The 57,671-nt window shown below is 64.9% G+C and carries 46 protein-coding genes, 1 tRNA gene and 1 riboswitch (1 of these 48 running past the window's edge); of the genes, 18 read left to right on the top strand and 29 right to left on the bottom strand.

The features are described from left to right. From B2Z70_RS04050 to B2Z70_RS04015, 8 genes are all read right to left on the bottom strand, one after another. Positions 1 to 998 carry the 5' portion of a sodium:solute symporter family protein gene (locus tag B2Z70_RS04050; protein WP_009802740.1) on the bottom strand. The gene continues 943 nt to the left of window position 1, outside the view, so only the first 998 of its 1,941 coding nucleotides appear in the window; it begins with the start codon at positions 996 to 998; the stop codon falls past the left edge of the window. A gap of 11 nt (positions 999 to 1,009) precedes the next feature. Further along, positions 1,010 to 1,336 carry a DUF4212 domain-containing protein gene (locus B2Z70_RS04045; RefSeq protein ID WP_009802739.1) on the bottom strand — a complete coding sequence of 109 codons (327 nt, stop codon included), beginning with the start codon at positions 1,334 to 1,336 and terminating at the stop codon, positions 1,010 to 1,012. Between the two features lie 204 nt (positions 1,337 to 1,540). Further along, on the bottom strand, positions 1,541 to 2,308 hold the full coding sequence (locus B2Z70_RS04040; RefSeq protein WP_292981294.1) for an ABC transporter ATP-binding protein: 768 nt from the start codon (positions 2,306 to 2,308) through the stop codon (positions 1,541 to 1,543). After that, a complete protein-coding gene (locus tag B2Z70_RS04035) occupies positions 2,305 to 3,294 on the bottom strand; it encodes a FecCD family ABC transporter permease (RefSeq protein WP_292981292.1) in 990 nt (329 codons plus the stop codon). The genes B2Z70_RS04040 and B2Z70_RS04035 overlap by 4 nt, the downstream gene beginning before the upstream one ends. Then, entirely contained in the window at positions 3,291 to 4,139 is an 849-nt protein-coding gene (locus B2Z70_RS04030; RefSeq protein WP_292981289.1) for an ABC transporter substrate-binding protein, read from the bottom strand. Before B2Z70_RS04030 ends, B2Z70_RS04035 begins: the two co-directional genes overlap by 4 nt. Continuing rightward, positions 4,139 to 6,091 carry a TonB-dependent receptor domain-containing protein gene (locus B2Z70_RS04025; RefSeq protein WP_292981286.1) on the bottom strand — a complete coding sequence of 651 codons (1,953 nt, stop codon included), beginning with the start codon at positions 6,089 to 6,091 and terminating at the stop codon, positions 4,139 to 4,141. Before B2Z70_RS04025 ends, B2Z70_RS04030 begins: the two co-directional genes overlap by 1 nt. A gap of 152 nt (positions 6,092 to 6,243) precedes the next feature. Then, a riboswitch (cobalamin riboswitch) is annotated at positions 6,244 to 6,444 on the bottom strand. A 32-nt stretch (positions 6,445 to 6,476) separates the two neighbouring features. Then, the gene (locus B2Z70_RS04020) at positions 6,477 to 6,797 is read right to left on the bottom strand and encodes a 2Fe-2S iron-sulfur cluster-binding protein (RefSeq protein WP_292981283.1); all 321 of its coding nucleotides are present in this window, start codon (positions 6,795 to 6,797) and stop codon (positions 6,477 to 6,479) included. A gap of 57 nt (positions 6,798 to 6,854) precedes the next feature. After that, positions 6,855 to 8,072 (bottom strand): NAD(P)/FAD-dependent oxidoreductase, encoded by a 1,218-nt coding sequence (locus B2Z70_RS04015; RefSeq protein ID WP_292981280.1) that lies wholly within the window; start codon positions 8,070 to 8,072, stop codon positions 6,855 to 6,857. Positions 8,073 to 8,210: 138 nt separating this feature from the next. Between B2Z70_RS04015 and tsaE the strand changes: the two genes are divergently transcribed. The 6 genes from tsaE (at position 8,211) to trxA (ending at position 17,605) form a co-directional block, all read left to right on the top strand. Next, the gene (gene tsaE / locus B2Z70_RS04010; protein WP_009802732.1) at positions 8,211 to 8,672 is read left to right on the top strand and encodes a tRNA (adenosine(37)-N6)-threonylcarbamoyltransferase complex ATPase subunit type 1 TsaE; all 462 of its coding nucleotides are present in this window, start codon (positions 8,211 to 8,213) and stop codon (positions 8,670 to 8,672) included. Next, positions 8,653 to 9,753, top strand: a complete 1,101-nt coding sequence (locus B2Z70_RS04005) for an aminoglycoside phosphotransferase family protein (protein ID WP_292981275.1) — start codon at positions 8,653 to 8,655, stop codon at positions 9,751 to 9,753. Before tsaE ends, B2Z70_RS04005 begins: the two co-directional genes overlap by 20 nt. Positions 9,754 to 9,755: 2 nt before the next feature. Continuing rightward, on the top strand, positions 9,756 to 10,478 hold the full coding sequence (locus B2Z70_RS04000) for a nucleotidyltransferase family protein (protein ID WP_292981272.1): 723 nt from the start codon (positions 9,756 to 9,758) through the stop codon (positions 10,476 to 10,478). Further along, positions 10,475 to 13,528: a double-strand break repair protein AddB gene (gene addB / locus B2Z70_RS03995; protein ID WP_292981270.1), complete on the top strand. Its 3,054-nt coding sequence runs from the start codon at positions 10,475 to 10,477 to the stop codon at positions 13,526 to 13,528. Before B2Z70_RS04000 ends, addB begins: the two co-directional genes overlap by 4 nt. After that, positions 13,525 to 17,184: a UvrD-helicase domain-containing protein gene (locus B2Z70_RS03990; RefSeq protein WP_292981267.1), complete on the top strand. Its 3,660-nt coding sequence runs from the start codon at positions 13,525 to 13,527 to the stop codon at positions 17,182 to 17,184. The genes addB and B2Z70_RS03990 overlap by 4 nt, the downstream gene beginning before the upstream one ends. A 100-nt stretch (positions 17,185 to 17,284) precedes the next feature. Continuing rightward, positions 17,285 to 17,605, top strand: a complete 321-nt coding sequence (gene trxA, locus B2Z70_RS03985; protein ID WP_009802727.1) for a thioredoxin TrxA — start codon at positions 17,285 to 17,287, stop codon at positions 17,603 to 17,605. Positions 17,606 to 17,681: 76 nt separating this feature from the next. Here trxA and pyrF read toward each other — a convergent pair whose 3' ends face one another. The 3 genes from pyrF to B2Z70_RS03970 form a co-directional block, all read right to left on the bottom strand. Beyond that, positions 17,682 to 18,368 (bottom strand): orotidine-5'-phosphate decarboxylase, encoded by a 687-nt coding sequence (gene pyrF, locus B2Z70_RS03980; protein ID WP_292981263.1) that lies wholly within the window; start codon positions 18,366 to 18,368, stop codon positions 17,682 to 17,684. A gap of 63 nt (positions 18,369 to 18,431) precedes the next feature. Further along, the gene (locus tag B2Z70_RS03975) at positions 18,432 to 19,265 is read right to left on the bottom strand and encodes an SDR family NAD(P)-dependent oxidoreductase (protein ID WP_009802725.1); all 834 of its coding nucleotides are present in this window, start codon (positions 19,263 to 19,265) and stop codon (positions 18,432 to 18,434) included. Positions 19,266 to 19,359: 94 nt separating this feature from the next. Next, entirely contained in the window at positions 19,360 to 20,757 is a 1,398-nt protein-coding gene (locus tag B2Z70_RS03970) for an alpha/beta hydrolase family protein (protein WP_292981257.1), read from the bottom strand. Positions 20,758 to 20,829: 72 nt separating this feature from the next. On the opposite strand from B2Z70_RS03970, the gene B2Z70_RS03965 reads away from it, so the two are divergent. Together B2Z70_RS03965 and B2Z70_RS03960 are read left to right on the top strand one after the other, a co-directional pair. After that, positions 20,830 to 21,114: an autorepressor SdpR family transcription factor gene (locus B2Z70_RS03965; RefSeq protein ID WP_009802723.1), complete on the top strand. Its 285-nt coding sequence runs from the start codon at positions 20,830 to 20,832 to the stop codon at positions 21,112 to 21,114. After that, positions 21,111 to 21,797 (top strand): SdpI family protein, encoded by a 687-nt coding sequence (locus B2Z70_RS03960; RefSeq protein WP_292981253.1) that lies wholly within the window; start codon positions 21,111 to 21,113, stop codon positions 21,795 to 21,797. Before B2Z70_RS03965 ends, B2Z70_RS03960 begins: the two co-directional genes overlap by 4 nt. Here the strand turns inward: B2Z70_RS03960 and B2Z70_RS03955 are convergent. Then, positions 21,776 to 22,312, bottom strand: coding sequence for a GAF domain-containing protein (locus tag B2Z70_RS03955; protein ID WP_009802721.1), 537 nt, complete (start codon positions 22,310 to 22,312; stop codon positions 21,776 to 21,778). The genes B2Z70_RS03960 and B2Z70_RS03955 overlap by 22 nt on opposite strands. A gap of 132 nt (positions 22,313 to 22,444) precedes the next feature. Here B2Z70_RS03955 and B2Z70_RS03950 point away from each other — a divergent pair, with 132 nt between their 5' ends. After that, positions 22,445 to 23,671: an argininosuccinate synthase gene (locus B2Z70_RS03950; RefSeq protein ID WP_040613557.1), complete on the top strand. Its 1,227-nt coding sequence runs from the start codon at positions 22,445 to 22,447 to the stop codon at positions 23,669 to 23,671. Positions 23,672 to 23,774: 103 nt separating this feature from the next. On the opposite strand, the gene B2Z70_RS03945 is transcribed toward B2Z70_RS03950, so the two are convergent. The 5 genes from B2Z70_RS03945 to B2Z70_RS03925 all read right to left on the bottom strand — a co-directional run bounded on the left by B2Z70_RS03945 (position 23,775) and on the right by B2Z70_RS03925 (position 30,751). After that, complete coding sequence (locus B2Z70_RS03945; RefSeq protein ID WP_009802719.1) at positions 23,775 to 24,947, bottom strand: DUF418 domain-containing protein; 1,173 nt, start codon at positions 24,945 to 24,947, stop codon at positions 23,775 to 23,777. 229 nt (positions 24,948 to 25,176) lie between these two features. Next, positions 25,177 to 26,310, bottom strand: a complete 1,134-nt coding sequence (locus tag B2Z70_RS03940; RefSeq protein ID WP_009802718.1) for a hypothetical protein — start codon at positions 26,308 to 26,310, stop codon at positions 25,177 to 25,179. 101 nt (positions 26,311 to 26,411) lie between these two features. Next, positions 26,412 to 28,880, bottom strand: a complete 2,469-nt coding sequence (locus tag B2Z70_RS03935; RefSeq protein WP_009802717.1) for an FtsK/SpoIIIE family DNA translocase — start codon at positions 28,878 to 28,880, stop codon at positions 26,412 to 26,414. Between the two features lie 63 nt (positions 28,881 to 28,943). Next, on the bottom strand, positions 28,944 to 30,233 hold the full coding sequence (locus B2Z70_RS03930) for an NHL repeat-containing protein (protein WP_292981241.1): 1,290 nt from the start codon (positions 30,231 to 30,233) through the stop codon (positions 28,944 to 28,946). Between the two features lie 80 nt (positions 30,234 to 30,313). Next, positions 30,314 to 30,751: an acyl-CoA thioesterase gene (locus B2Z70_RS03925; RefSeq protein ID WP_009802715.1), complete on the bottom strand. Its 438-nt coding sequence runs from the start codon at positions 30,749 to 30,751 to the stop codon at positions 30,314 to 30,316. 125 nt (positions 30,752 to 30,876) lie between these two features. On the opposite strand from B2Z70_RS03925, the gene B2Z70_RS03920 reads away from it, so the two are divergent. Then, positions 30,877 to 31,596, top strand: coding sequence for a TerC family protein (locus tag B2Z70_RS03920; protein ID WP_292981238.1), 720 nt, complete (start codon positions 30,877 to 30,879; stop codon positions 31,594 to 31,596). Positions 31,597 to 31,634: 38 nt separating this feature from the next. Continuing rightward, positions 31,635 to 32,327, top strand: coding sequence for an endonuclease III (gene nth / locus B2Z70_RS03915; protein ID WP_009802712.1), 693 nt, complete (start codon positions 31,635 to 31,637; stop codon positions 32,325 to 32,327). Positions 32,328 to 32,486: 159 nt separating this feature from the next. Here nth and B2Z70_RS03910 read toward each other — a convergent pair whose 3' ends face one another. The 3 genes from B2Z70_RS03910 to B2Z70_RS03900 all read right to left on the bottom strand — a co-directional run bounded on the left by B2Z70_RS03910 (position 32,487) and on the right by B2Z70_RS03900 (position 36,316). After that, entirely contained in the window at positions 32,487 to 34,397 is a 1,911-nt protein-coding gene (locus B2Z70_RS03910) for an N-acyl-D-amino-acid deacylase family protein (protein WP_292981233.1), read from the bottom strand. A gap of 16 nt (positions 34,398 to 34,413) precedes the next feature. After that, positions 34,414 to 35,334 carry an alpha/beta fold hydrolase gene (locus B2Z70_RS03905; RefSeq protein ID WP_292981230.1) on the bottom strand — a complete coding sequence of 307 codons (921 nt, stop codon included), beginning with the start codon at positions 35,332 to 35,334 and terminating at the stop codon, positions 34,414 to 34,416. Between the two features lie 139 nt (positions 35,335 to 35,473). Further along, a complete protein-coding gene (locus tag B2Z70_RS03900) occupies positions 35,474 to 36,316 on the bottom strand; it encodes a hypothetical protein (protein WP_292981227.1) in 843 nt (280 codons plus the stop codon). Positions 36,317 to 36,385: 69 nt separating this feature from the next. Here B2Z70_RS03900 and B2Z70_RS03895 point away from each other — a divergent pair, with 69 nt between their 5' ends. Continuing rightward, the gene (locus tag B2Z70_RS03895; protein ID WP_292981224.1) at positions 36,386 to 37,060 is read left to right on the top strand and encodes a Fe2+-dependent dioxygenase; all 675 of its coding nucleotides are present in this window, start codon (positions 36,386 to 36,388) and stop codon (positions 37,058 to 37,060) included. On the opposite strand, the gene B2Z70_RS03890 is transcribed toward B2Z70_RS03895, so the two are convergent. Beyond that, entirely contained in the window at positions 37,061 to 38,725 is a 1,665-nt protein-coding gene (locus tag B2Z70_RS03890) for an aminotransferase class V-fold PLP-dependent enzyme (RefSeq protein WP_292981221.1), read from the bottom strand. It abuts the gene before it with no gap. A 110-nt stretch (positions 38,726 to 38,835) separates the two neighbouring features. Between B2Z70_RS03890 and B2Z70_RS03885 the strand changes: the two genes are divergently transcribed. Beyond that, positions 38,836 to 39,294 (top strand): Lrp/AsnC family transcriptional regulator, encoded by a 459-nt coding sequence (locus tag B2Z70_RS03885; protein WP_009802706.1) that lies wholly within the window; start codon positions 38,836 to 38,838, stop codon positions 39,292 to 39,294. A gap of 67 nt (positions 39,295 to 39,361) precedes the next feature. Here the strand turns inward: B2Z70_RS03885 and B2Z70_RS03880 are convergent, their stop codons facing one another. From B2Z70_RS03880 to B2Z70_RS03870, 3 genes are all read right to left on the bottom strand, one after another. Beyond that, on the bottom strand, positions 39,362 to 46,462 hold the full coding sequence (locus B2Z70_RS03880; protein ID WP_292981217.1) for a DUF7933 domain-containing protein: 7,101 nt from the start codon (positions 46,460 to 46,462) through the stop codon (positions 39,362 to 39,364). A 243-nt stretch (positions 46,463 to 46,705) separates the two neighbouring features. Next, a complete protein-coding gene (locus B2Z70_RS03875) occupies positions 46,706 to 47,005 on the bottom strand; it encodes a hypothetical protein (RefSeq protein WP_292981214.1) in 300 nt (99 codons plus the stop codon). Positions 47,006 to 47,066: 61 nt separating this feature from the next. Further along, positions 47,067 to 48,029 (bottom strand): ABC transporter ATP-binding protein, encoded by a 963-nt coding sequence (locus B2Z70_RS03870; RefSeq protein ID WP_292981211.1) that lies wholly within the window; start codon positions 48,027 to 48,029, stop codon positions 47,067 to 47,069. A gap of 175 nt (positions 48,030 to 48,204) precedes the next feature. Here B2Z70_RS03870 and B2Z70_RS03865 point away from each other — a divergent pair, with 175 nt between their 5' ends. The 3 genes from B2Z70_RS03865 (at position 48,205) to polA (ending at position 52,883) form a co-directional block, all read left to right on the top strand. After that, complete coding sequence (locus B2Z70_RS03865) at positions 48,205 to 48,405, top strand: zinc-finger domain-containing protein (protein WP_009802701.1); 201 nt, start codon at positions 48,205 to 48,207, stop codon at positions 48,403 to 48,405. Between the two features lie 97 nt (positions 48,406 to 48,502). After that, complete coding sequence (locus tag B2Z70_RS03860) at positions 48,503 to 50,029, top strand: SLC13 family permease (protein ID WP_292981206.1); 1,527 nt, start codon at positions 48,503 to 48,505, stop codon at positions 50,027 to 50,029. 79 nt (positions 50,030 to 50,108) lie between these two features. Further along, entirely contained in the window at positions 50,109 to 52,883 is a 2,775-nt protein-coding gene (gene polA, locus B2Z70_RS03855) for a DNA polymerase I (RefSeq protein ID WP_292981203.1), read from the top strand. Position 52,884: 1 nt separating this feature from the next. On the opposite strand, the gene map is transcribed toward polA, so the two are convergent. The 4 genes from map to B2Z70_RS03835 all read right to left on the bottom strand — a co-directional run bounded on the left by map (position 52,885) and on the right by B2Z70_RS03835 (position 55,425). Next, entirely contained in the window at positions 52,885 to 53,655 is a 771-nt protein-coding gene (gene map, locus B2Z70_RS03850) for a type I methionyl aminopeptidase (protein ID WP_009802698.1), read from the bottom strand. Between the two features lies 1 nt (position 53,656). After that, positions 53,657 to 53,863 (bottom strand): ParD-like family protein, encoded by a 207-nt coding sequence (locus B2Z70_RS03845; RefSeq protein ID WP_009802697.1) that lies wholly within the window; start codon positions 53,861 to 53,863, stop codon positions 53,657 to 53,659. A 70-nt stretch (positions 53,864 to 53,933) separates the two neighbouring features. Continuing rightward, positions 53,934 to 54,677 (bottom strand): 2OG-Fe(II) oxygenase, encoded by a 744-nt coding sequence (locus B2Z70_RS03840; RefSeq protein ID WP_292981197.1) that lies wholly within the window; start codon positions 54,675 to 54,677, stop codon positions 53,934 to 53,936. A gap of 79 nt (positions 54,678 to 54,756) precedes the next feature. After that, entirely contained in the window at positions 54,757 to 55,425 is a 669-nt protein-coding gene (locus B2Z70_RS03835) for an HAD-IB family phosphatase (RefSeq protein ID WP_292981194.1), read from the bottom strand. Positions 55,426 to 55,559: 134 nt separating this feature from the next. Here B2Z70_RS03835 and B2Z70_RS03830 point away from each other — a divergent pair, with 134 nt between their 5' ends. After that, positions 55,560 to 56,672: a THUMP domain-containing class I SAM-dependent RNA methyltransferase gene (locus tag B2Z70_RS03830; protein ID WP_292981191.1), complete on the top strand. Its 1,113-nt coding sequence runs from the start codon at positions 55,560 to 55,562 to the stop codon at positions 56,670 to 56,672. Between the two features lie 2 nt (positions 56,673 to 56,674). Here the strand turns inward: B2Z70_RS03830 and B2Z70_RS03825 are convergent, their stop codons facing one another. Then, a complete protein-coding gene (locus tag B2Z70_RS03825; protein ID WP_009802693.1) occupies positions 56,675 to 57,097 on the bottom strand; it encodes a response regulator in 423 nt (140 codons plus the stop codon). A 197-nt stretch (positions 57,098 to 57,294) separates the two neighbouring features. On the opposite strand from B2Z70_RS03825, the gene B2Z70_RS03820 reads away from it, so the two are divergent. Further along, positions 57,295 to 57,371: transfer RNA gene (locus B2Z70_RS03820), tRNA-Arg, on the top strand. The last annotated feature ends 300 nt before the right edge of the window (positions 57,372 to 57,671 follow it).

Below are 57,671 nucleotides of genomic sequence, written 5' to 3'. Positions count from 1 at the left end.
GCCCGGGCGTCGCCGCGCGCCACTTCCTCGGAATACACGCTCTCATTGACCGTCTCGATGAAGTTCGAACGGGCGAAAACCGCAACCGCCGGAGCCGTGGTGTAGAGCAAGGCGATGAACACCAGCGCCCAACCGGCGGATTTGCGGGCGTCGGACGCCTTGGGCACGGTGAAGAAGCGGATGATCACGTGCGGCAGGCCTGCCGTGCCGACCATCAGCGCCACCGTGATGGCGAAGACGTCGATCATCGATTTCTGTCCGTCCAGATAGGACGCGAAGCCGAGCTCGGACAAGGTCCGGTCGAGATCAACCAGCAAGGGCGTGCCGTCGGCGGTGTTGCCGATGAAGCCCAGCTGGGGCAGCGGCGTGCCGGTGATCGACAGGCTCAGGAAGATCGCCGGGACCGTATAGGCGAAGATCAGCACGCAATACTGCGCCACCTGGGTGTAGGTGATGCCCTTCATCCCGCCGAGCACGGCGTAGAACAGCACGATGATCGCCCCGATGATCACCCCGATGGTGATATCCACGCCCAGGAAGTTGGAGAAGGCGATGCCCACCCCGCGCATCTGGCCGGCGATATAGGTGAAGGAGATGAAGAGCGCGCAGATCACCGCCACGATGCGGGCGGCCTGGCTGTAATACCGGTCGCCGACAAAGTCGGGCACGGTGAACTTGCCGAACTTCCGAAGATAGGGCGCCAAGAGGAGCGCGAGCAGCACATAACCGCCGGTCCACCCCATGAGATAGACCGAGCCGTCATAGCCCGAGAACGCCACAATGCCCGCCATGGACAGGAAGGAGGCGGCGCTCATCCAGTCTGCGGCGGTGGCCATGCCGTTGAAGACCGGGTGCACATCGTGCCCGGCCACGTAGAAATCATCGGTGGATGCAGCGCGAGCCCAGACGGCGATGCCGATATAGAGCCCGAAAGTGCCGATGACGAAAAAGGCCGTCCAGAACAGGGTCGACGGCAGACCCAATACGGTCGCTTCCATGATCCCCTCCCCTATCCTTCGTCATCATCGACGTCGAACTTCTGCTCGATGCGGTGCATCATCGCGGAATAGACGAAGATCAGGATGACAAAGACGTAGATCGCGCCCTGTTGCGCGAACCAGAACCCCAGCGGCGCGCCGCCGATGGAGAAGTTGTCCAGAACGTCGCGGAACAGGATTCCGAAGCCGTAGGACACGATGAACCAGATCGCGAGCAGAACCCCCATGAGGTTCAGGTTCGCGCGCCAGTATTTCTTGAACTTGGACTCGGAAATCATGTGATCACCGGGCGGCCCTTTCGGCGGCTCGCCTCCGGTGGGATGGTCTGTCTCAGCCATCGTGCTCCTCCCTTTTCATCGGGGTTTTCCCCGTATGACCAAGAAGGTGTCAGGCCTCACGCAGAGCGGGCAGCCCGACATTGGTCGAAGCCTGTCTTGCGGCGCCCTCGCACCCCAGAGCGCTGCTCAGGACAGTTTCCACAATCACATCAGCGAGATGCCATCTCGGCCAGACCTGTGCCTGCCGCGCAGCACGCCCGGAGCTCACAGGAGGGCGAGACCGCCATCCCTGGCGGGTTTTACCCCGAAAACCTCCGCCAGGACTCTCTCGGTCAGGGCGGTTTCCGGGGCAGCAAATGCATGCAGACGCCCCTGGTGAAGCACCGCGATCCGATCGGCGTGACGGCGCGCCAGGTTCAGGTCATGCAGGGCGCAGATCACGCTGCCCCCCTTGTCCGCCTGGGACCGAAGCACCTTCATGGCTTCAAGCTGATGACGCGGATCGAGCGCGGCAATGGGTTCATCGGCAAACAGGACCGGGGCCCTCGACGCCAGCAGGCGCGCCAGATGAAGGCGCGCCTGTTCGCCCCCCGACAGCTCATGGATCAGGCGGTGCTTCAGGGACAGGGCGCCGGCTTGCTCGAGCGCCGAATCCACCATCTCCCGGTCCGCCGCCGCAAGGCGGTCATACGCGGCTCCTCCCCACGCATAGCGTCCCAGAGCCGCCAGATCCCCACCTGTAATCGACCAGGCGACGGCCCGGTCCTGAGGCAGATAGGCCATCTGGCGCGCGCGTTCCCGGGCCGAAAGGCGGGTTACGGGCGCGCCGTCCAGCATCACCGCTCCGGTCTCGCACTCCACGAGCCCCAGCATCGCCTTGATGAGCGTGGACTTGCCAGCTCCGTTCGGCCCCACAAGAGCGACCAGTTCGCCAGCCTGCACGTCCATTGAAATGCCAGAGAGGATCTCGCGCGCGCCGCGCAGCACCCCAAGCCTGTCGACAATCAGGCGCATGCGGCTGGTCTGCATCATCGGCCCATCCCCCGTGTCCGCGCCGCAATCAGAATGAAGATCGGCGCGCCAATCATCGACACCATCACGCCCAGGCGTAATTCCTGGTCCAGCGGCGCCAGCCGCAGCACCAGATCCGCCAGAGCGATGAGGCCGCCGCCCAGAAGCGCGCTCGGCCAGATCAGGTCCGTCGGGTCATGCCGGACAAAGGGGCGCACCAGATGCGGCGCCACAATGCCCACAAACCCGATCACGCCGGAAATCGCGACGGCGCCGCCGGTCAGGAGCGCCGCCGCGCCGATCACGCCCGCACGGGTGCGACCCAGATGAACGCCCAGCGTCTGCGCGGTCTCTTCGCCCAGAGCCAGCGCCCGCAGTCCCGGAGCCGTCAGGGCCGCCAAACCGACGCCGACAATCCAGAAGGGCGCCACAAACATCAGATCATCCAGCGAGCGATTGGTGACCGAGCCCAGCATCCAGGTGACCATGTCGGACAGGGCGAACCGATTGGGCGCCAGATTCATCGCCAGAGCGCCCAGCGCCCCGGCGAAGCTCGACAGGCCCACGCCCACCAGGATCAGCTGAACCGCGCTGATCCGCGCAGCGGCCAGAACGCTCAGCACGAGCGTCGCGGCCAGCGCCCCTGCGACCGCCAGCACTGGCACGGTGAAGGCGCCCAGAAGACCCAAACCGAAATAGAGCGCGATGATCGCCCCCAGAGAGGCCGAAGCCGACACGCCCAGCACGCCGGGTTCAGCCAGCGGATTGCGCAACAGACCCTGCATCAGCGCGCCCGACGCGCCGAGCGCAGCCCCCACGCCGACCGCCGCCAGGGCGCGTGGCAAGCGGATCTCCCACACGATGATGTGCGCAGTCGCATCACCGCCGCCCAGCAAAGCCGCAACGGCATGGGGCAGCGCCAGGTCAGAACTCCCCAGCAAGGCGGAAAGGATCAGGACGAGTCCGACCCCTGCGCCCAGGATCAGGTTGATCATCACCCGGCTCATGGCATGGCTCCATCCACGCTGTGAAAAAGCGCATTCGCCGCCTCACGGGCGCGCAGGGCCTCGTCAGCGATGAACCAGGCGCCGCATGACAGCGCGGCGGCGTCGAGATAGATCACCGGCGTCGTTTCCATCATCCGTCGAAACACGCTGTGCCGGCTGGCCGACCAGCTGTCGATGGGCGCGGTCTCGCCGTCAAAGAAGGCGGCGAGGATGATATCGGGCTGCTGGGCGTGCAGCTGTTCGAGCGGCAGGCTCACCCATCCGCTCTTGCCTTGCTGAGCCATGATATTGTCAAAGCCCGCCGCGGCCATGAAGGCGTCCATCAGGGTTCCAGCCCCCGTCGTCAGCCCCGATGGCGTCATGTAGAGCGCTGTCAGACGCGGCCCGTCCGCCGCCCGCGCCAGCTGGGTGCGCATGCGTGAAATGCGCACTTCGCCGGTTTCAGGTCGCCCCAGCGCGGCCGCCGTGCGGCGGATCATGGCTTCCACATCGTCAAAGTCGGACGCAAAGCCCAGCTCGAAGGTCTCAAGGCCCAGCCGGTCGAAATAGGCGCCGGCCCTACCGCCCGCATCATAGCCGCGCACAATGAGATCCGGACTGAGCGCCAGAACATCCTCGGCGTCATCGCGAATTTGCGGCACGCCCTGCGCCTGCGCCCTGAGATAGGAGTGGCGATCATCCGCATGGTCAGAGACCGCCAGCACATGATCGGGATCCGCCAGACCCAGCACATACTGATCGGCGCAATAGTCCAGAGACACCACGCGCGGCTCGAGCGCCGCCGTCGGATCAGCGACGGCGACGCCCAGAACCAGGGCGGCGAAGGTCAGCGCCGCCCCGACCATTACGGACGCACCCGCACGCCGAAGGTCACCGCGCGCGGCGCCCCGGCGAAACCGGCGACCGGCTCATAGGTTTCATCCAGCAGATTGCGCACGCCCAGCACCAGCTGGAGCCGGTCGTGAACATCAAGCGTTCCGGTCAGGTCGACCGTGTCATAGGACGGGGTGCGGCCTGCGCCGCTGGCGTAGAAACCGTCATCGTCATAGGTGGCGTCCAGACGCTCGCCCACATAGCGCCAGGTGGCGCTGAGCGACGCGATCTCGATCGGACGCCAGGTCCCGGTCACCGCCCAGCTGTCTTCGGGACGACGCAGCAATGGCGCGCCCGTCGCGGCATTGGTCGCGTCCGTATAGGTGTAATCCACCCGCAGGCTGGCCTGATCGACCGGACTCCATTCTGCGAAGACCTCCACGCCCTGCAGGTCGGCTTCGCCCACATTGCGGTTCTGACCGATGAACAGCGCGCCGTCATAGACATACTCGATCAGATCCTCGATCTCGCTGTCATACCAGACCGCGCCAAAGCGCAACGCGTCCTCACGGCCCAGCAGCGAAACCGCACTTTCAAAGCCGATCTCGAAGCTCTTGCCCTCTTCCGGATCAAGGTCCGGATTGGCGGCGACAAAGGCCGAGCTCGAATAGCGTTCGGACAGGCTCGGCGCCTTGAAGGACGTGCCATAGCTGGCGCGCAGACGCGTGTTCAGCGCATCCAGGCGATAGACCGCGCCCAGATTCCAGGTGGTCTGGCTGCCGAAGGCTTCGTAGTCATCCAGACGAATGGAGCCGGTGACGTCAAACCGTGCGGTCAGCCCCGCCTGCACTGCGGCATAGGCCGACCACAGATCCTCGCTGACCGACAGGGGCGCATTGAAGGCGGTGTCGGTTTCGGCGGTCTCGTCCTGATATTCGACGCCGAAGCTCACGACAGGGTCGACCAGGGCGGACAGGCCGTCCGGGGTCCAGGCATTCGACCACTGCACGAAATCACGCTCGCCGTCATAGCGATCCGTGATGGCGCCGTCATTAAAGCTGTCGAGCGCCATATCCACGCGGCCTGCGCGCAAACGGCTCTCAAAATTGTTCGCCGGACGGGCATAAACCAGCCCCAGACTCCACAACGTGCTCTCATCCTCGCTGCGCAGATCGGGATCATCCGCGCGCTGGAAGCCGGACGGGCCGCCAGAGAAGGTGTCAAAATCAACCTGGGATTCGCGGTGACGCACCAGCGCTTCAACGCTGAGCGCCTCGGTCAGCGCGAAGCCGCCATTGGCGGACAGCACGGTGAACTCGGACGGATCCGCGTCGCCATTATGGGTCGAGATGCGGTACGGATTGACGTCATAGCCGTCGCTTTCCTGGTATTCCGCCGTCGCAGCCAGATTGAACCGACCTTCGCGCACGCCGCCGCCAATAAGGGCGTGATAGGTGTTGAACTCACCCACCGAGGCTTCGCCATAGATTTCAGAGCCGGATTCTGGCGCACGGCGCGGCAGGATATTGATCACCCCGCCCACAGCGTCAGAGCCATACAGAGACGAGAGCGGGCCGCGCACGATCTCGATCCGCCCGGCGTCGCCCACCAGGTCAGACCCGAAATTGAAGGCGCCATTGGACGCCGCCAGATCATTGACGCGGATGCCGTCATAGAGCGCCAGCACGTGCTTGGAGTTCGCGCCGCGCACGAACACGCTGGCGGAGGAACCCGCGGGACCGGACTGCACGACAGCAAGCCCCGGCGTCTCAGACAATGCCTCGACCAGGGTGTTCTGGTTCTTCAGATCAATCTCGGCGCGGTCGATCACATCCAGCGTGACCGGCAGACGCTCAAGCAGGCTCGGCGCCCGCACGCCGGTGACCACTATGGTGTCGTCGGTGGTTTCTGTCGTTTCCGCGGCGAGAACCGGAGCGGTCGAGAGTGCGGCGGCAAGCGCCGCAAGGGAAATCTGGGCTTTCATCCGAAGCCTCCGTTCGCGACCAGGCGCGAGCGACCCGGACGGCAGCGAGTGCAACGGCGCTCCGCCCTGACAGGATCAGGGCGAGTCTCGACGCGCCGGACGTCGCTGCAAACGGAAGGCTTCCGCGTTCAGATGGTGTGTTCCCGCACCGTGAACGAGCGACCGCGTCGGCAGGTCTCCTGGCTTGCGGGTCAATGCGATGCGCCGCCTTCCCAGATCTGACGATCCAGTGGCTGCTGACGCCTCGCTCGCCGCTCACAGTTGCGGGTACAGCCCCGGACCAGACGCTCGCGCGTCGCACCGGTGTTCCCTCTTCGCTCCCTCGCGGGAGAACCGTCGCGTATGTCGGTGTGTAATCGGGGGACGCGCCCCCGGTCAAGCGCGCCTAGCCCTGCTCTTCCGGCAGGCGCACGATCAGGCCGTCGAGATCCGCCGTGACCTTGATCTGGCAGGACAGCCGCGAGGTGTCCTGAACGTCGCTGGCGAAGTCGAGCATGGATTCTTCCATGGAGGAGCGCTCGCCCGTCTTGTCCGCCCAGGCCGGGTCCACATAGACATGGCAGGTCGCACACGCGCATGCGCCGCCGCAATCGGCGTCGATGCCCGGCACCATGTTGCGGACGGCGCCTTCCATCACGGTCAGGCCGTCCTGCACGTCCACTTCATGGGCGGAGCCGTCATGCTCGATATAGGTGATCTTGGCCATGTCAGTCGTCTTCTCACAAATTCTGGTGCAGGCGCTGAACCCGCGTTCGGGCGCTATTTAGGACAGGAAGTCGCGCATCGCCACTCCGGGATCCCGCAAACGGTCGGGATCAGGCGTCGCGCCCTGGGCGATCATCCTTTGGGCGGCCATGTATTCGGGACCGGAATTGACCGCCTCGCACGCCACGATCCGCCCCTGCTTGAGGTGGAACAGCGCGAACTTGCCCTCTTCTGGATCGCCGCGGCGGACCATCTCGTCCGCGCCCTCGATCAGGCCGGTGATCTGCAATTTCATCTCGTACTGGTCCGACCAGAACCAGGGCACCGGATCGTAATCGACCTCAAGGCCGCAAATGGCCTGCGCCGCCGCCTTGCCCTGGTCGATGGCGTTCTGCACGGACTCAAGCCGGATCGAGCGGTCATAGCGCTTGGAATGAAAGCGCGCGACATCGCCAATGGCGTAGATGCGTTCGTCCTCGGTGCGCGCGGTTTCATCCACCAGCACGCCATCCTTGCACGCAAGCCCCGCGGCGCTCGCCAGATGATCATTCACGGTCAGACCGGCGGCGACCAGCACGGTGTCCGCCTCGACGATCTCGCCGTCTACAAGCTCAACGCCGGTCACCTGTCCGCTCTCGCCGACGATGGCCTTCACCGGCGCATTGACCCGCAGATCGACGCCATAGCCGCGATGAATCGCGCCGAACCAGCCGCCCAGGAGCGGGCTCGCCGTGCGGCACATGGGGCGCTCGGCGGCTTCGAGCACCGTCACCGTCATGCCGCGCTTGCGCGCGGACGCCGCGACTTCAAGGCCGATATAGCCCGCGCCAATGATGGCGATGGATTTCGCGCCATGAAAGGACGCGGACAGGTCTTCGGTCTCTGACAGGGTGCGCAGCACGTGAACGCCAGGCAGGTCCGCGCCGGGCAGTGGCAGGCGGCGCGCCTCCCCGCCCGTGGCGAGGATCAGACGGTCATAGGCGATGCGTTCGCCGGTGTCGGTGATGACATTGGCGGCGCTGCGGTCAATTGCGGTCACCCGCACGCCGGTGCGCAGGTCTACATCCGCCTTCTCATACCATTCCGCAGGCTTGAGCCAGAGCCGGTCCACCGGCAACTCTCCCGCCAGATAGGCTTTCGACAGGGGCGGTCGCTGGTAGGGCGCCGCCGTCTCGCCGGCCAGAATGATGATCGGCGCATCGTATTTGCGCTTGCGCAGCTCGGCGGCTGCGGACAAGGCGGCCTGGCCGCCCCCGATGATGACCGTTCCGGACACTGCGATCCGCGCTCCCTGTTGTCTCGTTCTTATGTTCGCATGGCGCCGCGCCCGTGGATGCAAGTCAAGCGCCCGGCTGCGCAAGCGCGAGCGCTGCGAAGTCTTGCCGCCCCGCGCGAGCCGTCCTATCAGCCTTGTATGACCGAGCTTGTTCTCTCCCTGCCCGACCCTGCCGCCAACGCCGCTCTCGGCGCACGACTGGCGCGTGAACTGAAGGTTGGAGATGCGGTCCTGCTGGAAGGCGGGCTGGGCGCAGGCAAGACCACTCTGGCGCGCGGCGTGATAGAAGCGCTGACCGGTATCGCTGACGCGCCAAGCCCCACCTACACCCTTGTGCAGCATTACGAGACTAAGGACGGCCTCGTCCTGCTGCATGCGGATCTTTATCGTCTGGAAGATCCTGAAGAGCTGGACGAGCTGGGGGTGGACGAGGCGCTTGATCATGGCGCGGCCCTGATCGAATGGCCCGACCGCATGGGCGGCTGGCGCCCCGCCGACCGGCTCGAGATCACGCTCGAAGACACCGAGGCTGGCGGACGCACCGCCCGCCTACACGCCTTTGGAAGCTGGGAGACGCGTCTTGGCGGACTTGCAGACTGATCCGCGCGCCCTTGCGCGCACCCAATTCATCAAGACCGCCGGCTGGGCCGAGGCGAAGGTCGAGCCCTTCCCCGGCGACGCCTCGACCCGGTCCTATTTCCGTCTGAGCCGCGGCCATGACAGCGCCATCCTGATGGACGCGCCGGGCGCCAGCGAAGCGCCCGCCTGCCCGGTCGACGCCAGCGAAGAGGAGCGTACGGCTCTCGGCTATAACGCCGTGGCGCGCCTGGCCGGCAACAACACGACGGCGTTCGCCGCGCTTGCCGGCGCCCTGACGGCGCGCGGCTTTTCCGCCCCGCGCATTTTTGAAGCCGATCTCGATCAGGGTTTTCTGATCATCGAGGACCTCACCGACGCCCTGTTCGCGCGGCTGATTCCGGCGGTCGCCCATGAAGGCGCGCTCTACGCCACCGCTGTCGAGACGCTGGGCGCGATTTACCGGTCCTCGTTCGAGCGACAGCCCACCGCCTTCGGCAAGAGCTGGACGGTTCAGGACTATGACGCGCTGGCGCTGCATGCCGAGACCGCGCTGTTCACCGACTGGTACGCGCCCTGGCGTGGCAAGACCCTGTCAGAGGCGGACAAGTCCGACTGGCGCAATGCCTGGAGCCAGGTGCTGCCGCATCTCGAGGCCCACGCACCGGGCCTCGTGCTGCGCGACTTCCATGCCGAGAACCTGATCTGGCTGCCCCAGCGCGAACACGAGGCCAAGGTTGGACTTCTGGACTTTCAGGACGCGCTCTTCGGCCACCCGGCGTATGATCTGATCTCATTGATCGAGGATGCGCGCCGCGATGTGGCGAGCGATCTGGCCAAGCCGCTGACCGACCGCTTCTTCAATGCGGCGGGATTGTCGGACCGCGAGGCCTTTGACGCCGCCGCCGCCGTGCTGGCCGCCCAGCGCAACGCCAAGATCCTGGGGATTTTCGTCCGCCTCGCCCAGCGCGACGGCAAGCCGAAATATCTCGATCTTCTGCCGCGTGTGGAGCGCCATTTCATCCGCGATCTGGCCCATCCCGCGCTCGCCCCGGTCAAGGCCGCCGTGATGGCGCTGACCCCGTCCCTGTTTGAAGAGGCCTGAGCATGATGCAAGCGCCCAAACGCGCCATGGTGATGGCGGCGGGTCTTGGCACCCGCATGCGCCCGCTCACCAATGATCGTTGCAAGGCGCTGGTGGAGCTGGGCGGCAAGAGCCTGATCGACTGGATGCTCGACCGCCTCGCTGAAGCGGGCGTCGAGGAGGCGGTGGTCAATGTCCACCATTTCGCTGACCGGCTGGAAAGCCATCTGAGCCAGCGTGCGGCGCCAACCCTCACCATTTCCGATGAGCGCGCAGAGCTTCTTGAAACCGGCGGCGGCCTCGCCAAGGCGGCGCCGCTTCTGGGCGATGACCCGATCTTTGTCGCCAATATCGATTCCGTCTGGCGTGAAGACGGGACCGAGAGCGAATTGCGCAAGCTCGCCCGCGCCTTTGACCCCGATCGCATGGACGCCCTGCTGCTGATCACGCCCACAGCGAACACTCTGGGCTTTGACGGGCCGGGTGATTTCTTTTTGCATGAGGACGGGCGGCTGGAGCGGCGTGGCGAACGCGCCACTGCGCCCTATGCCTATACCGGCGTCCAGATCCTGAATCCGCGCGTCCTGGAAGGGCTGCCGGTCGAGCCCTTCTCCACCAATCTCATCTGGAACACGGCGCTGGAAGCGGGACGCCTTCATGGCTGCGTCATGGACGCCTTCTGGATGCATGTGGGCGATCCTGAAGCGCGTGAAGCGGCGGAGAATCGGCTACGCTCCTTTTCATGAGCGCTGATCGTCTGTTTTCGTCTCCCTCGCCCCGGGTCTTCACCCTGCCCCCCGCTGCGCCGTTCCTGACCGAACTGGCGCGCGGCCTCACCGAGGCGTTTCCCGATCCCGAGGCGCTGAGCCGGGTCACCGTGCTGATCCCCACCCGCCGCGCCGGGCGCGAGCTTGCTGAAGCCTTCACCCGACTGTCGCCGGGCGCGGCGCTGTTGCCGATGATCCGCCCCATCGGCGATGTCGACGCAGACGAGCCGCCGTTCGAACCGGGCGAGCTGGCGGAGATCGCCCCTGAAGCCGTGTCGCCGGCGCGCCGCCGGTTCGAGCTGGCGAGCCTGATCCTTCAGAAGGAAAAGGCGGTGGGCCGCTCCATGGGTGCGGGCGGCGCGCTGGTATTGGCTGATGATCTGGCGCGACTGCTCGATGACCTCGCCACCGAGGATGTGGACGATCTGGGCGCGCTGACCGAAGAGATCCGCGCCAACCTGCCAGCCCACATGCAGGAAGCGGCGATGTTTCTCGACATCGTGCTCGTCGCCTGGCCTGAGCGCCTGAAGGAGATGCAGCGGGTGGATCCCGCACGGCGGCGCTCGCTGCTTCTCAAGGCGCTGGCGAAACGCTGGCGGGACAATCCGCCGTCTGATCCCGTGATCGCGGCAGGCTCCACCGGCTCCATTCCTGCGGCGGCGGAGCTACTAAGCGCGGTGGCGAGCCTGCCCCAGGGCTGCATCGTGCTGCCCGGTTTTGCCCGCGACATGGACGAAGAGGGCTGGGCCGCCATTGATGACGGCCACCCCCAACGCGCCATGAAGACCCTGATCGAGAGCCTTGGGATCGAGCGCCATGACGTCCGGTTCTGGCCAGGCGCCGAAGAGGGCCGCCAGGATGCGCCGCGCGCCCGCGTCATCGCCGAAGCCCTGCGCCCCGCCGAAGCCACCGCCGACTGGCTGCGCCGGGTGGAGGACCTGAAAGAAGCCTGGGGCGAGGACGTGTTCGAAACGGCCCTTGAAGGCCTCAGCGTCATCGATGCGCCCGCCCCCGCCGAGGAAGCCCGCGTCATCGCCCTGATGCTGCGCGAGACATTGGAGACGCCGGGCGCGCGGGGCATTCTCGTCACGCCCGACCGGAACCTGTCGCGCCGGGTGATCACCGAAATGGCGCGGTTCGGCGTCACGGTGGACGATTCCGCCGGTCAGCCCCTGTCTGACACGCCGTCGGGCGCTTTCCTGATCCGCGTCTTGCAAGCGGCGCTGGATCCAGGTTCGGCGCTGGCCTTCTCGGCGCTTGCGACCTCGCCGCTCTTTTCACTGGGAGAGGAACGCGCGCCCCTGCGCGGCGTGCTCGGCACGATGGAGCGCCGCGCCCTGCGCGGCCGTCGCCCCGGCCATGACTGGGATGCCCTGTACGAGCACGTCCGTGACGCCGCGGGCGATGATGAAGACCGGCGCCGACGCTGGGGCGGGATCATCGAGGCCATGGCGACAGCCCTCTCGCCGCTGAGCGCGCTTGAAGGCGATCAGCCCTTGGCGGTCTGGACCCGCGCCCTGGTGGAAAGCGCCGAGGCGCTGGCCCGCAATGACGAGATGCCGGGCGCGGACCGGCTCTGGGCGACGGACGCCGGCGAGAACGCCGCCCAGCTGATGCGCGAGTTCATGGAAGAGGCCGACGCCCTGCCGCCAGTCAGCCTGCACGACTTCACCCGCGCCGTTCTGGAAACCGCCCGGTCCCGGCTGATCCGCCCCCGTTATGGCGCGCACCCCAGGCTTCAGATACTGGGCCCGCTGGAAGCCCGTCTCGCCGAAGCCGACCGGGTGATTCTGGCGGGTCTCAACGAAGGCGTCTGGCCGGCGCCCCCCAAATCCGACCCCTTCCTCAGCCGGGGCATGCGGATCGCGGCGGGTCTGTCGGCGCCCGAGGAACGCTTCGGCCTCGCCGCCCATGACTTCGCCCAGCTTGCCTGCGCCCGAGATGTGACGCTGACCCGCTCCGCGAAAGTGGATGGCGCCCCCACCGTGGCCTCGCGCTGGCTGTGGCGCCTGCAGACTCTGGCGCGTGGGGCGTTGGGAGAGCGCGCGCAAGCAGCGCTGGCCCCGGCGCAGGATTATCTCGGCTTCGCAAATGCGCTCGATGAGACGGCGGAGCAGACAATGATCCGTCCGCCTGAACCCGCCCCGCCGGTGGAGGCGCGGCCGCGCAAGCTGAGCGTCACCCAGATCGAGACCTGGATCCGCGATCCCTATTCGATCTTCGCGCGCAAGATCCTCAAGCTCGACAAGCTCGACCCGCTGGACCGGCCGGCGGGAGCGCCCGAACGCGGCACGGCCTATCACGCGGCGCTGGAACGCTGGGTGCGCAGCCTCGGAGACACCGAGATCCTGCCGCGGGATGCGTTGCAGCGCCTCCTGGCGCATGGTCAGACAGCCTTGTCCGAGGCCGGGTTCAGCGAGAACGCGCTCGGCGTCGAGATGAAGCGCTTTGAGCGGGTCTCGCAATTCATGGTCGCTTTCGAGGAAGCCCGTCGCGAGGACGGCTTCACGCCGGCCGCCCTTGAAGCCCTGGGCGATATCAGCTTCGACGCGCCGGGCGGATTGTTCACCCTGACGGGACGGGCGGACCGGATCGATCTGCGCCCCTCGGGCGCCCTCGATATTCTCGATTACAAGACCGGCATGCCGCCGTCCGCCAAGGAGGTGGCCGCCGGATTCGCCCCGCAATTGCCGCTGGAGGCGGCGATGGCCGCGCGCGGCGCCTTCGAACATGCGCCGAGCCATGAGCCGGGCGATCTGATGTATGTCCGCCTGTCGGGCGGACGCGTGCCGGGAGAGCCCAGATCCATGGTGCGCAATCCCGATGGGGATGACGCCGGCATGCTGGCCGAACAGGCGCTGGAGCGCCTGGTGAAATGGGTCGCGGCCTTTGACGATCCGCAACGCACCTATCCCAGCCAGCCGCGCGTGAAGTTCACCAACAAATGGGGCGATTACGACCATCTGGCCCGCCGCAAGGAATGGGCGAGCGCGCCCGGCGATGACGCGGGCGAGGGAGGCGCATCATGAGCCAGCCCGGATTTGATCCCGCCATCGTCGTCGGCGCCAGCGAAGCGCAGGCGACCGCCGCCGATCCGTCCGCGAGCGTGTTTGTTGAAGCCAACGCCGGATCGGGCAAGACCCGCGTTCTGGTTGATCGGGTGGCGCGCCTGCTGTTGGCGGGCGCGAGGCCCGACCGCATTCTGTGCGTGACCTTCACCAAGGCGGCGGCGGGTGAAATGCAGGCGCGCCTGTTCAGAAAGCTGGGCGACTGGTCGACCCTGCCCGATGACGCGCTGACCAAGGAACTCGACGCGCTGGTGACCGAGGGCCAGCGCCCACCGCTTGATGAAGCGCGCCGGCTATTCGCCCGCGCGCTAGAAACCCCGGGCGGCCTGAAGATCCAGACCCTGCACGCCTTTTGCGAAAGCCTTTTGCGTCGCTTCCCGCTTGAAGCGGGCCTGCCGCCAGGCTTTGAGGTGCAGGATGACGCCGCCGGACTGGCGCTACAGACCGAGGCGCTTGAGGCTCTCTCCGGACAGGCCCATCGCGACCCGGAAGGCGAGATCGCCCAGGCCATCGCCGCTTTGATAGACGGCTCGGGTGCGGATGCGCTGGCGCGCCTCTCCGCCTTCGTGATGAGCAAGCGTCATGAGCTGATGGCGGCGCGCACCCAGGCGGGGTCGCTGGATGCGCTGCTGGATCAGGCGAGCGAACTTCTGGGCGTCGACCCGGATCTCGACGTGGATCAGGTGCTGGCCGAGGCGTGGGGCGATACGGATGTGGGGGCGCTCGAAGCCGCCCTGAGCGCGCTTCAGACCGGCGGCACGAAAACCGATCAGGCGAGCGCGGAAGCGCTTCTTGAAATCCTCGATGTGGCCGAGGAGGATTCCGCGGAAGCCTTTGACTATTATATCGACTTTCTCACGACCAAGACTGGCGCGCTGAAGAAGCCCAAATCCATCTTCTCCAAGAAGACCGGCGACAGCTATCGCATTCTCGTCACCCTGTTTGGTGATGAAGGCGCGGAGATCCATCGCGTCGGCGATGAGGTGCTGCCCAAGCTGGCCGCCGCCACCGCCAACCGGATGACCCGCGCAGCGCTGCGCATTGCGGACGCCCTGCTCAACGACTATCAGGCGCGGCTGAACCGGCTGCGCCGGGTAGATTTCTCCGACCTTGTGGAACGCGCCCGCGCCCTGCTGACCGATTCAGAAGCGCGCGGCTGGGCGCTCTACAAGCTCGACCAGGGCCTTGATCATGTACTGGTCGATGAAGCCCAGGACACCGCGCCCGAACAATGGGCCGTCATCAATGCGCTGACCGAGGAATTCTTCGCAGGCGATGGCGCCTATGAAACCAGCCATCCTGACGCGCTGAGGCGCACCGTGTTCTGCGTCGGGGACGAGAAGCAGTCGATCTATTCCTTCCAGAACGCCGATCCGCGCGAATTCCTGGCCCAGCGTCAACGACTTCAGACCGAGGCGAAACTCGCACGCCTGCGCTTTGAGAGCCCGCCCCTCAATGTCTCCTTCCGCTCGAGCCCGGAAGTGCTGGCGGCTGTAGACGCCTGCTTCGCCGCCGAAGCCGCTGTTCTGAACACGGAGCGCAAGGATTGGGTCGAGGGGCTTGAGACCAAGCTTCTTATGAGCGACCCCGAGACGCAACAGACGCGCGATCCGCTGGCCTTCCACCGCTATGACGGCCATGTGGCCGCAAGGGTGAATGCGCCAGGCTGCGTGGAGATCTGGCCCGCCGTGCCCAAGCCCGAGGGCGGGCAGGAGGACGAGCTGGACCTGCGTCCGGTGGACGCCGAGCGCAAGGATTCCGCCCGCAACCAGCTCGCCGAAGCGGTCGCCAGCGAGATCGCCGACATCATCACGCGCGGCGATGGCGTCTGGGAGGAAGGCGAGCCCTGGCGGCTGCGTCCCGCCCATGCGGGCGACATTCTGGTGCTGGTGCGTCGTCGCGGCGGCCTGTTTGAAGAGATCATCCGCCGTCTCAAGCTCAAGAATGTGCCGGTGGCGGGCGCGGACCGGATGACCTTGCCTGACCAGCTGGTGGTCGAAGATCTCCTGTCCCTGGCGCGCTTCGCGCTACTGCCCGAAGACGATCTGTCTCTGGCCGAAGTGCTCAAAAGTCCATTCTTCCATCCGGTCAGGGCTGTCACGCCCCCCATTGATGATGACGCTCTGTTTGACCTCAGCCGGCAGCCAGGCGCGCGCCTGTGGGACAAGCTGCGCCGCTCGGACGATCCGCGCTTCCGCGACGCCAGGGCCGCGCTTGAAACCGCCCGCGCGCGTGTGGAGACCGATGCGCCCTACGCCTTCTTCGCGCGCTTCCTGACCGAGACGAGCCCGACCGGAGAGAGCCGACTGGCGCGGCTTTATGCGCGCCTTGGCGAAGAGGCCCGCGACCCGGCGGAAGAATTTCTCAATCGCGCCCTCGCCCACGAGGTGGAAGGCGCGCCGTCTTTGTCGCGCTTTGTGGCGGCGATGCAGGCGGATGCGGTGCAGATCAAGCGTGAGATGGAAGCGGGGCGCGGCGAGGTGCGGGTGATGACCGTGCACGGCGCGAAGGGCCTTGAAGCGCCCATCGTCTTCCTGCCCGACACCACCCAATTGCCCAGGGACCGTTCGGGCGGTCTGTTCGCCCATGAAGAGGCGGGGCTTTTATGGTCGCCGGACATGAAGATGCCGCCGCCGCTTCTGGCCTCGATCGCAGAGCGCAAGGAGCTCGATGCGGACGGGGAGTATCAGCGCCTTCTCTATGTGGCGATGACCCGAGCCCGTGATCGCCTGATCGTGTGCGGGCACACCCATGGGGTGGCGGGCAAGGTGGATGCGGGCAGCTGGCATGACCGTTGTCAGCACAGCTGGACCGGCGCGGACTGGCGGCCTGTGAAGACCGCGCTCGAAGGCGTTGCCGCTGAAAATGGCTGGGAGGCCGCGCCGGGTCTGCGCTATGGCGCGGACCCCAAGCCGCTCAAGGCGAGCGCCGCGCCCGAAGCAGCCCCTGTGACCCTGCCCGGCTGGGCGATTCAGCCGCCGCCCGCGGACCCGGCGCCGGTGCGCTCGGTCGCGCCGTCAAAACTCCTGGGCGAAGAGGAGAGCGGGTTTGAACCGGCCTCCCTGTCGCCGCTGGCCAAGGGCGGGCAATCGCGCTTCCGCCGCGGCGAGCTGATCCACAAGCTGCTGCAGACCCTGCCCGATATCGAGGAGAGCCGCCGCGAGGCCTCCGCCCTGCGCTACCTTGAGAACCAGACCGATCTTGACGACGCCCAGCGCCGCGAGATCGCATCCGAAACCCTGCGCGTGATTTCCGATCCCGCCTTCGCGGCGCTCTTCCTTCCCGGCTCCCGCGCCGAGGCTGCGGTGGCGGGCCAGGCAGCGGGTCTGCCGAGCGGCATGGTCATCAACGGTCAGATCGACCGGCTGGTCGTGACCGATCACGAAGTCCTGATCGTGGATTACAAGACCAACCGTCCGCCGCCCCAAAAGGTCGAGGACGTGCCGCGCGCCTACCTCGCGCAAATGGCCGCGTATCGCGCGCTCCTGCAGGGGCTTCACCCCGAAAAACCGGTGCGCTGCGCCCTACTTTGGACAGATGCGCCGCGTCTGATGGAACTCCCTCCGGAGCGGATGGATGCGGTCCTCAATCACGCCCGGCGCCCAGCGGATGCTTGACCGATGCGCTGGAGCTTCCTAGGTGATCGGTCAACTCAAGACCCGCAGCCGTGCTGATTCCGGGCGGTTGCGTGTTGTTTATTGGTAAGGAGCAAGGCTCATGGCGACCCAGGCGGTTACCGACGATACTTTTGAAAATGACGTGCTTAAGGCTGACGGCCCGGTGCTGGTGGACTTCTGGGCGGAATGGTGCGGCCCCTGCAAGCAGATCGGTCCGGCGCTCGAAGAGATCGCCAGCGAAAAGGCCGGCAAGCTGACCATCGCCAAGGTCAATATCGACGAGAACCCGATGGCCCCCAGCAAGTATGGCGTGCGCGGCATCCCGACCCTTCTGATCTTCAAGAATGGCGAGGAAGTCAGCCGCAAGGTCGGCGCCATGGCCAAATCCAAGATCGAGGAATGGATCAACGAAGCCGTCTAGGCTCCGATCTTTTCTGAAAATCAGAAAACCCCGGAAGCGCGGCTTCCGGGGTTTTTCTTTTGCAAAAGGACCTGGCTCAGGCTTTCGCCATCTCGTCCGCAATGGCTTGCGCCGCGGCGAAGGGGTCATCGGCCTGGCTGATCGGGCGGCCCACCACCAGATGCGTGGCGCCAGCCTTCAGCGCGGCTTCAGGCGTCGCCACGCGCTTCTGATCGCCCAGTTCGGCGCCAGCCGGGCGTACGCCCGGCGTCACGATCAGGAAATCATCGGGAACGCGCGCCCGGATGGCTTCGGCTTCCTGCGGCGAGGCGACCACGCCGTCCACGCCGCAATCGAGCGCCTGGTCGACGCGCCGCATCACCAGATCGCGCGCGCCATAGGCATAGCCCATCTGGGTCAGCATGGCGTCGTCATAGGCGGTCAGCACGGTGACGCCGAGAATCTTGAGACCAGAGCCCTGCCGGCCTTCCACAGCCGCGCGCATTACCGGCGGTTCGGCATGCACGGTCAGAAGATCCGCCCCCGCCTGGGTGATCGAGCGGGTCGCCTTCTCCACCGTGGCCGGGATGTCGTGGAGCTTGAAGTCGAGGAAGACGTCATGGCCGCGCGCCTTGAGAGAGCGCGCCAGATCCATGCCGCCAATGGGCAGAAGCTGGAGGCCGATCTTGTAGTGCGCGCAGGCCTCTCCAAGCGTCTCCACCAGCGCTTCGGCGTCATTGGTGGTGGGCAGGTCGAGGGCGGTGATCAGGCGGCGGTCGGTCATGGTCATCCCCCAGGTCAAAGACGGTCGCAGCGGCCTAGACCGCTGCGCGCGCACGATCAAGCGTCAGGATGCGGCGTTGGCCCGGGCCTGCGCGACCATCCGCTTTTCCTGCATGCGCATGATGGCCTGGCCCACCGGATCGGGCAGGACGCGCGACATGGCGACGAGGAATTTGTACCACGCCCCCGGCACACGCAGCGGCACGCCGCGCTCGACCGCGTCATAGCCGGACACCGCCACATCCTCGGCGGTCAGCATCCAGAACGACGGCAGGTTGGAAACAGTGTTGCGCGCGCCGTTCACATCATGAAACTCCGACCAGGTATAGCCCGGGGCCACGGCGGTGACGTGGACATTACGATCCTTGAGCTCGAGCCCCAAAGCTTCGGACACCTTGATCAGCAGGCTTTTCGCGCCGGGATAGAGCGTGCCCGAATAGCGGGTATGGGCGTTGGCGGCGGGCAGAAGGGCGGAGACCGAGGCGATATTGATGATGCGGCCATAGCCGCGCTCGGCCATGGGTTTGGCGACCAGATGCATCAGCTTGAGATAGCTGGTGACCATCAATTCCATGAACTGGGCCTGATCCTCCCAGCTCAGGTCTACGAAGGCGCCCGGACGCCCCACGCCGGCATTGTTGACGAGGCCGTCAATGATGCGCCCCTGGTCATGGATCGTCTTGACGATGGTCTCCGGCGCATCAGGCTCTGACAGGTCCGCTGCAATCACAAGGCTGTCCACGCCGAACTGAGCCTTCAGCTCCTCGGCCAGGTCCTTGAGCCGGTCCTCGCGCCGGGCGACCAGCGCCAGATCCCAGCCCCGGCGCGCGAATTCGCGCGCATAGGCCGCGCCAATGCCGGAGGATGCGCCAGTTACAAGAGCGAGACGACGGGCCATGTGATCTCCAATCCTTTGATCTCTCACGAGGTGCAAAAGGTGACCGCATCGCCCGGCTCTGTCCAGAACTAGTGCGCTCGCTGTCCCGGTCTGATCAGTCCGTGCACGCCTGATCGATCAGGACGCGGGTTTCCTCCGCCAGCATGGCCCGGGCCGTGGGCGACAGGGCATGGCCCGCCGCGCCGTATTCCTGAGGCGAGCCGGTTTCGCTGTCTTCAAAGATATGATCCACGCCCGGGACGATCACGGTGCGGGTGGGTTTGTCGCCACGCGCCTCAATCAGGGCCGTCTGGGCGTTTTCGGGCAAGACCTGAAGATCGCGCTCGCCAAAGAGCCCAAGCACAGGCCCCTCAAAGGCGGCGGCCGCAGCCGCCGGATCGCCGTCAAACATCGCCACGGCATAGGGCTGGCCCCACATGGCCGCTTGCTGACGGGCGAAGCTTTCGGGCAGACCGCCTTCAATCAGCGCCGCCTCGATCGCCGCCGGCGCCTCGCCCGGCGCGGCATTGGCGATCGCTTCGAACACGGCTCTTTGACGCACGCGATTGGCCTCGACCGCCGCATCGCCCTGCCCGGACGCCCGGATCAGCGCTTCGGACTGATCATAGAGCAGCGTTTCCATATCCTGATGCTGCCCCGCGAGCGAGATCACGAAGTCTGCATCGGACTCGTTCGCCGCCAGCAGCGCCAGATACCCGCCTTCGGAATGACCGAGATACCCCACGCAGGACAGCCCGGTCTGCGCCTTGAGCACGTCGAGCGCCCGCACCGCGTCATCGGCAAGCTCGGCGGGCGCAAGCGGCGCCGGCGCATCAGACCCGCCCACGCCGCGATCATCATAGCGCAGGCTCGCCATGCCCGCTTCAGCCAGCGCATCGGCGATGGCGGCATAGACCGGATGCCCGGCGATATTGCCATCCCGGTCCTGCGGGCCTGATCCGCTGATCAGCACCAGCCCTGCGCGGGGCGCCTCCGGTATGGTGATCACGCCTTCCAGATGACCCTCCGCCAGGGCGATCTCGACCACCTCGCCTTGGCCATGGACGTCAGCCGCCGAGGCTTCGTCCTGACCATCAGCGGGACGCTCGAACACCAGAGGCGCACTCAGCCCGCCCTGATTGAAGGTCCCGGTGATCACCCCGTCTTCCAGCACGCCATCATATTGAAGCGCCATTCCGGGTGTTGAGAAGTGCACATGCGTCCCGTCAAACCGGACGATGTCCATGGGCACGCGCGCCCCGCCCTGATCCACCGAGATCATCGTGATCGCAGGCGCCGCGCCGGACAGGTCGATATCCAGCTCGAGATTCAGCGTGCGCACCCCGGCGTCGAGCACCCCGGCCCAGTCGCCTTCAAAGCCCGGATCGGCGGGCAAGGCCTCCTCGTCCTGTGCGGCGTCAGACGCTTCAGGCGTCGGCGCCGCGGGCGCTTGCGCATCACAGGCCGCAAGCATCAGGGCGAAGGGGAGAAGGGCGAGGCTGACGGCTTTCATGGCGGATCTCCATCTCTGGCTGACCCAGCCTTAGCATTGACGCTAATTAGCGTCTAGGCTAAATACTTGGCGATGAGTGATGTCTTTTCCGCCCTGGCCCACCCCGTGCGCCGTGAAGTCCTGCGCCTGCTGCGCGACGGGCCGATGACAGCGGGGGCGCTGGCGGACCGGTTCGATGTCGCCAAGCCCACCATGTCGCGCCATTTCGCGGCGCTCAAGGATGCGGGCCTGATCCAGGCGGAAAGAACCGGAAACCAGATCCGCTACCGCCTCAATGTCAGTGTCGCGGAAGAGCTGATGGCGCTGATGATGGACCTGTTCAAGACCACCGGCTCCAGCAAGGAGGTCCCGAAATGATCCGCAAAGGCCTAGTTTACGCCCTGCCGCCCTTCGCGCTGATGCTGGCCCTGTCGATCTGGGGCTGGCTCGGAACCGCCCCGGACGCGCCGATCCCCGTGCATTTCGGTCTCGACGGCGCGCCCGATCGCTTGGGCGGCAAGCTGGAGGGGTTCGTCCTCCTGCCCGCGATGACGCTCTTCATCTGCGCCCTCTTCAGCCTGATGCCGCTGATCGACCCGCGCGGCGAGAACATCCGCCGTTCCGAGCCTGCGGTCCTGACGGTCTGGTCAGGGGTGATCTGGGTCTTGGCGGCCGCACAGGCCCTGATCACGCTGACGGCTCTCGAACGTATAGAGAGCGCTCAGACGCCCGGCCCCTTCATCGGTTTCGCCTGCGCCATGCTTTTGGTGGTGCTGGGCAATGTCCTGTCCAAGACCCGACCCAACTGGCTGATCGGCATCCGCACGCCCTGGACCCTGTCCTCGGACAAGTCCTGGGACGTCACCCATCGATGGGGCGGGCGTTTGATGATGGGCGGCGGCGCGATCTCGGCGGTCAGCTTTCTGCTCACGCCGCCAACGGTCGCGTTCACGGTTCTCGGCGTCACGGTCACCACCCTGGCCGGGGTCAGCGTGGGCCTGTCCTACTGGGTCTGGAAGAACGATCCGGACCGGGACACCTATTCCGCCGCTTCGGATTGAGCGGACTGCAAACGATTCCCGAACAGCAGACGACGCGCGGTCTCGGTCGCAGCCTTCAGCGCCTCTCGATCCTCGTCCGTAAAGCGGAAGAAGGGTGCGGTGTCGACCACTGCAACGGCGCCGATATTCAGCCCCTCCGGCGAGAGCAGGGGCTGGCCGCAATAGGCGCGCACAAAGGGCGGGCCGACAGCAACCGGATGGTCGCACAGCTCCGGATCGGTCGACAGGTTCAGGACCTCGACAGGCCCGTCCCGGCAGATCACTTGCGTGCACAGGGATTCATCCAGCGCCACCTCGCAGGCGTCCAGCCCGAACTTGCCGACGAAGCGAACACGGGTATCGCTGACCAGCGAGATCACGCAGATCGGCGCCTTGAAGGCGAACGCCGTCAGACGTGCGAGCGTATCCAGATCTTCACGCGGATCTGGATTTGCGTCTGAAATCGTCCTGACGGCATCCACCCGAGACGGATCGGCAATGATCGAGCAGCACGCCCCTGTGGGGGTCTCAGACATAAGCGGGCTCCTTTTTCTCAGCCCAGACTGCACACATAGGTTTCTGAGTCCGTAAAGCACCTGACGCTTTCGCTGCAGTGCGGCAGGGTCTAAGTTGCCGGCCGTTTGAAACCTTTCATGCCGGGACGCGCCATGAGCCAGAACATCAAGAAAATCGTGCTCGCCTATTCGGGCGGGCTGGACACCTCGGTCATTCTCAAATGGCTGCAGGACGCCTATCAGGCCGAAGTGGTGACCTTCACCGCTGACCTCGGTCAGGGCGAAGAGCTGGAGCCGGCGCGACGAAAGGCGGAAAAGGCGGGCATCAAGGACATCTATATCGATGACCTGCGCGAGGAATTCGTGCGCGATTACGTCTACCCGATGGTGCGGGCCAACGCCGTGTATGAAGGCCAGTACCTGCTGGGCACCTCCATCGCCCGGCCGCTGATCTCCAAGCGCCTTGTCGAGATCGCCCATGAAACCGGCGCGGACGCCGTCGCCCACGGCGCCACCGGCAAGGGCAATGACCAGGTGCGTTTCGAGCTGGGCGTGGCGGCTCTGGATCCCAGCCTGAAAGTGATCGCGCCCTGGCGCGAATGGGATCTCAATTCCCGCACCAAACTCATTGCCTATGCCGAAGAGAACGGCATTGAAGTGCCGTCCGACAAGCGCGGTGAAGCGCCGTTCTCGGTGGATGCGAACCTGTGGCACACCTCCTCAGAGGGCAAGATGCTGGAAGATCCGGCCGAAGAGGCCTTCAACGAGGTCTGCCTACGCACCCAGCACCCCGAGGATGCGCCCGACCAGCCCGAATACGTCACCATCGGCTTTGAGCGCGGCGATGCGGTCAGCATCAATGGCGAGGCGATGAGCCCGGCGACGATCCTGACCAAACTCAACGAACTGGGCGCCAAGCATGGCATTGGCCGTCTGGATCTGGTCGAGAACCGCTTTGTCGGCATGAAATCGCGCGGCATCTATGAGACGCCCGGCGGCACGATCCTGATGGCGGCCCATCGCGGCATCGAACAGCTGACCCTCGATGGCGGCGCCATGCACCTCAAGGACGAGCTGATGCCCAAATACGCCAAGCTCGTCTACAACGGCTTCTGGTTCAGCCCCGAGCGCGAAATGCTCCAGGCCGCCATCGACCATTCCCAGCGCCATGTGACCGGCGAGGTTCGCCTCAAGCTCTACAAGGGCAATGTGCTGGTGGTGGGCCGGTCTTCCCCGCACTCGCTCTACTCGCTCGAGCACGTCACCTTTGAAGAGGATGATGTGTACGACCAGAAGGACGCCGAAGGCTTCATTCGCCTGAACGCCCTGCGCCTCAAGCTGATCGCCCAGCGCAAGCATCGCCTTGGCGAAAACGACTAGGTCTGGAATCGATGCGTCCCCGGCACCCAGTAGCCGGGGACGCACGCGCCAACAGAGATTGAAACGATGCGGCGGGGGCGCCCCTCAACGCCCCGCCAGGCATCTACTCCGCCGGCAGGGTCCGTGAGCGGGGCTTGATAACCGGCATGATCAATGCCGTCCCGCTATCGATGAACACGCGCAGCAATTTCTCCATCGGCCCCTGCCTGAAGCGGGAAAGCCAGAGATTGCAGACGAGGATCACAAAACCGCCGGCCGGGATCATCAGCCCCCACAGGGCGACCCGATCGAACTGGCCGTAGAGATTGAGGCCAAAGCCGGTGAACAGCCAAAGCATCATCAACGAGCTGCCCATATAGCCGGTCAGCGCCATCTTCCCGACCGGCTCGAAGATCACCTTGCTGACCTGCGCAAACATCGGCGCACGCATGGCGAGCACGAAACCGGACAGCAGGAAGATCACGATGAAGGGTTTGGAAAAGCGCATGACCGGGTGCAGGCTGACATCAAAGACAAAGCCCGCCAGCGCGCCATGGATCGCCGTGCCGAGCGCCAGCGGAATCCCCACAAGACCTGACACCAGCACCACGCGACGCAGGGTTTCGCCTGACAGGTTCAACGCGCCCGAGCGCATCAGCCCCAGACCCAGCAGCATATAGCCGCCCGCTTCCGCGATCCGTCCCAGGACGGAGGCGTTGGTCATCATCGCGATCCAGGTCTGAACAGAGGCCTGAACGTGCGGCCAATACCCCTCGGCGTGGAAGGTCTGCACCGCCATCATCTCGGCATAGCTGGGGGTTTCGGTCCCGATCTCGCGATAGCCCGCATAGAAGACCACCACGGCCCAGCCCACAGCGGCGCAAGCGAAGAGATAGCGCGGCGGCAGCCAGGACAGGATCAGCACGCCCATCCCCGCGACGGCGTAGATCGCCAGAATGTCAGACGACCAGGCCAGCAGGCTCATATGCACAACGCCCAGCACGAACAGGCCGATACAGCGGATCACAAAGCCCGCCCTGCGGGTCAGCGGATCGCCTGAGCCAAAGAGCAGGATCGCCATGGAGGCGCCGAACAGGCTGGCGAACACGCCGCGCATCACCGCATCGATGAACACCGCCTGCGTCGCCCACAAGCCCATCGCCATCGGGCCTTCGCCCAGAAGACGCGGGTCGGAGAACGCAAAGTTCGTCCCGCCAGTCGAGGGGAAGTGAGCAATAAGAAGCCCCAGCACGGCAAAACCGCGCAAAGCGTCCAGAACCCGGATCCGATCTCGCATTGGCACACCTCCATAAACGCGTTCACGTTTCGGAAGGGTTTGTGCAAGCGGCGGGCCAAGCACGACGCAAGGCCCGGGTCTCAGCTCTCAAGGTAAAAAGCGGTCCTGAAACCCTGGCGTTCGCCGGTTCATCCGGCGAACCCATGTCGTGACCTGTGATCACGGCAACGGGCATGTAGCCCCGGCATGAAGCGGGGGATGACATTTTGAGATGGACAGGAAAACCGGGCTAGGCCACGCCGCGCTTGAGATAGAGGGGCATGTCGTCGTCGAGATCGCGGGCGATGTCGCCTGCCAGATCAGGCAGGAGCGTGGTCGCCATTTCGTGGCGAATGATCCCCTCGCCGCGCTGGCGCCGCCAGTAATTCCAGTAGGTGGTGAGATGGGTCAGCGAGCCCACATCATCGCCGATCCGGCTGAACAGGTTCGGCGCCTTCAGCAACAGCATGCGCATGGCGATCGGGTCGCCATCATCCAGGAAGGCCGAAACGACGCGATAATAGTTCTCGCGGCCCGCCTTGAGGTCTTCCCAGCGCAGGCGCACCGATCGGCGGATACGGCTGATGGGCGCCGCCAGCGGACGGAAGGGCGCGGAGGCGTCCTCCTTCTCGAGCCGCGCCAGATCGCGCAGGAAGCCCGCCAATCCCTCGGTAATGACGTTCATGCGCCAGAAGTAATAGAGGAGCCCCTTCCAGCCGAAGACGCCGACGGTGAAATCCTCGGGGTCCATGCGCAGGGCGTTGCGCAGGTCTTCACGCTGGGCGTGGCTCTTGGCGTTGAACAGGACGGCAGCCAAGCGCTCGGGTCGCTTGCGGGTGCTGGTTTCACCCAGCGCCTTGGCGGAAATATCAGCCATATGGCGGGCGGCGAACATCTTGAACTCGGCCTCGTCAGCCTTGGCCATGGTGAAATAGCGCGGGTCAAGTTCGCGCTCGGGAAACAGCGCCTCCAGAAGGAACGGGTCGAACGCCGGGGCCGATTTCAGCCGCGACAGCGTGCGCACATCCTCTGAGAATTCTTCCTCATAGAGATTGCGGTCCCGGCCCAGCGCCTCTTCAAGCCAGGCTTCCAGATTGGGCGCCTCGATGAAGGTCCAGAACGCGCCCGCGCCCGGATCGCGCGGATCGATCGGCAGCACCAGCTTGGTGACGATATTGCGGCCCGACCGCACCAGGGAGCGCTCATTGCGGCGCAGATTGTGCTTGATCAGGAAACAGCGGTTCAGCCCGCGATGGCGGAAGAGCGGATTCGGCGTCTGGGCGAGATCGGGGAAGCGCTTGTGCAGGCCGTACAGATCAAGCACCCGCGGCGAGGCGCCGCCGCGCATGAGATTTTTGAGATCATATGGACGGCGACTGAACATGGATAAGCCCGCTCCTACCCCACTCGACGGTCCAGACTGCGGGAAAGACCCGTGCTGCGCCAGCGAAAGCGGCCAACAGAGTTAACGGTGAAATAACCGGCCTAGTCGCCGTGTTCAGGCAGGAAGATCTCGCGCTTGCCGGCATGGTCGGCGGGACCGATCATGCCCTCATCCTCCATCCGCTCGATCAGGGTCGCGGCGCGGTTATAGCCGATCTGCAGACGACGCTGGATATAGCTCGTGGAGGCCTTGCGATCCCGCGCCACCACGGCGACCGCCTGGTCAAACAGGTCATCGCCGGAGCCGCCGCCCACAAGATCCAGACCGCCCTCGCCGCCCTCTTCATCCAGATCCTCGGTGACGGCGTCGAGATATTCCGGCGCGCCCTGGGATTTGAGGAAATTGGCCACATCCTCGACCTCGCGGTCGGAGACAAACGGGCCATGCAGGCGCCGGATGCGGCCGCCGCCGGCCATGTAGAGAAGATCGCCCATGCCCAGAAGCTGCTCGGCGCCCTGCTCGCCCAGAATGGTGCGCGAGTCGATCTTGGAGGTGACCTGATAGCTGATGCGGGTCGGGAAGTTCGCCTTGATGGTGCCGGTGATCACGTCCACGGACGGCCGCTGGGTCGCCATGATCAGATGGATGCCCGCCGCCCGCGCCATCTGCGCCAGTCGCTGGATCGCGCCCTCGATCTCCTTGCCGGCGACCATCATCAGGTCGGCCATCTCGTCGATCACCACGACGATATAGGGCATGGGATCGGGCTCGATCGTCTCGGTCTCGTACACCGGTTCGCCGCTCTCGCGATCAAAGCCGGTCTGCACGGTGCGCGACAGCACCTCGCCCGCCTCTCGCGCCTCGCGGGCCTTCTCGTTGAAGCCCTTCATGTTGCGGACGCCGACCTTGGACATCTTCAGATAGCGCGACTCCATTTCGCGCACGGTCCATTTCAGCGCCGCGACGGCTTTCTTGGGGTCGATCACCACCGGGCTGAGAAGGTGCGGGATGCCATCATAGACCGACAATTCCAGCATTTTCGGGTCGATCATGATCAGTCGGCACTCTTCCGGCGGCAGCCGGTACAAGAGCGACAGGATCATGGCGTTCACGCCCACCGACTTGCCCGAACCGGTGGTCCCCGCGATCAGGAGATGAGGCATTTTGGCGAGATCGGCGGTGAAGGGTTCGCCGCCAATGGTCTCGCCCAGCGCCATGGGCAGCTCGGCTTTCGCCGTCTCGAAATGACGCGAGGCGAGCAGCGCGCGCAGGAAGACGGTTTCACGATGCTGATTGGGAAGCTCGATGCCGATGGCGTTCCGCCCCGGCACCACCGACACCCGGCAGGCCACGGCCGCCATGGAGCGGGCGATGTCATCCGCCAGATTGATCACCCGGCTGGTCTTCACGCCCGGCGCGGGCTCCAGCTCGTAGAGCGTTACGACCGGACCGGGGCGTACCTGGACCACTTCGCCCTTGACGCCGAAGTCCGCCAGCACGCCGGTCAGCAACTCGGCGTTCTGGGCCAGCGCCTCGGCGTCCACGGTGTCCGCGCGCGGCGGGGCGGGCGCAAGAAGGTCAAGGCGCGGCAGTTCGAAACCGGAGCTATTGTCGCTGAAGGGCAGCGCCCCCTGCATCTCGCGCGCTTCGCGGTCGGATTCCTTGACGCTTTTCTTGCGCGCGACTTTCACCGGGTTCGGACGCGCCGGCGCGCCGGTGTCGGGCATGTCGTCGTCATCCTCATCAGCCTCGACCTCGACCGGGTCGCGATTGATGCGCGGCGCCTTGCGGGCCGCACCATCAGGGGCGCGGCTGCGTTTGAGAAATGCTGGCGCGGTTTCCGCGCGGCCATCAGGCTCTGGCGGTGTCTCGATTTCAATCTCGCCGCGCCCCCAGGCGCGCGGAATGGCCCCGATCGCCTGATCGATCCAGACACGCACAGTCGCCCAGACCAGCTCGGCCGCATCGCGCGCCGCGGTCAGGTCACGCACGGTCAGGCCAAAGCAGAAGAACACGCCGAACACCGCCAGCACCAGGCCCAACGCGCCTGCGATCACCCGACCGCCCGGCGCGCTGACCTCATCAGCCAGCCCCTGCACGCCGCCCAGCAGCGCATCGCCCACAAGCCCGCCCAGCCCGGCTCCAAAGGGCCAGTTCACAGGCAGAGGCAGCGCCGATACCGCCATGGCGAACCCACAGATGCCGATCAGCCCCGCCAGAAAACGGAAGGTGGAGACCGTCTTGGACCGACCGCGCGGCCCCCGCGCCAGCAGGATCAGCCCCCAGGCGAGGATCGCCAGCGCAGCCGCAGCGCCAGCCCACCCCATCAACAGCAACAGAAGGTCGGACGCGATCGCGCCCGGCGCGCCCAGCCAGTTGCTCGGCGCGCGGCCGGTGGCGACATTCAGGCTGGGGTCCAGCGGGTTATGGGACAGCGTCGACAGGATCAGGAAGACGCCAAGAGCACTCATCAAAGCCCCGATCAGCGCCGTGCGCACACGGGCGATCAGGCCGGGCTTGCGTCGCACCGGCGCGTCAGAATCAGCAGAAGGGTCGGCGGCCATGGTCATGGCTCCCAGACTGCCTCAGAGAGTCTTCCTGACGGGTTAATCGCCGTTAACCGACCACAGTCTTTACGGGATCGGAACGGCGAGAATTTGCGGCGTCCGGCGTGGCCCTTCCGGCGCAGCGCCATCTTCAGGAAACTGGTCCCAGGGCGCATCCGCATTCACGAACAATCGGCCATCCGAGACGCGCGCCGTGGTCGGCTCGCCGATCCGTGGATCGCCGGTCAGCACCGGCTCCATCCCGACAAGTCGGCTTTGCGCGTCAAACACCAGCTCGAACACGCCAACAGGGGCCGCGCCATTGCGGATCACGAACAAACGCCCGAGCCGGTCCGCCACCAGGCCATCCAGGCCGATCAGGCTGGCGCTTTCGGGGCTGGGTTGCAGATGCGCGTGCCGGGTCACCGGATCGATCCGCCACAGACCCAGCGCATAGTCGACCACCCAGAGCGCGCCGCGCGCTTGCGCCAGACCCTGGAGCGACGCGAACCGCGTATCTTCAGCGTAAAGCTCCAGCTCGGCGCGCGGACCATTCAGTCGGTAGATGCGGCCGCCGTCGGCATCTGAGACGAAGACCACGCCATCGCGCACGGTCAGATCTCCCATGCGCACGGCGCCGTCGATCGTATAGCGCTCGATCAGCTCGCCGGTTTCAAGATCCAGAGCCAGCAGCGCCGTTCCGGAGGTTTCACCCTCGCCGAGCGGGGTCTGGGGAACCACGCCCTCCACCGCATAGAGCCGACCATTCACCCGATCCGCGGCCAGGCCGAAGATCGAACCAATGGGATCGTCCTCACCCGCGAATACTTCGAACTCGGACGGCGCAAAAGGTTCAACCCGGTAAATCCGGCGTTCCGCGACGCCGCCCAGATACACCCGCTCGGTCTCGTTATCGACAGCCAGAGCCTCGATCAGGGCGTCGCCCAGGGGCGGAGACGCCACAAGCCGGGCTGACCCGACAGGCGTCGCATTCTCCGCAAACGCCGTGCGCAAGGCGGCGATGCGCTCTGCATCCGCCGTCTCAAGCTCGACCAGATTGCGCACGGAGGCCTCGAGATCATAGCTCAGCCCCGCTGCGGCCATCGCTTCAAGAGCCGCGAACTGCCCGTCCACATCCCCCGCGAAACCCGCCAGCAGGACAGCGTTATTGAGCAGGGCGGAGTGGCCCGGCTGGATCGACAACGCCGCAGTGTTCAGACGACGCGCGGTTTCAAAGTCCTCGATCTGTGCGGCCGCGCGCATCTCCTCGCGCAGGGCGCGAGAGGCATCAAGCAGGGACGGGCTCTGGGCCGAGGCGGGAAACGCGGCGCCCAGAAGCAGGGCGGCCGCGCTGATCGAAAGGGTCAGTGCATTCATGAGGGCAGTTTGACCGTGAGGAAATGGCGCAAGCAAGTCTGCAAAACGGCAGGAGGGTGCAAAAGCCGCGACAAACGGGCCTAGGCGGTCTTGATCATCAGCGATTCCAGCGCATCGCGACCTTGCCGGGGGATTGGCGCGGGCTTCTTGCCATCCGTGTTCACCAGCACGGCCTCGCTGGCGCCGATGCAGCGCCCATCCTGAAACAGGGCCTGAGCAATGGTGTAGCTCGACCCGCCAATGCGCAGAATGCCGGAGCCCACGACGAGATCGGAGGGGTAGAACGCCTCATCGAGATAGGCGATATGCACGTCCGCGATCACCATGCGCATGCCGTGCGTCTTGCGCATTTCCAGCGAAAACGCCTTGCGATTGAGATTGCCCCGGCCTTCCTCATAGAAGGCGCCAATCGCGACATTGTTGATATGCCCCAGCGGATCGAGATCCTGGAACCGGCTCGGGATTGTGTTGACCAGAGGATAGGTCTCAAGCTGCAGGCGATAGGCTTCGGGCTTCATGGGATCTTCCGGGAACTGCGTTTGCTGCACCGCGTTATGCCGTTCGGAAGCCGGCTTGAAAAGCCGCACGCTTCAGATTGCGCGCCGTCTTCAAACGGTCGCGGTCCTCAGAGTAGAGTGCGCCCATGATCGAGTTCCTCACCGACCCGGCCGTCTGGGCCTCCTTCGCCACCCTCGCCTTTCTCGAGATCGTGCTGGGCGTGGACAACATCATCTTTGTGGCCGTCATGGCCGAGCGCCTGCCGCATGGGCAACGGTCCCTGGCGCGGCGGCTCGGCCTATTGCTGGCGCTCGGCTTCCGCATCGCCATGCTGGCGGGGCTGGTCTGGATCGCACAGCTGTCCGAGCCGGTGTTTGAGCTGTTTGAACATGGCTACAGCTGGCGGGACATCCTGATGCTGGCGGGCGGCGGCTTCCTGCTCGCCAAATCCACCATCGAGATCCACCATGATGTGGAGGGCGAGGACGAGGACCATGAGAGCGCAGGTTCGGGCCTTCTTCCCATGGTGATCGTGCAGATCGCCCTCATCGACATCGTCTTCTCGCTCGACAGCGTCATCACCGCGGTGGGCCTGACCGACCAGTTGCCGATCATGATCGCCGCCGTGGTGGTCGCCATCGGGGTGATGATCCTCGCCGCCGACAGCGTCGCGGCCTTCATCGCGCGACACCCGACCACGAAAATGCTTGCATTGTCCTTCCTGCTCCTGATTGGCGTGGCGCTTCTGGCGGACGGGCTCGGCTTCCATATTCCGCGCGGATACATCTACTTCGCCATCGCCTTCTCGCTGCTGGTGGAAGTGCTCAACATCCTCGCCCGGCGCAATCGCAAGCCCAGGGCCTGAGGCTTGCGCGGAGACGGGTTGGAGGCTATCGCCAGCCCATGACCCAGACGCCCAAGCCGAAAAAGCCCAAGTCCAAGCGCCGCACGCCGGGGCTCAACCGCGAGCAGGCCGAGGAGCTCTATGCGCGCCTCGCCGAGGACCGCCCCGAGCCCCAGACCGAACTCAATTACTCCAACCCCTACACGCTGGTGGTGGCGGTCGCGTTGTCCGCGCAAGCCACCGATGTCGGGGTGAACAAGGCCACGGACAAGCTCTTCAAGGTCGCCGACACGCCCGAAAAGATGCTGGCCCTGGGCGAGGACGGAGTGCGCGAGCACATCAAGACCATTGGCCTCTTTCGCAACAAGGCCAAGAATGTCATCGCCCTCTCGCAGATGATCCTCGATGAGTTTGACGGCGAGGTGCCCCAGACCCGCGACGAGCTGGTCCGCCTGCCCGGAGTCGGTCGCAAGACCGCGAACGTCGTTCTGAACGAGGCCTTCGGTCAGCACACCATCGCGGTGGACACCCATATCTTCCGCGTCGGCAACCGCACGAAGCTCGCGCCCGGCAAGACGCCCGACGAGGTGGAAGCGCGGCTCGAACAGATCACGCCGCCGCAATACCTCAAGGGCGCCCATCACTGGCTGATCCTGCACGGCCGCTATGTGTGCAAGGCGCGCAAGCCCGAATGCTGGCGCTGCGCCATCGCCGATATCTGCAAGTTCAAGGACAAGACGCCGGCGCCTTGATCCTTGCGACGCTGCGGGCGCGCTTGCGAACCTGCGGTTCGGCTTTTCTGGTTCTCCCTCGCCTCCGCTCGGTCGATCCTCGCTTCGCTGCGGGCGGGCATTCGCCCTTGCGAGCCCTGAGGGCGCGTGGGCGTTCCATCCTGAAGCCGTTGGAGTTTATTACTCCGCCGCCAGGACTTCGGGTTTGGCGCGGCCGCCGCTCCAGCTTTCATGGCGCAGGGCGCGGCCCAGCGGAGTGCGGCCAGCGGCAGGCGTGAATTCCCCCGCCTCATAAACCGGCTCGCCCGCCACCAGTACGGTTTTCACCACGCCGTCAGACCGGTTGACCATCTGCTCATGGCCGTAATCCTCGCGCCAGATGAAGGTGCTGTTGGCTTCTGAATCATAGGCCTCAAGCGCGTCAGGATCGATCACCGTGATATCGGCGCAATCGCCGATCTCGATCCGGCCCGCCTTAACGCCCAGAAAATCCGCCGGCTCGCGGGTCAGGCGACGGATCTGGCTCGTCACGCGCTCCAGCCCCTCTTCCTGCGCCAGTTTCAGAGCGCGCAGATTGCCGTCATAGAAGGCCATGTTGGTGATATGGGCGCCGGAATCATTGAAACCGGGCAGGGTCAGCGGGTGATTGATCAGCTCACGGATTACTTCCGGGTCGCGATTGGCGGACACTGTCCACCAGCGCAGACCGAGGTCGAATTCGGAGAACAGCGCGAGCATGAAGCCGGGCTCGGTCTCGGCGCTCTCGGGCAGTCGCTCGAACACGCCCTGCTCGCGTGAGGTGCGCGCGAAAGCAGGGTCCGACCGCCAGGCGCGGTAGCGATCAAACACCTGCTGGAAGCTCTCACCGGTCCAGATATCCGGCCCGCCGGCATGAAAGATCATCTGCTCGAAATCACGATCAAAGGCGAGCGTCTCCATGCGCATCATGCGCTTCAGGCGCGCAAGCCCGAACCCGGACTTGCCGGTCATCCACATTCGTGAAAAGCGGTCCCGGAATCCCGGATCGGCCAGCAGCGCCTTGCGCCCCTCCACATCCTCCAGATCCAGCTCATTGAGTTCGCGCAGGGCCGGAATCTCTTCGGCCAGCGGGTTGATCGGTCCGTCCCAGAACACCTTGAAGGGGGCGGCCAGCGCCTGAAACCGGAAATGCCCCTTCAGGATGGGAGAGTTGAAGAGATGGCTCAGGATCATGGCGAGACGCTTGAGCGACTTGTTCGCCGCCACATCGAGCGCCGCCACAGCGGTGACCTTCAACGGCCGTCCATGCAGGCGCCCCGATGTCAGAAGGAAGTTCCGGAACACCGCCAGCGGCTTGTCCTTGGGCGGGGTCGCCTGCCAGATCCGGTCATGCTTGCGCAGGATCGCCGTCAGGCGCTTGAGTTCATTGTACTGGCCGAACTGGGAGGGAATCTTCACCCGCCGGTTGGGATCCTCGGACAGGAAATGGAAGGGCAGGGAATCTGTTGAAAAACCCGCATACCCCTCCGTCATGGCCTGTTCGAGCAGGGTCTCCATCTCGCGCAGATCGGCTTCGCCGGCCGTGCGGCTGACCGAGCCGTTCAGCCCCATCACCTGGGCGCGCAGCATGGAATGGGGGATGAGCGGGATGACGTTCGCCCCAAGCGGCAGGTCATCGAGATGAGAGAAATACCCCGCCGAACTGGTCCAGCTCGCCTTCTCGGCCACCTTGCGCAGAACAGGCTTGGGCATGTTCTCGACCCGGGCGAAGCAATCGACCAGCGGATCCTCGCCATTGCGGCGCTGATTGCCATAGGCCAGCCCGAGGGAGCAGTTCGACATCAGCACCGTTGTCGTGCCGTGGCGGACCACTTCCCTGAGGGCGGGGTCGAACTCCACTTCGAGATCGAGATGGGTGTGAATATCCAGGAGCCCCGGCATCACCCAGGCGCCCTGCGCCTCGATGACCCTGACCGCCTGCTCCGGGTCCAGATCGGCGCCGCGCGCCGCGATCCGCCCATCCTTGATCGCGATGTCTTCCACCACAGGCGGCGCGCCGGTTCCGTCAAACACCAGCCCGCCCGCAATCACCGTGTCCCATGTCCGGGTCATCAGGTGCTCCTCCCGATTATGGGCTCTGTTGTCGAGCCTTGAGAGTAGCGGACTGGAAATTCACAAATCCGTCAAGCACGGCCTTGGGGTCCTCCCAATGCGGATAGTGCCCGACATGCGGAAGAAGCAGAGTGTCCGGGTTCGGAACAAGCTCGCGATACCGCGCCACCATATGGGCCCCGGAGACCGGATCCAGCGCGCCGTCAATCACCCGCATGGGCACCGTCGAGTTCACCAGCGCGCCCACCCAGCGATCGCGATGCTGTCGCCGGTCATCGATATAGCCCAGCAATTTGCGCCCGATGCGCGGCATGCCGCCCTTCTCCATCGCCAGCGCCCAGAACGCGTCCATTTCCGCCTCTGAGGGCTGGGTGTCCGGTCCGAACACCTCGCCCAGCCCCTTCGCGAACCGGGCGCGGCTCATCAGGCGCGACAGGACCGGACCGAGGGGAGAATGCAAAAGCCTCTGGGTCAGGGTGGCGCGATGCTGTTCGGGAAACAGCCCGCCATTGAGAAAGCAGATCGATAAAAGCTCGACCGCCGCGCCTTCGCCCTGCTCGAGATATCGGGCCAGCAATTCCTGACCGACCGTATCGCCATAGTCATGCACGAAGAGGTGGCAGCGCTTGATGCCCAATTGCGCGAAGAAGGCGTCATGCAGATCCGCCTGGTCCATGATGGAGTAAGCATGGTCCGCCGGTTTGTCCGAATAGCCGAAGCCGATCATGTCGAGCGCGGCGACCCGATAGTCTGCACACAGCTGGTCCCAGAGCCGCACCCAGTCCCAACTGGCGGTCGGGAAGCCATGAATCAGGACAAGAACCGGCTTGTCCGCATCGTCCCAGTCTCCACCGGTGCGATAGAAGATCTCGTATCCGCGATAGTTGAAATACGCGCCTGCGGCGCGCCAGGCCTCGAGACTCGCCTGCGCATCCATCTGCGTCTCCCCGTAGAATGCCGCTCTTTGATGGCGGTCTGTCCGGCCAGCATGGAGCGGAGAGGATGCAGGTTCAACGCAAAACAAAACCCCCGGTGCGGGATCGCCGCACCGGGGGTTGAGCACGCGCGTGCGACGTCTAGCGCAGAACCGCCAGCGTCGCCTGGGTCGAGGCCGTGTTCAGTTCGGCCCGGTTCACGGGATAGCTGTCTTGCGGCTCGGCGCTCGGATAGGCGTCCGCCAGCAGCGCCAGCGCCTCGCGGATGCGGGCTGCAGCCTCGGGCAGCTCGCTCTCGATCATCGCCTCATGCTCGTCAAAGGCGGTCTTGCCGGCATGATAGAAGCCATAGCCATCAAGATACGGGCCGTAAGCCGGATTGTCCTGGGCGATCCGGTACATGTCCACGGCGCGGTCGATCTGGTCCGCGGCGATGCCGGCGGCGATGCGAGCCTCGGACGCGCCATTGTCGGGCGCTGAGGTCATGGCTTCGCGCAGCCTGGCGATGATGGCGTCCGTTCGCTCCACGATCTCTTCATGGCTGGCGTCATTGAAGACCGCCGCGGAGGCATCCAGGAACAGATCCTCGAACGGCTCCACGCCCAGCTCGCGGAAGGTGTCTTCCATGTCAAACAGGACTTCGCTGGCCGGGTGGGCGAACATCTCGCCCGCCGCATCAATCTCGCCGACAGCGTGGGCGTCGCGCGCCGCGATCACATGAGCCTCGGCCACGGCCAGCGCCGAGCCATAGACCACCGGATCTTCAGACGCATCCTCGACGACGATGCCGCCCTCGCCTTCGCCGGTCACGCCGGGCGGCGGCGCCGCCTGATCGGTCTCGGGCGCGGCGTGACTGTCCGCCGCAGCGTGCTGGGCCGATGCTGCGGTCTCGCTGTCGGAGGCCGGATTGCAGGCGGAGACGAGCCCCCCGGTGAGCACGAGGCCCAGCCCCATGGCCGTGACGCGTTTGAACTGCTGTTTCATGCGAACCCCTGTTCACCCAGATATTGGAAGGATACAGTAGAAACTGCAAATCACTCGCAGGAAGTCAACATGCATCTGACAATCGGTAGCATTCTGAGTGCAGAAAGCCTGACCGAAGCCCAGGCCTTGCTCGAACAGCTCCGCTGGCAGGATGGCGCCCGGACCGCCGGTCCTGTCGCGCGCGAGGTCAAACGCAATCGGCAAGCTGATCTCAGCTCCGTCGCCGGCAAGAAATTGCGCACCCTGCTGGAGACGACGCTGCAGACCCATCCGGTCTTCACCGCCGCGGCCCGGCCCCGGCGGTTCTCACGATTGCTGGTGAGCGAGACCTCGGATGGCGGCGAATACGGCGCGCATGTCGACAATCCCTTTATGGGCCGTGGTGAGGACCGCATGCGGACCGATGTCTCCTTCACCCTGTTCCTGTCCGATCCGGAGAGCTATGAGGGCGGCGAGCTGGTCATCGACCAGGCCGGAGCCACGCAGGCGGTGAAAGGTCAGGCGGGCGACATTTTCGTCTACCCGTCCACCTATCTGCACGCCGTCACGCCAGTGACGAAGGGCGTTCGCCGGGTCTGCGTGGGCTGGGTGGAAAGCGAAATCCCGGACGCCGGGGATCGCGAACTGCTCTTTGATCTCGAGAATCTTCACGCCAGCCTGAGCGCGCAATACGGACCGCATTCGCCTGAAATGCTGACCGTGTCCAAGCTCTACGCCAACCTCACCCGTCGTCTGGCGCGGTGATCAGGCCGGCACCAGGAAGCGACGCAGGGGTTCGACCTTGTCCGGCAGACAGCCGCAGCAGGGCTCGGGATCCAGGGTCTGGGCGAGCAGGCGCGCCTCTTCCAGCGCCCGCGCCAGCATGGCGCGGCCGCCGGATCGGGCGGCCAGCCCCATGGCCTCGGTCTGCTCGCGGATGCGCCAGGCCCCGGTCGAGGCGTTAAAGGCATAGAGCGGCAGGAACTTTGCGCCATGCTCGGCGACAAAGCGCACCGCTTCGATCAGGTAGTCGATCTCGGCCTCATCCATCACCCAGTGCAGGCTGAGCCGGCACCAGCCCGGACGCAGTCCGGCATAGCCTGACAGCACCGCCTCGCGATGCGCGCCCGTCGTCGCCTCGTCCAGATTGAGCAGATGGTGCGCATAGGGCCCGGCGCAGGAACACCCGGCGCGCGCCTGAACGCCGAACAGGTCATTGAGCAAAGTCGCCACAAAGCGCGGATGCAGGGTTCCGCGCTCTCCTGCGGCGATATTGAAAGAGACGATGCCGATGCGGCTCTCCGGCGCCTGCGGCCCCAGGATCTCTATGCCGTCACAGTCTTTCCAGGCGGCGAAGGCGCGCTGGAGTGCGCGCTGCTCGCGCGCCTCGATCTCGTCATACCCCAGATCCGCCAGAGCCTTCAGCGACAGCGCCGCGCGCATCATCTGCATCACGCCGGGCGTGCCGGCGCGTTCGCGCGCTGTGATGTCACTGATGAAGTCATGATGGTCAGGCGTCACATAGGTCACCGTACCGCCGCCCGGCAGGGTCGGCGGCAGGTCGGTGCGGTAGAGCGCGCTCCTGAACGCCAGGATTCCGCACCCCCCAGGCCCGCCAATGAATTTATGGGGCGAGAAATAGACCGCATCCGGCGCTGCATCGGCGCCGTCCGCCGGGTTCATGTCGATAGGCAGATAGGGTGCGCTGGCGGCGCAATCGAGGCACAGGATTGCTCCGTGCCCATGCAGCAGCCGGGCCAGCCGCGGCACATCCGTCCGCACCCCGGTGACGTTGGACGCGGCGGAGAATGCGCCGATCTTGCGCCGACCCGCATATGCCGGATCGCGGAGCGCGCGCTCGAGCTGGCCGAAATCAATCCCGCCCGCTTCATCAAGGCCGATACGGACAATCTCGGCGCGGCTCTCACGCCAGGTCAGTTCGTTGGAATGATGCTCATACGGGCCGACGAACACCACCGGCGCGCGGGCGCGCATCTCCTGCTCCACGCGCGCCGCCTCGGCCTCGCCCAGAATCTCGACAATCCGCTCATGATTGGCGGCGCGTGTGGCCGGCGCCTCGAACACGCCCAGGATCTGCTGCAGATGCGCCACCGCCCCCGTTGCGCCTGAACCGCACGCGAGCACGATAGCGTCCTCACCCGCATTCAGGGCCTCCTTGATCAGGGCTTCCGCCCGATTCAGCCAGCCCGTCGACTCTCGTCCAGTGGCGCTGTCATCCGTATGCGGATTGGCGTACATGGCCTGGAAGCGCTCGAGCTCGGCCTCGATCCGGCGATCTCCGCGCCCGGAGGCTGCATAATCAGCGTATACCAGAGGCTTGAGACCAAACGGCGTGCGCAGAACGCCATCCCCGCCAATCAGGGCGGCGCGCGTCTCAGCAATCAGATCTGGGCGGGTCGAACTCGTCATTCCAGGGGCCTTTCTACTGCCCCCATCAAACGCCAATTTCCATAGTGATAATCGCCAATTTCGCCCCTATAATGGCGGAATCCTGGAGAAAAACACTCAAAGGGGCCAAAATGGCGACGCTTGACGACTACGACAAGAAACTCCTGCGCCTGATGCAGGAAGACGCGAACCGGACAGTCCAGGACTATGCGGACGCCATCGGGTTGAGCGCCACTCCCACCGCCCGCCGGATCCGGCGCCTGACCGAAGAGGGGGTGATCCACAAACAGGTCACCTTGCTGGATCCCGACGCCCTGGGGCTGAAGACCACCCTGTTCATATTCATCAAGACCAGTCGCCACGATGCAGACTGGCTGGACGCGTTTTCAAAAGGCGTCCGACGCATGCCCGAAGTGGTGGAGTTCTATCGCATGGGCGGGGATGTGGATTATCTTCTGAAGATCATGCTGCCCGAGATTTCCGACTATGACGCGGTCTACAAGCGCCTGATCTCCATCGCGCCGCTGTCTGACGTGTCGGCCTCCTTCGCCATGGAAGCGCTCAAGAACACGACCGAGCTGCCGCTCTGAAGCGAGAATGCGCCACGAAAGAGGGCGGGCCCCAGGGCCCGCCCTCTTGCTGTTCGCCGCAAGGCGGCTATTGCCCCAGACTCAGCGGATAGCGCAGCTGGAAGCGGGCCGAGTTCGCCTCGAAATCCTCCTGCCCGATGCCGGACACGCCGACCGACAGCTCGAACACCGCGCCATTGCTCAGCGTGGCGGCGACGCCAATCTCACCATCGGCGCGCAGATCGGACTCGCTGTTCATGAACGCCCCGGTCTCGCTCAGAAGCTCGGCCGGCTGATAATCCCAAACGGCCCGAAGCTTGGAACGCAGCTCCCAACGCGCGCCCGACGCGCGTTCCTGACGCCAGACCAGTTCCGGACCTGCCGCAAGGCGGCCCAGCGCGATGCTCTGGCTCGGAATGACAAAGCCCAGGCTGTCTGTATAGCCGTCCTGGGTTTCCTCGAAATGGGTCAGCGTGGCTTGCGGACGCACCAGGAATGCGCCGCGCCCATACTCACCGGTCAGGTTGGCCTGGAGCATCCAGCGATCCGTCTCGAACTCATCCTCGTAAAGGCCGAGCGGATTGACGGTGTTGGAGCTCGTTCCATAGAGGGCGAGACCGTCAAGGATGACGCTGTCCGCCACGCGCCAGACCACGTACGGGCCAGCCATCCAGCCTTCGCCGTCAACACGGGCGCCCGTGATCGCACCCGCCTCTTCAAAGACCTCCTGAGCGGTCTCGTCCATCCAGTCCATCTGGACCATGGCGCCGACCAACAGTGCGTCCGACACGGCCCAGTCGAGGCCCAGTTGCGCCACACCGAAATCGCTTTCCGCGCGTTCACCGGCCCGGTTGTCTGAAACGCCTGACAGTTCAGCCGACAGCCACACGTCCAGGCGGCCCACATCGTCACGCATGGAGGACGGCATGCCCGGCGCATCGGAGTGACGCGCCTTGGCCTGGTTACGAGCCCCGGCCAGAGAGGCGGTCAGGGACATGGTGTAGCGCCCCTGATCGACATTGGCCGCATACTGCCCTGCGCCCATGGACTCCCGCGCGCTCAAACGCGTGGACAGGTCCGGCGCGGCGTCAATCAGACGATCCGCCCGGCGCAGCATGAAGTTGCGGATCGCCCGCTGGGTGGCCAGCTGCACCGCTGCTTCATCTCTCACATTCTCGAAAGTGCAGACCAGGTTCTCTTCCGGATCCAGGTCGATCTGGATCGTGCCCGTCGCGAGATCCACCTGCGAGCCTCCATCGAGATCACCCGCGCAGCTGATGGACTCGACGCGCCATCCGGCCGGCGACGTCTGCTGAAGGCTGACCTGTGCGCTGTTGAGCTCGACTGAAGTCGATTGCGCATAGCCGTTCACGGTCGTCAGGGTCAGTCCGTCAAACTGGGACAGGCTGGAGGCATAGGTGAAGTCCGCATCGCCGGAGACGCCTGACGGCGTGGTCGAGACAATCTGCAGCGAGCCTTTCTGGCTGACCAGCATCAGGTTCACGGGAATGCGCGCCAGCACGGTTTCCTGAACCGCCTGAACGCCCGCGCGTCCCGCGCTCGCGCCACCGGAGACGCCTTCACGGACCACGGTCACCGTGCCCGTATAATCGCCCGCTTCCAGAGCCGCCGCCTGATCGTTCACGGTGACCGTGAACTCAACGGATGCGCCGGCCGGAATGACGCCCTGGGCCGGAGTGACGGTGAGCCAGCCTACGTCTGCACTGGCGCTGAAGCGCACGTCGGTAACGCCGGGATTGCTGACCGAACTCTGCACCTGGGCGCCCACAGGCGAGGTGACATCGATATTGACCTCGACATCGATCTCGTCTTGCTGGCTGACCGCCTCGACGCTCAGTTCGCCCGCATCGCTGGGATTGCCCAGCAGGTCCTCAACCGCGCCCGCCGCAACCGTCATGGTGATGACGCCAAAGGTCTGGGGCTGGATCGCAACCCTGAAGCTCCGGGTGTCGATGCGGCTCAGATTGCTGGCCTCGCCATTGGTCACGGCAAGATCAGACAGCGCCAGATCGGTCACGTCCTCATCAAAGGCGATCGTCAGCGTGAAGGGGCCGACAACCTCGTCGCTCAATGCGGTCAGGGTGGCTGCCGGACCGGAATTGTCGAGCTCGATGCGCGATTCATCGGTGTTCGTCGGACCTTCGCCCGCGAACGCATTTCCCCAGACATCCACTATCGAGGACGGCGTCACGAGCTGCAGCTGGACCTCGCCGTCGAGATCGGCCAAGTTTCCGCCGCTCGCTGTCACCGTATAGGTCCGGCCTGAGCCTGAAACGGAGAGGCTCACGCCGCTCGCGCCGGCCAGAGTGAAGCCCGAGGCGTCAACGCCCGTCACATCCTCATCAAACTCGACAGTCCAGCTCAGCGTGTCGTCGGCCGTGCGCAGATCCGTACCCGCCACGACATTGCGCAGCACGGGCGCCTCGCCATCTGCGGCAAGGGTCAGGGTCGAACTTGCGGGATTGGCATTGCCGGCCGCGTCGATCACGCTGCCCGCCTTCACCTGGACCGAGACCGGGCTGTTGCTCTGGGCCGCCAGAACCAGCGTGTATTCGGAGGGGCTGACTTCGGTCAGCTCTTCAAGGCTCGCATTGGTGAGCGTGACGCCCGTGCGGCCGAACCGCCTCACATCCTCGCTGAAGCGGACCGTGACAGTCACGGCTGCGCCCACAGACGCCTTTTCCGAACTCAGGGTCGCGACCGGAGCAGTGTTGTCGATCCGGATCTGGGATTGATCCGGGCCGCTGGGCGCGCCGCCTTCATAGGCATTGCCGGAAAGGTCCAGGATCGCATCCGGGTCAGAAATCGACAGGGCGATGACGCCGTCAAAATCCGCCAGCGATCCTCCGGACGCCGTGACCTGATAGGACGCGCCCGAGCCTGAAACAGACAGGTTCGCATTCGTGCCCCCGGAGAGCGAGAAGACATCTCGCGTCACCCCGGTCACCTCTTCAGAGAAGGTGACGTTCCAGTAGACAATATCCAGCGCCGTCACCGAGCCCACGCCGCTCTGGATTCCGGACAGGCCGGGACCCGATGTGTCGGTCTCGAAGGTCAGGGTGTCCGATGCGAGGCTCTCATTGCCCAGCGCATCCGTCACTGCCCCAGCCGCCAGTGACACGGTCAGCTCGCCACGGCCGCCCGGGGTGATCTCGACGGTGAACTCCGTTTCGGACACAGTCCGCAAGGCGTTCACGCTGGCGTTGGTCAGCACGAAGTCGGACAGCTGAAGACCCGTCGCGGGTTCATCAAACGCGACCGTCACCGTGAAGGGCTCACTGGCGTCGCCGGTCAGATCCGAACTGAGGGTCGCAACCGGGCCGGTATTGTCCAGAAGATAGGTCTCGGCGCTCGACGGCGCGCCGCCGTCAAGATCATTGCCGGCCAGGTCGACAATGGTCGGGTTGGGCAGCTCAAGCCCCACCACGCCGTCATATCCGGCCAGGTCGCCGCCGCTCACCGTGACCTGATAGACCCTCCCCGAACCGGAGATGGCGCTTACGGAAGCCGTCGAGCCGGTCACCGCGAAATCGGTTACATCCACACGCCGGACCGCTTCGCTGAACTCCAGCACCCAGGTCAGGGCGTTCACATTGGTGCGTTCATCGGTGGGTGACGCCCGGCTGACCAGATCCAGGGTCGGCGCGGTGAAATCCGTCGGCGCCACATCATCGGTGGTGATGGTGCCGGTCCCGGTGGCGTCCCCGATCGTCGCGTTCGACGGGTTGGAGAGCGTCAGGATCACCGTTTCGTCAGGCTCGATCGTCGCATCGCTGGTGACGGTCACGGACACGGTCTGGGTGGTGACGGACGGGTTGAAGGTCAGCGTGCCCGTGGCCGCGGTGTAATCGCTTCCCGCCGTCGCCGTCCCGTCCGATGTGGCGTAATCCACCGTGATGGTCTGGGACGAGGCCGGCGCCATCGTCACGGTAAAGGTCAGGGTCGCCGTGCCGGCATCGCCTTCCAGAACGCTGGGGTCATCCACGCTCAGCGAGGGCTGGGTCACGGTCAGGGTGGCGGACGCCGTGCCTGAATTGCCCAGATTGGAGGTCAGATTACCCGTCGTGTTCGCCTTGGCGCCGGTCGTGCTGGCGGTGACATCCACCGACACCGTACAGCTCGCGCCGGCCGAAACGGTGCCGCCTGTATAGGCCAGCGAGTTCGCGCCATTGGTCGCCGTCAGCGTGCCCCCCGTACAGGTGGTGCTGGCGTTTGGCGTGGTCGCCACGGTCACGCCGGCCGGCAGGTTGTTGCTGAAATCAAGCGAGGTGGCGGCCACGCCGATCGCGGAGTTGTCGATGGTGAAGGTCGCCGTCGAGGTTCCGCCGGTCAGCACGGAAGCCGGGGCGAACGCCATGGAAAAGCCGGGCACGGCCGTGGCCTTGGAGACCGTATCCGCCGAGCTCTGATTGGTGACGTTGCCGGCGCCGTCCGTCAGGGTCGCAGTCAGGGTCAGCGTGCCGTCCGGCAGGCTCGACACGTTGACGGTCACGTCCTGCGTCGCCGTGGTGATGGTTCCCGTGCCGGTCACCGGCGTGCCCCCGCCCGAAGAGCTGATCGAATAGGCGTAGGTCGTCCCGGTCTCGGCAGTCGTGAACCGGATATCGTTCGAGGTTTCGTTGGCCTGCGTGATCAGACCGGCCTGGAACGCCACGTTGAAGGCGGCGGGCGCCGTATTGTCGACGGTATGCGTAGCGCCGGACGTGTAGGCGTTCGGGCCGCTATTGCCCACTGCATCCTGGATATTGGTGGCCGCATCAAGATCAAGCCGGATCGTGCCGTCGCCGCTGATGGTGTTCACGGTCACGGTGACCGTGGTTCCGGTCGCCGAAGAGACGGACGCGATCGTCCCGGCCGCGGTGCCGGTCGTGGTCAGCGAGAAGTCATCGGTCGAAATGTTCTGGGCGGCCTCCGAGAAGGTCACCGTGAAGTCCACGCTGGTCGCATTGCCGGCGGGCGAGCCCGCCACCACGATGGAGTTCACCTGCGGCGGCTGGGCCTCCTTGGTCGCGGTGTCCGTCGCCGCCGAACCCGCATTGCCCGCGCCATCAGTCAGCGTGACGGACAGCGTCAGCGTGCCGTCACCCAGGCCACTGACATCAATGCCCGAAATCTGATCCGTCGCCGTGGAGATCGTCCCCGACCCGGTCACGTTCGCGCCGCCGCCAGACGAAGAAATCGTATAGTTGTAGTTGGCAGCGACTTCAGCCCCGGCAAAGGTGAAACTGGTCGCGGTCTGGTTCCCCGCATTCACCGGATCGTCATCCAGCGTCACCGAATAGCCCGCCGGCGCCGTGTTATCGAGGGTATAGGTCTCGTCCGTGGCGGGCTCGGTGTTGGGCAGGGCGTTGCCGGCCGCATCCGTAATGGTGGGCGCGGCGGCGTAGTTGAGCCCCACAGTCCCGTTATAGCTGGCGAGATCGCCGCCAGACACGGTGATGGCGATGCTGGTTCCGCTGGCGGCCGACACGCTCTGAACCGTCGCCGTCGTCCCGGTGACCGCAAAATCGGAGGTGTCCACGCCGCTCACGGATTCGGAGTAATTGGCGGTGAACACCAGAGAATCCGAGGACGTGGTCGCGCCGGCGGGGGTGGTGCGCACGAACGAGGTGGTCGACGGCGCCGTGCCGTCCCGGGTGAACACTTCACGCACGCCGGTCGGCGTCGTGCTGGAGAGCGCGTTGCCGGCAATGTCGGTGATGCCATGCCCGCCATTCAGGGTGATGGAGAAATCCCCATCGCCCGACAAGGTTCCGAGCTGCACATTGATCAGGGTCGGGCTGCTGGTTCCATAGCTTGATACCGAGCCCGCCGCCGTCCCCGACACATTCTGGAACGCATAGTCCGCCTGGCTGGAACCGGCGATCGCCTCGGAATACGTCACCCGGAAAGCCGCATTCGCCGCCGACGCGCTGATCGTCTGCCCGGTGGGCGAGAGTCGGGTGATCGAAGTGATATCCGGCGCTGTGGTGTCGATCGTGATCGACAGCGCGCTGGACGCCGAGGATGTATTGCCAACAGCGTCTGTCGCCGTCGCGGTGATCGTGTGCGCCCCCGACGCCAGCGCCGAGCCCGCCGTGTAGGACCAGTTGCCAGAACCGTCCGCCGTGGTGGTCCCCAGCGTGCCGCCGACCGACGAGATCACCGTCACGGTCGCATTGGCTTCGGCCGTCCCTGTAAAGGTCGGCGTCGTGTCATTGGTGATATCGTCTGTGCTGCTGGAGCCCGTATCCGACCCTGCCGTCAGGTCCGGCGTGGAGGGCGCGGAAGGCGCTGTATTGTCCAGCGTATAACTCTCATTGGCCCCGGTCGGGGTGGTGTTGGTCAATGCATTGCCCGCTGGCGTATCGGAAATGTTCTGACCGCCTGCAAAGCCGAGGCTGACCGTGCCGGTAAAGCTGGCCAGATCGCCGCCTGACACCGTGACGTCATAGATCGACGTGCTTTGTGCGGAGACTCCGGTCGCCGCACCGGACGTGCCGCTGGCGGTGAAGTCGCTCGTATCCACATTCTGGACCGGCTCGTCAAAGGTGACGCGGAAGACAAGGGAGTCAGCACTCGTCGTGGCTGTCGCCGGCGTCTGCCGCACGATGGAACTGACCCGCGGCGCAGTCGCATCAGCGGCGGACGGCGCGTCAAAAGCAAGGGTATCAAAGAAGCCGTTATCAAAACCGTTTGCTGACGTGCCGGTGATGATCACGTAATTGACGTCATTGAAGCCGGCGTCCGTCATCGTCAGGGTCTGGCTGCCGATGCTGGCGTTGAAGGTCTGACTGGCGACCTGGGCATTGCTGACATCATAGCCGCGCACCTGAAGCGTGACCGCAGAGACCGTGTTCACGAAATAGAAGGCATTGAAATCGAACTCATCGCCGGAATAGTCGATCCGGAGAGTCTCGTTCTGGGTGGCCCCCAGGCTTGCAATGGCGTCGGTGCCGCCGTCACCATCATTGCCGTCCCCGATTACCGGAGAGCCGCTGAAGGTGAAGGTGAAGCTCGAGTCTGCATAAGGGTTCGCGATCAGCTGCCCGCCATTGGCGAAAGCAGCAGCATCAAATGTCACAGTTGTAGGGCTGCCCAGATCCTGCGCCTGCGCAGTGAACGAAGCGGCGGCGAGCAGTGCGGACGCACAGACGGCGCGCGCAAGTTTGGTGAAAAATCCGGTCATGATCCCCCAGCGCGCGAGTGCGCGCCCCTGTCTGATGCTGGCGATTGCAGCCTACAGCCAGTTGGCGATCTTGAAAATCCCCCTTGGGGGGAGCTTTTTGGCGCCTAAAACTTCGGTTTACGGATTTGTTTTAATGGAATATTTACCCTTCTTGCCGCCTCGATAACCGAATTCACCGAACAAGATGGAAAAGTTAGGGTTGCAACTCGAGCGTTTCAATCGGTTGTGCTTGCCCGAGCGCGTTCAATCCAGATCAAGGTCGACGTCAGCGTCCTCATCCCGACGCTGACGCTCATGTTCGAGCCCCATGCCCACCGCAATGCCCGCGCCGGCGGCGTCGCGCGGGGTCACCTTCGGACGCGTGCCGCGCATCAGGAACTTGTACAACGCCCAAGGCGCCAGAACAGCGCCCGCAGCGAGGGACGCGAACACTCCCCAGCCCGGCAATCCAACCGGCTCGATCTGGAGCAGGACGGCCAGAAGAACGATCAGCAAGGCGCCGGACAGGATCAGCGCGAGAAGGCGGGTGAAGAATCTGGACATGACGCCAGACTAACGCGGTTAACGCAAAATGGCTTCACTTTTCGATGTGCGCAATCGCGGATCAGGCGCTTTGTTTCGCGTCCGCCTGATAGGTCAGCGCCAGGAAGACATCCTCAAGATCCGGCTCTTCGGTGCGCAGATCGGCGATCCGCTGGCCCGAGGCGCGATAGGTCTCGATCATGTCCGCCACCGAGGCTTCGCCGAAGCGATAGGTGATGGCCAGAGAGCCGTCAGGGCGGATCACCGCCTCCTGCTGTTCAAAGCCTGCCGGGACGGCCTTGAGGGGCTCCACCGGCTCGATCACCAGGGTCTTCTTGTCCATGCGCTTGAGAAGATCCGCCTTGGGCTCGCACGCGACCACTTCGCCATGATTGACGATAGCGATCTGGTCGCACAGCTCCTGCGCTTCCTCGAGATAGTGCGTGGTCAGAACAATTGTGACGCCGAGCTTGTTGAGCTCGACCACATAATCCCAGAGCTGGCGGCGCAGCTCGATATCCACGCCGGCTGTTGGTTCATCAAGCACCAGCACAGGCGGGTTGTGCACCAGCGCCTTGCCCACCAGAAGGCGGCGCTTCATCCCGCCCGAGAGCTGACGCACATAGGCGTTGCGCTTGTCCTCGAGCCCCAGCGCGGCGAGGATTTCCTCGGTCCGGCGCTCGGCTTTCGGCACGCCGTAAAAGCCCGCCATCAGCTCCAGCGTCTCATAGGGCGTGAAGAACACGTCCATGTTCAGCTCTTGCGGCACCACGCCGATCGCGGCGCGGGCGCGGCGCGGATCCTTGTCGATATCCACGCCCCAGATCTTCGCCGTGCCGGCGGACTTGGTCACCAGGCCCGCAAAGATATTGATGAAGGTGGATTTGCCCGCCCCGTTCGGCCCCAGAAGCCCGAAGATCGAGCCGCGCGGTATCTGCAGGTCCACCCCCTTGAGCGCCTCTTTCGCAGGCGCGCCCTTGCCGCCGGGATAGGTCTTCTTCAGGCCATAGGCTTCAAGGGCGAATTCGGGCTGGGCGTGTGACATGGGCGGGCTCACGGTCTGCAAGCGGAACGGGAGGAGAGCGCGTGCGCAATTGACGCCTGCACACAGCGCGTCTTAAGACGGAGCGGACCCTAGCGGCGTGCGCGGGCCTCGTCCATGTCGCAACGCCGTCTATCTTCTTCAACCGGACCCTCTTTACAGACCGGCAGAGCGCATCATGACCGACACCAACGCCTCCTCCCTGCCCGCCCCCGAAGTGATCGTGGTCGACCAGAAGCGCGTCATGTGCGACGGCGGCGGCGGCGCTCTGGGCCATCCGCGCACCTGGTATGAAATGGGCGACGAGGATTTCGTCGAGTGCGGCTATTGCGACCGTCGCTTCGTGCTGCGCGGTTCGAAAGCTGACCCCAAGGCGTAAGCCCTTTTCTCAAATGTCATGGCGATATTCCGGTTTCGATTGATCCCGGAAGCGCCCTCCCTATACCTGTGTGAAAGACCGCAAAGGGGGGAGCGCGATGAGCCAGGCGAACACGTCGGTTATGCGTCAACGGATCGGACTGATCACAGGCCTTGTGATCGCGGTGGGATTGCAACTCCTGCCCGTGCCCGAAGGACTGGACCGGTCCGCCTGGCTGCTGGCCAGTCTGGCCCTGATGATGGGCGCCTGGTGGGCCAGTGAAGCCATTCCCATCGCGGCGACCGCGCTTGTCCCGCTGGCGCTGTTTCCCGTCTTTGGCATCCTCGGGATGCGCGACGCCTCCGCCCCTTATGCCGACCCCATCGTCATGTTGCTGCTGGGCGGATTTATCGTCGCCCTCGCCATCGAGCGGTGGAATCTGCACACCCGCATCGCGCTCAATATCGTCGCCGCCTTTGGCTCGCGCCCCGCGCTGATGATGCTCGGTTTCATGACCGCCACCGCGATCCTCTCGATGTGGATCTCAAATACTGCGACCACGCTCATGATGATCCCGATCGCCCTCAAGGTGGCTGACGCGCTCAAGGATGAAGGCGTGGACGCCAGCCAGTTCGCCCCGGCGCTGGCGCTCGCTGTCGCCTATTCGGCGTCGGTCGGTGGGATCATGACGCCGGTCGGCACGCCCACAAACCTGATCGCCATGGGCTTCATGCAGCGCGAATACGGCTCGGTCATCAGCTTTCCCCAATGGATGATGCTCGGCCTGCCCGCCGCCCTTCTGATCATCCCGTCCATGTGGCTGATCCTCACCAAATGGGTGTTCCGGGTCGATGGCCACGCCCCCAATGAGGCCGGGCGCGAGATCATCCTCCAGCACAAGGCGGAACTGGGCCGCATGACCACGCCCGAGCTGCGGGTCGCGCTGGCCTTTGGCGTGGTGGCCATCTTGTGGATGGGCCGGGTGCTGCCCGGTTTTCTGATCGGCCAGCCCGATATCAGCTTTGGCTGGAATCCCCTGCTGGCCTGGATCAGCACCCAGCTTGAATTTCCGATCACGCTGAGCCTGGGCAATGCCCAGATCGCGATGGCGGGCGCGCTCGCCATGTTCCTGATCCCCGCCGGCGGCAAGTCCGGCAAGGGTCAGGCCCTGATGGACTGGGAGAGCGCCAAGCGGCTGCCTTGGGAAGTGATCCTCTTGTTCGGCGGCGGCCTGTCACTGGCCGCGGCCATTCAGGCGACAGGGCTCGCGGAATGGATCGGCTCACACCTTGAGTGGGTGGCCAGCCTGCCCCTGCCGCTGACCGTTCTGATCCTCGCCTTCATCGTGGTGTTCCTGACCGAGCTGACCTCGAACGTCGCGACGATCTCGGGCTTCCTGCCGGTGCTGGGCGCGGTCGCCATCTCGGCCGGCGTGCCGCCCGAACACCTGATCGTGCCCGTGGCCCTGTCGGCGAGCTGCGCCTTCATGCTGCCGGTCGCCACCGCGCCCAACGCCATTGTCTACGCGTCTGGCGCGGCCAGCATGACCCAGATGATCAAGGCCGGCTTCCGCATCAATCTGGTCGCCGCGCCTCTGATCGCGCTGGTGAGCAGCCTGATTAGTGGGGTGGCGTTTCCGGGTTAGGGTGGGGCTTCCGATTGCCCCCTCACCCGACGCCGCCTAGGTTAGCGCTCCCTCGCTGAACTGCCGCCGGAGCGCTGTCATGGCCGTCACTCGTCCTGTTGATTCTTCCAGCCATGTCTATCTGGTGGACGGGTCGGGCTATATCTTTCGCGCCTATCACGCCCTGCCGCCGCTGACCCGGTCGGACGGCACGCCCGTGGGCGCGGTTCAGGGCTTCTGCAACATGCTGTGGAAGCTGCTCGAAGACCTCAAAGGCGAGGACCAGCCGACGCACCTGGCGGTGATTTTCGACCATTCGTCGAAAACCTTCCGCAACGAGATCTATGACCAGTACAAGGCGCACCGGCCCGAGCCGCCTGAAGATCTGGTCCCGCAGTTTACGCTGATCCGTGAGGCCACCCAGGCGTTCGAGCTGCCCTGCATCGAGATGGAGGGTTATGAGGCCGACGATCTGATCGCGACCTATGCCCGCCTCGCCGCCGAGAAGGGCGCGCGCGTCACCGTGGCGAGCTCTGACAAGGATCTGATGCAACTGGTCAATGACCAGATCACGCTGCTCGATCCCATGAAGTCCAAGCGCATCGGCCATGACGAGGTGATCGAGAAGTTCGGCGTCGCGCCCGACAAGGTGATCGAGGTGCAGGCGCTGGCGGGCGACAGCGTGGACAATGTGCCGGGCGTGCCGGGCATCGGCATCAAGACCGCCGCCCAGCTGATCACCGAATATGGCGATCTCGAAGCGCTGCTGGAGCGCGCCGAGGAGATCAAGCAGCCCAAGCGCCGCGAGAAGCTGATTGAGCATGCCGAGAACGCCCGGATCTCACGCCAGCTCGTGACCCTGAAACCCGATGTTCCGATTACGGATGAGCTCGACGTCTTCGGCACGGCGGACCCTGACGCCGAAAAGCTCGTGGGCTTTCTCAAATCCATGGAATTCCGCACCCTGACCCGCCGGGTCGAGGAAGGGCTGGGCGGCCCGGTCGCCGATGAAACCGGCGACGCCACCGCCCCCGTGGACCGCTCCAAATACGAAACCGTCCAGACCGTCGAGGCGCTGGACAAATGGATCGAGAAGGCCAAACGCGCCCGCGTCATCGCCGTGGATGTGGAGACCGACGCCCTTTCCGCTGTCGCTTCACGGCTTGTGGGCGTGTCGCTCGCCACCGCGCCCAACGAGGCGTGCTATATCCCGCTCGGCCATGAAGGCGGCGATCTCGCCGATGGCGGCATGAAGCCCGACCAGATCGACGAGAGCGAAGCGCTCGGACGGCTCAAGGCGATCCTGGAGAACGACGCCATCCTGAAGGTCGGTCAGAACTTCAAGTACGATCTGGCGGTGTTCCAGCGGTATGGCGTCCGCGTCGCGCCCTATGACGACACCATGCTGATCAGCTATGTGCAGGCGGCGGGCCTGCATAACCATGGCATGGACGAGCTCGCGGAGCGCCATCTCGGACACACGTGCATCTCGTTCAAGGAGGTGTGCGGCACAGGCAAGTCCCAGAAGCGCTTCTCCGAGATCGATCTCAAGACCGCCACCGAATACGCCGCCGAGGACGCCGACATCACCCTGCGCCTGTGGGAGCTCTTAAAGGCCGGCCTTGCAGGCAAGGGTCTGTCCACTGTCTACGAGACGCTGGAACGCCCGCTGCCGCAGGTTCTGACCGATATGGAGCTCGCGGGGGTGAAGGTGGATGTGGCCCAGCTCTCGCGTCTGTCGTCGGACTTCGCGCAGAAAATGGCCGAGGCCGAAGAGACCGCCCATAAGCTGGCGGGAACAAAGTTCAATCTGGGCAGCCCCAAGCAGATCGGGGAAATCCTGTTTGGCGAGATGGGCCTGCCCGGCGGCAAGAAAACCAAGTCCGGCGCCTGGTCGACCGACGCCGCCGTGCTCGACGAGCTGGCCGCCCAGGGCCATGACCTGCCCAAGGCGCTTCTGACCTGGCGGCAATTCTCCAAGCTCAAATCCACCTATTCGGACGCCCTGAAAGACGCGATCAATCCGAACACAGGCCGGGTCCATACCAGCTTTTCGCTGGCCGCAACCACCACCGGACGCCTGTCGAGCTCGGAACCCAATCTTCAGAACATCCCCATACGGACAGAGGAAGGCCGCAAGATCCGCGAAGCCTTCACCGCCGAGCCCGGCCATGTCATCGTCGCGGCCGACTATTCCCAGATCGAGTTGCGGCTGCTGGCCCATATCGCGGATGTGGAAGCGCTCAAACAGGCCTTCCGCGAGGGCCAGGACATTCACGCCCTGACGGCGTCCGAAATGTTCGGCGTGCCGCTCGAGAACATGGACCCGACCACGCGCCGGAACGCCAAGGCGATCAATTTCGGCATCATCTACGGCATTTCCGCCTTCGGCCTCGCCAACAATCTCGGCATCGGGCGCGATGAGGCAAAAAGCTATATCGACAGCTATTTCAAGAAGTTCCCGGGCATCAAGGACTATATGGACGCCATGAAGGACGAGGCGAAGGCCAAGGGCTGCGTGAGCACCATCTTCGGCCGCCGCATCCATCTGCCCGGCATCAAGGACAAGAACCCGTCCGTGCGTCAGTTCACGGAACGTCAGGCGATCAATGCTCCCATTCAGGGCGCGGCCGCGGACATCATCCGCCGCGCCATGGTGCGCATGCCGGGCGCGCTCAGCGATGCGGGCCTGAAGACCCGCATGCTGCTGCAGGTGCACGATGAACTGGTGTTTGAAGCGCCCGAGAGCGAGGCCGATCAGGTCATCAGGCTGGTCACCGAAGTGATGAGCACCGCCGCCCTGCCCGCCCAGAACCTGTCCGTGCCGCTGGAAGTGGAAGCCAAGGCCGCCAGCACCTGGGGCCAGGCGCACTAGATCAGCTCAGGCGCAGCGCTTCGCCCGGTCGCAGGGTCAAGACCTCAACGCCGGTCGCGGTGACGGCGACCGTGTGCTCGAACTGGGCGGAAAGCTTTCCATCCCGGGTGACGACCGTCCAGTCATCGTCCTCGGTATAGACGTGTCGGCTGCCCTGATTGAGCATGGGCTCGATTGTGAAGACCATGCCTTCCCGCAAGCGCATGCCGGAGCCGGGCTTGCCATAGTGCAGCACCGACGGCTCTTCATGCATCTCGCGCCCGATGCCGTGACCGCAATACTCGCGCACCACCGAATAGCCGGTCTTCTTGGCGTGCCGTGAAATCGCGTGGCCGACATCCCCGAGATGCGCGCCGGGCCGCACCGCGGCGATGCCCTTCCACATGGCGGCTTCGGTCGCCTTCACCAGACGCCGGGCGGCGGCGGACGGCGTTCCGATCATGTAGGTCTTGCTGGAATCGGCGATAAAGCCGTTCTTTTCCAACGTGATGTCGAGATTGAGGATGTCGCCGTCCCGGATGATCGTCCCGGCATCCGGCATGCCATGGCAGACCACGCTGTTGAGCGAACAGTTCAACACATACTGATAGCCATACTGGCCCAGGCTGGCCGGGCGCGCCTCAAGCGTGTCGACAATGAACCGCTCCACGCAATCATTGACCGCCAGCGTGCTCATCCCTTCGAGCGTCAGCCCGTCCAGCATTTCAAAGACCGACGCCAGAAGCCGTCCCGAATGACGCATCAGCGCGAGCTCGTCCGCTGTCTTGACCATGTCAGGCGACGCTCCGACGCGTCAGATCCAGTTCGGCGGCCTCATACTGCATCCGCACGATCTCGTTGAAGGTCAGGGTGGGATGAGCTTCGGCCAACATGCCGATCTTCAGCCAGAATTCCGCCTGCGCATTGATGGACCGGCACATGGCCTTGCTGCCGCGGCGGATATCTTCGTGCAGCTCATCATCAATTTTCACAATGCCCATCACTAGCCCTCGCGCGAATATATGAAACATATATGTTTCGTATATTCTCTGAAGCGCCGCCGTGCAAGCCCTAGCGCAGCGGATCGAGCGCGCCGCCGACGCTGGTATTGACGCGGAACCAGCCGGGGATGGCGTAGCGGGTCGCCAGCGACCGGCGCACCTCGTGCGGGATGACTTCGGACAGCATCAGCACCAGCCCGCCGCCTTCCGGCTCCAGCTCCGCCACAGGCGGCACGTCATCAAGCCGGCTCATATCCGGGCGACCGTGTTCATCCAGCGGTGCATGCTCCCACACAGCCAGCTGGCCGCCATCCGCGCTTGCCCAGTCTCTGTTCAGATACGCCACCATGGACACCACACGCGCGCGTTCGGCCCGGCGCCCGGCAAAGGCGCCTGCGCTGGCGGTGGGCAGGGTGAAGGCGTCCATATGGCGCGCGTAAAACCCGCCCGGCGGATAGACGGCGAAGTGCGCCTCGAATTCGAACAGGCCCAGGAACAGGCGGCGGTTCATCGCGATGCGCAGGGCGTCCGCGCCTTCCATGAAGCGCTGCTGCGCCGCGCTGGCGCCATCAAGCCAGGCGATATGGGTCTTGCGGATGGACAGCGCCTTCGTCTCGTTCTGCGCCCGCCCGACCCGCCCCATATGGGTCTCGCCCGCCTCTTCCAGCGCTTCAGCTTCCAGACGCAGGGCCGCGACCAGCTCGGGATCAAGCGCAGCGGGCGCATGGGCCCAGCCGCGCGTTTCCAGATCCGCAAGCAGGCTGGCGGTCAGATTGTCAGAGAAGAATGGCTTCGGGCAGACGACAGCGTCCAAATCCGGCGGCTCCGTTCAAAAGGTGCGCGCTTTTGAACCCGGAACCCCGTCTTGGCAAGTCAATTCTGAAAGCTGCAGCCTAGCCCAGAAGAAGCGCATGAAGCGCCGCAACGCTCTCGGCATAGGCCGGGGCCTTCGCCCGGACGGGCGCGCGCAGGGCGACGCCGCCAAAGCCGATAAAGCTGTCCGCCGCGCCCTTGTCGAAGGCCTCGTAATCGGTCATCCCATCGCCGACCATGATGGCCAGCGGCTTGCCGAACAGGGTCTTGAGAGAGGCCACGACCGGCGCCTTTCCGCCCGAACGCGACAGCGGATTCTGGCGATCGTATCCGATAACCTCATCCCCCTCATAGACGAACCGGTTGGCGCGGATTTCGCCATTGGCGAAGCCGAGATCGGAGAGCGCAGGCTCGACCAGGTCCACAAATCCGCCCGACACCGCCGCCACGTCATTACCGCGCGTGCGCAGGGCGTTCAGAAGCTCGACCATGCCCTCTGTCAGCTGGGTCCGAAGCCGCTCCCGCGCGGCCTCGACCGCCGGGCGCGTCAGTCCGGCGATCGCCAGACGCTGTTCAAGCGAGCTTCTGAAATCGAGCTGGCCGGCCATGCCCTGATCGGTCAGCGCCTTCAGTCGCGCCGTCCGCTCCGCGCCATCAGGCGCGCTCGAGAGCGCATGCTCGACGGCGAAGTCGAGGCTCTCGACCTTCAACAGCGTGGAATCCACGTCAAAGACAATCAGCCGGCTCATCTTGCCCTCGTGCTTGCAAGGCCAGCGATGTACGGCAAGCGCGCCGGACTGGCCAGAGCCGGGCGGCAGAAAGCGGTGGAAGAGTGCGGCGCAATCGTGTCGCCACAGCAGCGGACTTCGCTTATGAAGGCGCGATGACCCAGACCCGCTTTGACATTTTCCTCGCCTGCCCGCCCGGGCTTGAATCCGCCCTGGCCAGCGAGCTGGCCGAGAACGGTTTCGCCAAATGCCGCCCCGAACAGGGCGGCGTCACCATCAAGGGCGGCTGGGCGGAGGTCTGGCGGGCGAACCTCCAGATCCGGGGCGCCACACGGGTGCTGGCGGTGCTGGACCGGTTCAAGTGTCAGCATCTGAACCAGCTTGAGCAGCTGGCGCGCCAGACGCCCTGGCCAGAGCTTTTTCATGCGGGCACGCCGGTCAAGGTCGAGGCGAGTTGCCGCAAGTCGCGAATCTATCATGACGGCGCCGCCGCCGAGCGCGTGGCGAACGCCATCGCCCGTACGGCGCTGGTGGCGATCCGCGACGATGCGGAGATCACCGTGCGCGTACGCATTGATCATGACGTGGTGACCCTGAGCGTGGATTCCTCTGGCGAGCCCTTGCACAAGCGCGGATACAAGCAGGCCGTCGCCAAGGCGCCCCTGCGCGAGACAATGGCGGCGCTCCTGCTGCGCGAGATGGGCTATGACGGCCGCGCACCGCTGCTGGATCCGGTGTGCGGCTCGGGAACCTTCGTGATCGAGGCCGCCCAGCTGGCGGCGGGGCTGGCGCCCGGACGCGCGCGCGGCTTCGCCTTTGAACGCTTCGCCAGTTTTGACCGCGACGCCTTCATGGCGTTGCGCAACCGCGCGCCCCATGCCCGCTCAGACGCGCCCTGTTTCGGCTTTGACCGCGACCCCGGCGCCGTACGCATGGCGAAAGAGAACGCCGAACGGGCTGAAGTGTCTGACCGTGTCACGTTCAGCGAAAGAGGTCTGAAAGACCTCAAGCGTCCCGATTGCGCGCCCGGCTGGGTGGTCGCCAATCCGCCCTATGGCGCCCGGGTCGGAGACAAGTCCGCCGTCTTCGGGGTCTACAAGACCTTTGGCGCGGTGATGCGCGACCAGTTCAGCGGCTGGCGCGCCGCCTTCATCACCACCGATGAGAAGATGGCGAAGGCGACCGGGCTCGCCTTTGAACGGACGAGCGCGCCCATCGACCATGGCGGCCTGAAGATCCGTCTCCACGTGACCGGGGAATTGAAATAGCGCTATTGCGCCGCGTAGACCGCGCGCGCCAGGGCGCTCTCGACGATCGGACGCAGGGCCTTGGCCAGCGCCTCATACCCCTCCGCCGAAGCCGGTTTCTGGATCAGGCAGGCGACATTGGCGAAGGTATCAAGCTCGGGGTGGGTGGACCGGTCTCCGCTGAAGACGATGATCGGGATTTCCCGCAAGACATCGTCAGACAACATCCACTCAATGAGTGTGGCGCCTGACCCGTCTGCAAGCTTGAGGTCCACCATCACGCAAGCAATGTCGGTGCTCTGCTCGAGTTGAGCGCGGGCGTTATGCAGGGAGTCCACTTGCGAAACCTGCCCGCCATAGGGCAGATCTGACAGATAGCGTCCGACCAGAAAAGCGTCTTGCGGATCATCTTCCACCAGCAAGAGCCGGGGCGTGTAATGTGTCATTCCATCACCCCTTTTCATTCCCACGACGGGTTATAAAGGACAATACACGCTATCCGCGCACGCCTATGCTTGCGTGTCAACCTTTGATTAATATTAACAATTCGGATTCAGTTTTTACACTCACCCAGGCGCCACACCCGCTGCGCTGTCATGATTGAACTTGTCCGCAGAGCAAGTTAAACAGAGCGCCCTATCAGGCACCCATAGCTCAGCTGGATAGAGCGCTGCCCTCCGAAGGCAGAGGTCTGAGGTTCGAATCCTCATGGGTGCGCCATTTTCCCGGAATATTCTCGTTGAATGTGCGGACGGGCGTTCGCCCAATCGAGCCCTCGAGGCGCGGCGTCAGAGCGCTTTCGCTTGTCCGGGGACGTATTTGCAAGCGCTCGCGGGCTCGCGGACCCACCCCGCGTACCCGCCCGACCCTGTCCCGAGCCTGAAATCCGGCCCGCCCCGCGCCGCCGGAGTTGTTGAAATTGTGCAGGTGCGGTAAACCCTGTGACAGGCACAGCGTGAGGGGGATCAGATGCGCGTAGCGATGATCGGGACTGGATATGTGGGTCTGGTTTCGGGGGCG

The organism is Oceanicaulis sp. UBA6590, assembly GCF_002433705.1.
In the GTDB taxonomy this organism is placed as follows: Bacteria; Pseudomonadota; Alphaproteobacteria; order Caulobacterales; family Maricaulaceae; genus Oceanicaulis.
Note: the sequence above shows the minus strand (reverse complement) of the source record. Positions and strands in the feature narration are given on the sequence as shown.

Bases quoted from the DNA above. Each gene is read 5' to 3' on its own strand.
- B2Z70_RS03910 (WP_292981233.1), bottom strand. From the start codon at position 34,397: ATGACCCGGACATGGGACACGGTGATTGCGGGCGGGCTGGTGTTTGAC.
- B2Z70_RS03930 (WP_292981241.1), bottom strand. From the start codon at position 30,233: ATGAATGCACTGACCCTTTCGATCAGCGCGGCCGCCCTGCTTCTGGGC.
- B2Z70_RS03860 (WP_292981206.1), top strand. From the start codon at position 48,503: ATGAGCCAGGCGAACACGTCGGTTATGCGTCAACGGATCGGACTGATC.
- B2Z70_RS03895 (WP_292981224.1), top strand. From the start codon at position 36,386: ATGCATCTGACAATCGGTAGCATTCTGAGTGCAGAAAGCCTGACCGAA.
- B2Z70_RS03885 (WP_009802706.1), top strand. From the start codon at position 38,836: ATGGCGACGCTTGACGACTACGACAAGAAACTCCTGCGCCTGATGCAG.
- B2Z70_RS03880 (WP_292981217.1), bottom strand. From the start codon at position 46,462: ATGACCGGATTTTTCACCAAACTTGCGCGCGCCGTCTGTGCGTCCGCA.
- B2Z70_RS04045 (WP_009802739.1), bottom strand. From the start codon at position 1,336: ATGGCTGAGACAGACCATCCCACCGGAGGCGAGCCGCCGAAAGGGCCG.
- B2Z70_RS03945 (WP_009802719.1), bottom strand. From the start codon at position 24,947: ATGCGAGATCGGATCCGGGTTCTGGACGCTTTGCGCGGTTTTGCCGTG.
- trxA (WP_009802727.1), top strand. From the start codon at position 17,285: ATGGCGACCCAGGCGGTTACCGACGATACTTTTGAAAATGACGTGCTT.
- B2Z70_RS03960 (WP_292981253.1), top strand. From the start codon at position 21,111: ATGATCCGCAAAGGCCTAGTTTACGCCCTGCCGCCCTTCGCGCTGATG.
- B2Z70_RS03865 (WP_009802701.1), top strand. From the start codon at position 48,205: ATGACCGACACCAACGCCTCCTCCCTGCCCGCCCCCGAAGTGATCGTG.
- addB (WP_292981270.1), top strand. From the start codon at position 10,475: ATGAGCGCTGATCGTCTGTTTTCGTCTCCCTCGCCCCGGGTCTTCACC.
- B2Z70_RS03935 (WP_009802717.1), bottom strand. From the start codon at position 28,880: ATGACCATGGCCGCCGACCCTTCTGCTGATTCTGACGCGCCGGTGCGA.
- tsaE (WP_009802732.1), top strand. From the start codon at position 8,211: ATGACCGAGCTTGTTCTCTCCCTGCCCGACCCTGCCGCCAACGCCGCT.
- B2Z70_RS03875 (WP_292981214.1), bottom strand. From the start codon at position 47,005: ATGTCCAGATTCTTCACCCGCCTTCTCGCGCTGATCCTGTCCGGCGCC.
- B2Z70_RS03965 (WP_009802723.1), top strand. From the start codon at position 20,830: ATGAGTGATGTCTTTTCCGCCCTGGCCCACCCCGTGCGCCGTGAAGTC.
- map (WP_009802698.1), bottom strand. From the start codon at position 53,655: ATGGTCAAGACAGCGGACGAGCTCGCGCTGATGCGTCATTCGGGACGG.
- B2Z70_RS04025 (WP_292981286.1), bottom strand. From the start codon at position 6,091: ATGAAAGCCCAGATTTCCCTTGCGGCGCTTGCCGCCGCACTCTCGACC.
- B2Z70_RS04020 (WP_292981283.1), bottom strand. From the start codon at position 6,797: ATGGCCAAGATCACCTATATCGAGCATGACGGCTCCGCCCATGAAGTG.
- B2Z70_RS03825 (WP_009802693.1), bottom strand. From the start codon at position 57,097: ATGACACATTACACGCCCCGGCTCTTGCTGGTGGAAGATGATCCGCAA.
- B2Z70_RS03835 (WP_292981194.1), bottom strand. From the start codon at position 55,425: ATGAGCCGGCTGATTGTCTTTGACGTGGATTCCACGCTGTTGAAGGTC.
- B2Z70_RS04030 (WP_292981289.1), bottom strand. From the start codon at position 4,139: ATGGTCGGGGCGGCGCTGACCTTCGCCGCCCTGGTTCTGGGCGTCGCC.
- B2Z70_RS03920 (WP_292981238.1), top strand. From the start codon at position 30,877: ATGATCGAGTTCCTCACCGACCCGGCCGTCTGGGCCTCCTTCGCCACC.
- B2Z70_RS03970 (WP_292981257.1), bottom strand. From the start codon at position 20,757: ATGAAAGCCGTCAGCCTCGCCCTTCTCCCCTTCGCCCTGATGCTTGCG.
- nth (WP_009802712.1), top strand. From the start codon at position 31,635: ATGACCCAGACGCCCAAGCCGAAAAAGCCCAAGTCCAAGCGCCGCACG.
- B2Z70_RS03905 (WP_292981230.1), bottom strand. From the start codon at position 35,334: ATGGATGCGCAGGCGAGTCTCGAGGCCTGGCGCGCCGCAGGCGCGTAT.
- polA (WP_292981203.1), top strand. From the start codon at position 50,109: ATGGCCGTCACTCGTCCTGTTGATTCTTCCAGCCATGTCTATCTGGTG.
- B2Z70_RS04000 (WP_292981272.1), top strand. From the start codon at position 9,756: ATGATGCAAGCGCCCAAACGCGCCATGGTGATGGCGGCGGGTCTTGGC.
- pyrF (WP_292981263.1), bottom strand. From the start codon at position 18,368: ATGACCGACCGCCGCCTGATCACCGCCCTCGACCTGCCCACCACCAAT.
- B2Z70_RS03990 (WP_292981267.1), top strand. From the start codon at position 13,525: ATGAGCCAGCCCGGATTTGATCCCGCCATCGTCGTCGGCGCCAGCGAA.
- B2Z70_RS03975 (WP_009802725.1), bottom strand. From the start codon at position 19,265: ATGGCCCGTCGTCTCGCTCTTGTAACTGGCGCATCCTCCGGCATTGGC.
- B2Z70_RS04040 (WP_292981294.1), bottom strand. From the start codon at position 2,308: ATGATGCAGACCAGCCGCATGCGCCTGATTGTCGACAGGCTTGGGGTG.
- B2Z70_RS03845 (WP_009802697.1), bottom strand. From the start codon at position 53,863: ATGGGCATTGTGAAAATTGATGATGAGCTGCACGAAGATATCCGCCGC.
- B2Z70_RS04035 (WP_292981292.1), bottom strand. From the start codon at position 3,294: ATGAGCCGGGTGATGATCAACCTGATCCTGGGCGCAGGGGTCGGACTC.
- B2Z70_RS03830 (WP_292981191.1), top strand. From the start codon at position 55,560: ATGACCCAGACCCGCTTTGACATTTTCCTCGCCTGCCCGCCCGGGCTT.
- B2Z70_RS03940 (WP_009802718.1), bottom strand. From the start codon at position 26,310: ATGTTCAGTCGCCGTCCATATGATCTCAAAAATCTCATGCGCGGCGGC.
- B2Z70_RS03900 (WP_292981227.1), bottom strand. From the start codon at position 36,316: ATGAAACAGCAGTTCAAACGCGTCACGGCCATGGGGCTGGGCCTCGTG.
- B2Z70_RS03870 (WP_292981211.1), bottom strand. From the start codon at position 48,029: ATGTCACACGCCCAGCCCGAATTCGCCCTTGAAGCCTATGGCCTGAAG.
- B2Z70_RS03925 (WP_009802715.1), bottom strand. From the start codon at position 30,751: ATGAAGCCCGAAGCCTATCGCCTGCAGCTTGAGACCTATCCTCTGGTC.
- B2Z70_RS03890 (WP_292981221.1), bottom strand. From the start codon at position 38,725: ATGACGAGTTCGACCCGCCCAGATCTGATTGCTGAGACGCGCGCCGCC.
- B2Z70_RS03955 (WP_009802721.1), bottom strand. From the start codon at position 22,312: ATGTCTGAGACCCCCACAGGGGCGTGCTGCTCGATCATTGCCGATCCG.
- B2Z70_RS03950 (WP_040613557.1), top strand. From the start codon at position 22,445: ATGAGCCAGAACATCAAGAAAATCGTGCTCGCCTATTCGGGCGGGCTG.